At 62.0% G+C, this 57,535-nt stretch carries 45 protein-coding genes, 1 tRNA gene, 1 other RNA gene, 6 pseudogenes, 1 riboswitch and 1 other annotated feature (2 of these 55 cut by a window edge); of the genes and pseudogenes, 29 read left to right on the forward strand and 24 right to left on the reverse strand.

The features are described 5' to 3' along the window. Positions 1-2,419, forward strand: partial view of a RecQ family ATP-dependent DNA helicase gene (locus ACEN9Q_RS05190; protein ID WP_495627591.1) — the 3' end only. The gene continues 2,777 nt to the left of window position 1, outside the view; 2,419 of the gene's 5,196 nt are visible here — the last part of the coding sequence; its start codon lies off the left edge, out of view; it ends in the stop codon at positions 2,417-2,419. Between the two features lie 66 nt (positions 2,420-2,485). Here the strand turns inward: ACEN9Q_RS05190 and ACEN9Q_RS05195 are convergent. Both ACEN9Q_RS05195 and ACEN9Q_RS05200 read right to left on the reverse strand, forming a co-directional pair. Beyond that, a pseudogene (locus ACEN9Q_RS05195) lies at positions 2,486-2,701 on the reverse strand (IS3 family transposase); the annotation flags it as partial. 12 nt (positions 2,702-2,713) lie between these two features. After that, positions 2,714-3,052: pseudogene (locus ACEN9Q_RS05200) on the reverse strand (transposase); the annotation flags it as partial. Positions 3,053-3,117: 65 nt separating this feature from the next. Here ACEN9Q_RS05200 and ACEN9Q_RS05205 point away from each other — a divergent pair. Continuing rightward, positions 3,118-4,283 (forward strand): IS3 family transposase gene (locus tag ACEN9Q_RS05205; protein WP_495627592.1). Its coding sequence is split into 2 segments (ribosomal slippage): positions 3,118-3,370 and positions 3,370-4,283, totalling 1,167 coding nucleotides; the frame shifts between segments, so codons are not numbered across the junction. A gap of 41 nt (positions 4,284-4,324) precedes the next feature. Here ACEN9Q_RS05205 and ACEN9Q_RS05210 read toward each other — a convergent pair. Beyond that, positions 4,325-5,215 (reverse strand): DUF6625 family protein, encoded by an 891-nt coding sequence (locus tag ACEN9Q_RS05210; protein WP_495627593.1) that lies wholly within the window; start codon positions 5,213-5,215, stop codon positions 4,325-4,327. Positions 5,216-5,571: 356 nt separating this feature from the next. Next, positions 5,572-5,649 (reverse strand): annotated as a pseudogene (locus ACEN9Q_RS05215) (hypothetical protein); the annotation flags it as partial. Between the two features lie 44 nt (positions 5,650-5,693). Between ACEN9Q_RS05215 and ACEN9Q_RS05220 the strand changes: the two are divergent. Then, a pseudogene (locus ACEN9Q_RS05220) lies at positions 5,694-5,906 on the forward strand (IS21 family transposase); the annotation flags it as partial. 225 nt (positions 5,907-6,131) lie between these two features. Here ACEN9Q_RS05220 and ACEN9Q_RS05225 read toward each other — a convergent pair. Next, positions 6,132-8,288, reverse strand: coding sequence for a peptidase domain-containing ABC transporter (locus ACEN9Q_RS05225; protein ID WP_495628917.1), 2,157 nt, complete (start codon positions 8,286-8,288; stop codon positions 6,132-6,134). A gap of 8 nt (positions 8,289-8,296) precedes the next feature. Further along, on the reverse strand, positions 8,297-9,556 hold the full coding sequence (locus ACEN9Q_RS05230) for an HlyD family secretion protein (protein ID WP_495627594.1): 1,260 nt from the start codon (positions 9,554-9,556) through the stop codon (positions 8,297-8,299). A gap of 611 nt (positions 9,557-10,167) precedes the next feature. Between ACEN9Q_RS05230 and ACEN9Q_RS05235 the strand changes: the two genes are divergently transcribed. Beyond that, a complete protein-coding gene (locus ACEN9Q_RS05235; RefSeq protein WP_495627595.1) occupies positions 10,168-10,458 on the forward strand; it encodes a hypothetical protein in 291 nt (96 codons plus the stop codon). Positions 10,459-11,339: 881 nt separating this feature from the next. Here the strand turns inward: ACEN9Q_RS05235 and ACEN9Q_RS05240 are convergent. The 6 genes from ACEN9Q_RS05240 to ACEN9Q_RS05265 form a co-directional block, all read right to left on the reverse strand. After that, positions 11,340-11,597 (reverse strand): hypothetical protein, encoded by a 258-nt coding sequence (locus ACEN9Q_RS05240; RefSeq protein ID WP_495627596.1) that lies wholly within the window; start codon positions 11,595-11,597, stop codon positions 11,340-11,342. Between the two features lie 155 nt (positions 11,598-11,752). After that, positions 11,753-14,692 (reverse strand): M16 family metallopeptidase, encoded by a 2,940-nt coding sequence (locus ACEN9Q_RS05245; protein ID WP_495627597.1) that lies wholly within the window; start codon positions 14,690-14,692, stop codon positions 11,753-11,755. A 1,715-nt stretch (positions 14,693-16,407) separates the two neighbouring features. Then, positions 16,408-16,833 carry a hypothetical protein gene (locus ACEN9Q_RS05250; RefSeq protein ID WP_495627598.1) on the reverse strand — a complete coding sequence of 142 codons (426 nt, stop codon included), beginning with the start codon at positions 16,831-16,833 and terminating at the stop codon, positions 16,408-16,410. Between the two features lie 102 nt (positions 16,834-16,935). Beyond that, a complete protein-coding gene (locus tag ACEN9Q_RS05255) occupies positions 16,936-18,702 on the reverse strand; it encodes a hypothetical protein (protein WP_495627599.1) in 1,767 nt (588 codons plus the stop codon). Between the two features lie 22 nt (positions 18,703-18,724). After that, positions 18,725-19,660 (reverse strand): UDP-glucuronic acid decarboxylase family protein, encoded by a 936-nt coding sequence (locus tag ACEN9Q_RS05260; RefSeq protein WP_495627600.1) that lies wholly within the window; start codon positions 19,658-19,660, stop codon positions 18,725-18,727. Between the two features lie 14 nt (positions 19,661-19,674). After that, the gene (locus ACEN9Q_RS05265) at positions 19,675-20,568 is read right to left on the reverse strand and encodes a glycosyltransferase family protein (protein WP_495627601.1); all 894 of its coding nucleotides are present in this window, start codon (positions 20,566-20,568) and stop codon (positions 19,675-19,677) included. A gap of 521 nt (positions 20,569-21,089) precedes the next feature. Between ACEN9Q_RS05265 and ACEN9Q_RS05270 the strand changes: the two genes are divergently transcribed. The 4 genes and pseudogenes from ACEN9Q_RS05270 to ACEN9Q_RS05285 all read left to right on the forward strand — a co-directional run. Next, positions 21,090-23,000, forward strand: coding sequence for a glycosyltransferase family protein (locus ACEN9Q_RS05270; RefSeq protein ID WP_495627602.1), 1,911 nt, complete (start codon positions 21,090-21,092; stop codon positions 22,998-23,000). A gap of 141 nt (positions 23,001-23,141) precedes the next feature. Then, positions 23,142-24,167 (forward strand): annotated as a pseudogene (locus ACEN9Q_RS05275) (IS3 family transposase); the annotation flags it as partial. Then, positions 23,420-23,536: a sequence feature (AL1L pseudoknot), on the forward strand. Its footprint overlaps the pseudogene before it by 117 nt. A 186-nt stretch (positions 24,168-24,353) precedes the next feature. Then, positions 24,354-25,415 (forward strand): IS110 family RNA-guided transposase, encoded by a 1,062-nt coding sequence (locus ACEN9Q_RS05280; protein WP_495627603.1) that lies wholly within the window; start codon positions 24,354-24,356, stop codon positions 25,413-25,415. A 12-nt stretch (positions 25,416-25,427) separates the two neighbouring features. Beyond that, positions 25,428-25,643 (forward strand): annotated as a pseudogene (locus tag ACEN9Q_RS05285) (integrase core domain-containing protein); the annotation flags it as partial. Positions 25,644-26,119: 476 nt separating this feature from the next. On the opposite strand, the gene ACEN9Q_RS05290 reads toward ACEN9Q_RS05285, so the two are convergent. From ACEN9Q_RS05290 to ACEN9Q_RS05330, 9 genes are all read right to left on the reverse strand, one after another. After that, a tRNA-Lys gene (locus tag ACEN9Q_RS05290) sits at positions 26,120-26,195 on the reverse strand. Positions 26,196-26,241: 46 nt separating this feature from the next. After that, a complete protein-coding gene (gene ybgF / locus ACEN9Q_RS05295) occupies positions 26,242-27,003 on the reverse strand; it encodes a tol-pal system protein YbgF (protein ID WP_495627604.1) in 762 nt (253 codons plus the stop codon). Between the two features lie 124 nt (positions 27,004-27,127). Further along, positions 27,128-27,655, reverse strand: a complete 528-nt coding sequence (gene pal, locus ACEN9Q_RS05300; RefSeq protein ID WP_056447518.1) for a peptidoglycan-associated lipoprotein Pal — start codon at positions 27,653-27,655, stop codon at positions 27,128-27,130. Positions 27,656-27,679: 24 nt separating this feature from the next. After that, a complete protein-coding gene (tolB, locus tag ACEN9Q_RS05305; RefSeq protein WP_056447521.1) occupies positions 27,680-28,945 on the reverse strand; it encodes a Tol-Pal system beta propeller repeat protein TolB in 1,266 nt (421 codons plus the stop codon). Positions 28,946-28,979: 34 nt separating this feature from the next. Next, a complete protein-coding gene (gene tolA / locus ACEN9Q_RS05310) occupies positions 28,980-29,969 on the reverse strand; it encodes a cell envelope integrity protein TolA (RefSeq protein ID WP_495627605.1) in 990 nt (329 codons plus the stop codon). A 10-nt stretch (positions 29,970-29,979) separates the two neighbouring features. Further along, complete coding sequence (locus ACEN9Q_RS05315) at positions 29,980-30,408, reverse strand: biopolymer transporter ExbD (RefSeq protein ID WP_056447525.1); 429 nt, start codon at positions 30,406-30,408, stop codon at positions 29,980-29,982. A 20-nt stretch (positions 30,409-30,428) separates the two neighbouring features. Continuing rightward, positions 30,429-31,112 (reverse strand): protein TolQ, encoded by a 684-nt coding sequence (gene tolQ / locus ACEN9Q_RS05320; RefSeq protein WP_056447527.1) that lies wholly within the window; start codon positions 31,110-31,112, stop codon positions 30,429-30,431. Between the two features lie 27 nt (positions 31,113-31,139). Then, entirely contained in the window at positions 31,140-31,544 is a 405-nt protein-coding gene (gene ybgC, locus ACEN9Q_RS05325) for a tol-pal system-associated acyl-CoA thioesterase (protein ID WP_056447529.1), read from the reverse strand. Positions 31,545-31,862: 318 nt separating this feature from the next. Continuing rightward, positions 31,863-32,612 (reverse strand): SDR family NAD(P)-dependent oxidoreductase, encoded by a 750-nt coding sequence (locus ACEN9Q_RS05330; protein WP_056447531.1) that lies wholly within the window; start codon positions 32,610-32,612, stop codon positions 31,863-31,865. 144 nt (positions 32,613-32,756) lie between these two features. Further along, a riboswitch (ZMP/ZTP riboswitch) is annotated at positions 32,757-32,892 on the forward strand. Between the two features lie 100 nt (positions 32,893-32,992). Between ACEN9Q_RS05330 and glyA the strand changes: the two genes are divergently transcribed. The 11 genes from glyA (at position 32,993) to ACEN9Q_RS05385 (ending at position 43,431) form a co-directional block, all read left to right on the forward strand. Continuing rightward, positions 32,993-34,240, forward strand: a complete 1,248-nt coding sequence (glyA, locus tag ACEN9Q_RS05335; RefSeq protein WP_056447533.1) for a serine hydroxymethyltransferase — start codon at positions 32,993-32,995, stop codon at positions 34,238-34,240. 70 nt (positions 34,241-34,310) lie between these two features. Beyond that, positions 34,311-34,769: a transcriptional regulator NrdR gene (gene nrdR, locus ACEN9Q_RS05340; RefSeq protein ID WP_056447535.1), complete on the forward strand. Its 459-nt coding sequence runs from the start codon at positions 34,311-34,313 to the stop codon at positions 34,767-34,769. A gap of 127 nt (positions 34,770-34,896) precedes the next feature. Continuing rightward, positions 34,897-35,451 carry a type IV pilus modification protein PilV gene (gene pilV / locus ACEN9Q_RS05345; RefSeq protein ID WP_495627606.1) on the forward strand — a complete coding sequence of 185 codons (555 nt, stop codon included), beginning with the start codon at positions 34,897-34,899 and terminating at the stop codon, positions 35,449-35,451. Further along, positions 35,448-36,344, forward strand: a complete 897-nt coding sequence (locus ACEN9Q_RS05350) for a PilW family protein (protein WP_495627607.1) — start codon at positions 35,448-35,450, stop codon at positions 36,342-36,344. The genes pilV and ACEN9Q_RS05350 overlap by 4 nt, the downstream gene beginning before the upstream one ends. Further along, entirely contained in the window at positions 36,341-37,276 is a 936-nt protein-coding gene (locus tag ACEN9Q_RS05355) for a pilus assembly PilX family protein (RefSeq protein WP_495627608.1), read from the forward strand. The genes ACEN9Q_RS05350 and ACEN9Q_RS05355 overlap by 4 nt, the downstream gene beginning before the upstream one ends. Beyond that, positions 37,257-37,712 (forward strand): type IV pilin protein, encoded by a 456-nt coding sequence (locus ACEN9Q_RS05360; RefSeq protein WP_495627609.1) that lies wholly within the window; start codon positions 37,257-37,259, stop codon positions 37,710-37,712. Before ACEN9Q_RS05355 ends, ACEN9Q_RS05360 begins: the two co-directional genes overlap by 20 nt. After that, the gene (locus ACEN9Q_RS05365; protein ID WP_495627610.1) at positions 37,700-38,278 is read left to right on the forward strand and encodes a GspH/FimT family pseudopilin; all 579 of its coding nucleotides are present in this window, start codon (positions 37,700-37,702) and stop codon (positions 38,276-38,278) included. Before ACEN9Q_RS05360 ends, ACEN9Q_RS05365 begins: the two co-directional genes overlap by 13 nt. A 55-nt stretch (positions 38,279-38,333) precedes the next feature. After that, positions 38,334-39,452 carry a bifunctional diaminohydroxyphosphoribosylaminopyrimidine deaminase/5-amino-6-(5-phosphoribosylamino)uracil reductase RibD gene (gene ribD, locus ACEN9Q_RS05370; protein ID WP_368854543.1) on the forward strand — a complete coding sequence of 373 codons (1,119 nt, stop codon included), beginning with the start codon at positions 38,334-38,336 and terminating at the stop codon, positions 39,450-39,452. 61 nt (positions 39,453-39,513) lie between these two features. Next, a complete protein-coding gene (locus ACEN9Q_RS05375) occupies positions 39,514-40,152 on the forward strand; it encodes a riboflavin synthase (RefSeq protein ID WP_056447545.1) in 639 nt (212 codons plus the stop codon). A 670-nt stretch (positions 40,153-40,822) separates the two neighbouring features. Further along, complete coding sequence (locus tag ACEN9Q_RS05380) at positions 40,823-41,164, forward strand: hypothetical protein (RefSeq protein ID WP_157202070.1); 342 nt, start codon at positions 40,823-40,825, stop codon at positions 41,162-41,164. A 296-nt stretch (positions 41,165-41,460) separates the two neighbouring features. After that, entirely contained in the window at positions 41,461-43,431 is a 1,971-nt protein-coding gene (locus ACEN9Q_RS05385; protein ID WP_495627611.1) for a S9 family peptidase, read from the forward strand. 131 nt (positions 43,432-43,562) lie between these two features. Here ACEN9Q_RS05385 and ACEN9Q_RS05390 read toward each other — a convergent pair whose 3' ends face one another. Next, positions 43,563-46,436, reverse strand: a complete 2,874-nt coding sequence (locus ACEN9Q_RS05390) for a M16 family metallopeptidase (RefSeq protein WP_495627612.1) — start codon at positions 46,434-46,436, stop codon at positions 43,563-43,565. 246 nt (positions 46,437-46,682) lie between these two features. Here ACEN9Q_RS05390 and ribBA point away from each other — a divergent pair, with 246 nt between their 5' ends. The 3 genes from ribBA to nusB all read left to right on the forward strand — a co-directional run bounded on the left by ribBA (position 46,683) and on the right by nusB (position 48,830). Beyond that, positions 46,683-47,798, forward strand: a complete 1,116-nt coding sequence (gene ribBA, locus ACEN9Q_RS05395; protein WP_056447554.1) for a bifunctional 3,4-dihydroxy-2-butanone-4-phosphate synthase/GTP cyclohydrolase II — start codon at positions 46,683-46,685, stop codon at positions 47,796-47,798. Positions 47,799-47,875: 77 nt separating this feature from the next. Further along, a complete protein-coding gene (ribH, locus tag ACEN9Q_RS05400) occupies positions 47,876-48,355 on the forward strand; it encodes a 6,7-dimethyl-8-ribityllumazine synthase (protein ID WP_056447556.1) in 480 nt (159 codons plus the stop codon). Positions 48,356-48,359: 4 nt separating this feature from the next. After that, positions 48,360-48,830: a transcription antitermination factor NusB gene (gene nusB, locus ACEN9Q_RS05405; protein ID WP_056447559.1), complete on the forward strand. Its 471-nt coding sequence runs from the start codon at positions 48,360-48,362 to the stop codon at positions 48,828-48,830. Between the two features lie 459 nt (positions 48,831-49,289). Here nusB and ACEN9Q_RS05410 read toward each other — a convergent pair whose 3' ends face one another. After that, on the reverse strand, positions 49,290-50,168 hold the full coding sequence (locus ACEN9Q_RS05410; RefSeq protein WP_082548265.1) for a transglycosylase SLT domain-containing protein: 879 nt from the start codon (positions 50,166-50,168) through the stop codon (positions 49,290-49,292). Positions 50,169-50,682: 514 nt separating this feature from the next. Here ACEN9Q_RS05410 and ubiD point away from each other — a divergent pair. Further along, a complete protein-coding gene (gene ubiD, locus ACEN9Q_RS05415; RefSeq protein WP_495627613.1) occupies positions 50,683-52,182 on the forward strand; it encodes a 4-hydroxy-3-polyprenylbenzoate decarboxylase in 1,500 nt (499 codons plus the stop codon). 112 nt (positions 52,183-52,294) lie between these two features. Beyond that, positions 52,295-52,393, forward strand: an RNA gene (ffs, locus tag ACEN9Q_RS05420) — signal recognition particle sRNA small type. 51 nt (positions 52,394-52,444) lie between these two features. Here the strand turns inward: ffs and ACEN9Q_RS05425 are convergent. After that, positions 52,445-53,116 carry a hypothetical protein gene (locus ACEN9Q_RS05425; RefSeq protein ID WP_495627614.1) on the reverse strand — a complete coding sequence of 224 codons (672 nt, stop codon included), beginning with the start codon at positions 53,114-53,116 and terminating at the stop codon, positions 52,445-52,447. A 95-nt stretch (positions 53,117-53,211) separates the two neighbouring features. Here ACEN9Q_RS05425 and ACEN9Q_RS05430 point away from each other — a divergent pair, with 95 nt between their 5' ends. From ACEN9Q_RS05430 to ACEN9Q_RS05450, 5 genes are all read left to right on the forward strand, one after another. Then, the gene (locus tag ACEN9Q_RS05430) at positions 53,212-55,389 is read left to right on the forward strand and encodes a DNA polymerase III subunit gamma/tau (RefSeq protein WP_495627615.1); all 2,178 of its coding nucleotides are present in this window, start codon (positions 53,212-53,214) and stop codon (positions 55,387-55,389) included. Between the two features lie 73 nt (positions 55,390-55,462). Then, the gene (locus ACEN9Q_RS05435) at positions 55,463-55,789 is read left to right on the forward strand and encodes a YbaB/EbfC family nucleoid-associated protein (protein WP_322403292.1); all 327 of its coding nucleotides are present in this window, start codon (positions 55,463-55,465) and stop codon (positions 55,787-55,789) included. 32 nt (positions 55,790-55,821) lie between these two features. Further along, positions 55,822-56,112: a YciI family protein gene (locus tag ACEN9Q_RS05440; protein ID WP_056447569.1), complete on the forward strand. Its 291-nt coding sequence runs from the start codon at positions 55,822-55,824 to the stop codon at positions 56,110-56,112. A 34-nt stretch (positions 56,113-56,146) separates the two neighbouring features. Further along, positions 56,147-56,737: a recombination mediator RecR gene (recR, locus tag ACEN9Q_RS05445; RefSeq protein ID WP_056447571.1), complete on the forward strand. Its 591-nt coding sequence runs from the start codon at positions 56,147-56,149 to the stop codon at positions 56,735-56,737. Positions 56,738-56,968: 231 nt separating this feature from the next. After that, positions 56,969-57,535, forward strand: the 5' portion of a protein-coding gene (locus ACEN9Q_RS05450; protein ID WP_495627616.1) for a glycosyltransferase family 4 protein. 597 nt of this gene lie beyond the right edge of the window; the window shows 567 of its 1,164 coding nt (coding positions 1-567); its start codon is at positions 56,969-56,971; its stop codon lies off the right edge, out of view.

Below are 57,535 nucleotides of genomic sequence, written 5' to 3' on the forward strand. Positions count from 1 at the left end.
GCAGCGCGACTGGAACGCGCTCGCCAGGACGGCCGAGGTGCGGCGGCAGGCGGCGGCTTGCGCGCTCCAGCACTTGCTCGACGTATTGCCGCCGGGCGCGCGCGGCACCGACCTGCTGGCGGAAACCAGCCTCGGCAAGCTGCGCGGTGCACTGAGCAAGGACGTCGCGCTGGCCGCTTCCGCCAGGCACCTCGAGAAATTGCTCGACCGGGCATTGTTGTGGCTGCACGAACAGGACATCATCCGTTTGAACAAGGGGCTTGCGGTGTTCCGGCCCGCGATGTCCATACGCCTCTCGGCCGAACGGCGCAACTTCGCCAAGGCCGACTTCCTGCCGCTGAAACTGCATTACGACGAGCAGGTGGTGCAGATCCACGTGATGGCGGAATACGTACGGCGCGGCCTGCAGATGATGGCCGACGCCCTGAAGCTGGCCTTCGATTATTTCAGCCTCGAGCGCGAAACCTTCCTGGGCCGCTGGCTGCCGGGAAAGCACAAGGAACTGGAGCGCCAGACCACACCCGTTTCGTGGGCAGTCATCGTCGACGATCTGCGTCATCCGCAACAGCAAAGAATCGTGGCGGACGACCGCGAACAGACCAATGTGCTGGTGCTGGCCGGACCCGGCTCTGGCAAGACGCGGGTCCTGGTCCATCGCATCGCCTACCTGATCCGGGTGCGCCGGGAAAATCCGCACGGCATCCTGGCGCTGGCGTACAACCGCCACGCCGCGCAGCAGATCCGCCAGCGCCTTGCCGACCTGATCGGCGATGATGCCCGGGGCGTCGTCGTCATGACCTGCCATGCCTTCGCCATGCGGCTGACCGGAACGAGCTTCCGCAAGCATGCGGCGAAGGATGAATATGGTTTCAAGCAGGCCTGCAAGGATGTCATCGCGCAGGCGGTCGCCCTGCTGAAAGGGGATGAGGCCGCGCCGGACGAAGCGGACACGCAGCGGGACCGCTTGCTGTCCGGGTTTCGCTGGGTCCTCGTGGACGAATACCAGGACATCGGCCCGGAACAGTACGCGCTGATTTCGGCGGTCGCCGGCAGGACGCGGGCGGACAAAGACGGTCGCCTCACGCTGTTCGCCGTCGGCGATGACGACCAGAACATCTACGCATTCGACGGTGCCAGCGTCGAGTACATCCGGCGCTTCGAAAACGACTACACGGCGCGCCCCGTGTACCTGACCGAGAATTACCGCTCGAGCCATCACATCGTCGACGCCGCCAACCGCGTGATCGCAGCGGCCGCCGACCGGATGAAAGCAAAAAATCCGGTCCGCATCAACCAGGCGCGGCAGAAGGCGGATCCCGGCGGCGCGTGGGCGCACATCGACCCGGTCGCGCAGGGGCGTGTACAGCTGCTGCCGGCGGGCGACAGGCCCCAGACCCAGGCCGTCGTGGTCGTGGACGAGCTGCGCCGCCTGGCCGCGCTGGACCCCGCCTGGGACTGGGCGAAGACGGCGATCATCGCGCGCGAGTGGCGGGCACTGGACCCTGTGCGCAGCTATTGCGAACTGCGCGGCATCCCGGTACAGACGGCCGATGAAGAGATGGTGCATTGCTGGCACCTGCGCGAAGCGCGCGACCTGGTCGACTGGCTGCGCGGCAGGGAAGACGGACTGATCAGCGCGGGCGATGTCGGCGACTGGCTTGCCGCTCAGCGGGACGGCCCCTGGTGGACCTTGTTGCGCGACGCGGTCGAGCAATATGGGTTGGAGACGGCGCAGTCCGTGCTGCCGCGCGAGCACTTCATCGAAAGGCTAGCGGAATGGGGACGGGAAGTGCGCAGGCGCCAGCGCGGCCTTCTGCTCTTGACCGCGCACCGCGCCAAGGGGTTGGAATTCGATCATGTGGCGGTGCTGGACGGCGGCTGGAATCGTGTCGGCGACAATGAAGATCCAGACGCGCCGCGCCGCCTGTTCTATGTCGCTATGACGCGTGCGCGGCATACGCTCGCGCTGGCGGTGCTTGGCCGGGGGCACCGCTTCGCCGCCGCCCTGGACAAGGCACCGTGCGCCTTGCGCCGGGACCTCCCGCCGCCGGGGCCCGTCCCGGCCCAGCTCGCGCGCCGATACTTGCGACCGACGCTGAAGGAGGTCGATCTCGACTTTACCGGGCGCCTGCCTTCGGCCGATCAAATCCATGGCGCCGTCGCCCGGTTAGCCGCGGGCGCGACTATCGTCTTGCGGCCCGTCAGTGACCGCTGGCAGTTGTGCGACATGGATGGCCGGGTCATCGGCCGGCTGGCGCGCGCCTTCGCGCCGCCCGCCGGGATGCGCTGCGTGGACGCACGTGTGCATGCCATCATCGTCCGGCGCAAACAGGACTGCGAACCTGGGTTCCAGGCCCTGCTGTGCTGCGATCAATGGGAGGTGGTGTTGCCTGAACTGGTATTCGAGCCGGTGGCATGAAAGGAGCGGGATCTTGCCGCTGTCGACACTGGTTCCCACGGTTTTCCGTCTTCCAACGGCCCAGTTTTATGCGGCCTGCTGATTCAGTTTCTGGGACGCCTGCCAGCGCTCAAGAAATTCGACCGGCGAGCGGAAACCCAGCGTGGAATGCTGGCGTTTGCGATTATAAAAGACTTCAATGTATTCGAAGCTGGCCGCTTTCATTTCCTCCAGGGTTTTGTACTTCACGCCATGGACACGCTCATTTTTGAAGCTGTTAAACCAGCTCTCCGTCGGGGCGTTGACGCTCCTATGTCAAGCGGCCAACGTAGCCACTTGCAGATCGTTCAATATGACCGGGTAAAGCTCCCTGATGAGATATCGCTTCAGGCAGCGATGAATTTCCTTGTTGGACATACCTTCAGTTGTTCGCCGTTCGACATAAGCACGCGTCCGCGGCTCACTTCTCATCCTGACCATCGCGATTGTCCACAATGCGTTATTCCCTTGCCGATCGCCACCGCGATTCAATCTATGTCGTATCGTCTTGCCTGAGGAGGCGGGCAGCGGATTCACCCCGCATAGCGCAGCTAGGGCTGCTTCGCTGCGCAAACGTTCAGGATTGTCACCAGCTACGGCGATCAATGTCGCTGCAGTCTGAGGTACCCTGAATTTTTTGGACACTTCCGATTGATAAACTTGTCGGAAGGAGCAGACACATGAAATTGAAGACATACACGCCGGAGTTCAGGGCCGAGGCGGTAAAACTGGTGCTGGCGCAAGGGTTGTCGCAGGAAGAAGCGGCCCAGCGGATCGGCATACCGAAAGGGACGCTGGCGAACTGGGTGAGCGCGGCAAAGCGCAGCACGGACCCGATGGCGGCGCCGGGCAGCCGCAGCGTTGCGGAGCTAGAGAACGAACTGGCCAGGCTGCGCAAGGAATTGGCCGTGGAGCGGATGGAAAAGGAAGTGCTAAAAAAGGCCACCGCGTACTTTGCGAGGGAGTCGCTGCCCTGTACGCGTTCATGAAGACGGTGCGGCTCGACTATCCACGTGGCCTGCTGTGCCGCGTGTTCGAAGTGTCGCGCAGCGGCTTTTATGCGGCGCTGGAGCGCCCGCCGTCGCAACGTGCCCAAGACGACGAACGACTGAAGATCGCCATCAAGGCTGCCCATGTTCAAACGCGCGAACCCTATGGACCGCTGCGCCTGCAGCCGGAACTGGTCGCGCAAGGGTTTGATACCGGGCGAGACCGGATCGTGCGATTGCGACGGGAGCTTGGCCTGCGCTGCAAACAAAAACGCGGGTTCAAGGCGACGACGAACTCGAAACACGCTTATCCGGTAGCGCCGAACCTGCTGGAGCAGGCCTTCGCGCCGACGCGGCCGAACGACGCCTGGGTGAGCGACATAACGTATATCGCCACCGACGAAGGCTGGCTCTACCTGGCAGGCATCAAGGACGTTTTCACGTGCGAGATGGTGGGTTACGCGCTGGGTGCACGGATGACCCAGGAGTTGACGGCGCAGGCGCTCTGGCGGGCAGTACGCAATAAGCGGCCGGCGCCGGGCCTGATTCTTCATTCGGACCGCGGCAGCCAATATTGCGCTGACGACTACCGCGAACTGGTCACACAGTTCGGCATGACGGCCTCGATGTCGCGCAAGGGGAACTGCTACGACAACGCGCCCATGGAGAGCTTCTGGGGCAGCCTGAAGAACGAATTGATTCATCACCAGAGGTACGCGACGCGTGCTGACGCGGAGTCCGCGATCATGGAATACATCGAGATCTTCTATAACCGCCAGCGGCGTCATTCGCGTCTCGGGTACCTATCGCCAGCGTCGTTTGCCGAAGAATTCAGTAGACAAAAGCTGGCCGCTTGAAACGGACGTGTCCACTATTGACAGTACACCTCACGCTGTGGCTAAACATCGAGGTCATTGGCCAGACTTTGAATACCTGCCCAGCCTATTCTTACGCCGTCGCGTTCCTCTCCAGCAGAAATGTGCAACATTTCCGGGTTGTCCTTCCAGGGAACATTATGTTCTCGACACGCAGAATTAGTCCATCGCATCGATTGAAAGTTCATCAGATGCAAATAGAGGTATTGGCGTCCAATGTTCCTGTTATTCGTGACAACTCCATTCTTCCAAAACCATACATTTGGATGATCAGGCATTCCGTCATGCCAGGGCATCGGATGAAAAACGGTCGAGTATTGTTCTTTGCAATACACATTTTCGCAATAGATGGGAGCGATCCCATTCGGGTGCTGTTGTCGGAAAAATAGTTTGGAAAAAACATCTTCATCAAAGCGTGTGGATTCCGGATTTTCCGCGTATTCTTGCCAGTTTAAAATCTTGGAATATGCCTTGCGCATCGATTCGGTATTCCTGAATAGCACCAGATGTCCCGAAATCATTCCAACGTGCGTGCTGATGGTGTCAAAAGAAAGAACTTCGTCGGTATAAAATCTCCGAATGTCCCCATAGATAACGTCCAGATCTCCGAAGCCATAGTAATCAAAATCCGCTATGTCGTCGTTATACATATCTCCGAACATGGGCTTCAGATCACAGATTTTGTAATTCCCTACCGGATTAAAATTAATACGTAGTCGCTGGGACACCATGGCCACATAATCATCATATGGCATGGAAATAAAAGTAACATTTTTCGGCGAATCTTCCGGAATTTCGCAGTCTGTTCTGATAATCCAGTTAACTGTCTTATTGAATGCGCAACTGGCCAGAAACACGGGAAACCATTTGGGCCAACATCCGAAATAATCGATTAATATAACAATACTTTTCACAGTTCTTCCATTTTGTTGTCGAGCATTTATTCCAAAGTCAGTCCGTCGCAATGCCTACGATGAACAGATGCTTTCGTGCGGCTACATGTAGTCGGTGGCGAGAATCGGCCTTTCTGTGAAGTATAGCGCGCTTGTGTGGCATTGTGGCAACTGGTTTTGTTAGTTTCAAAAGAATTGCGTTCGATATATTTCGATGTCAATTTTCCTCGGAATGCTATCCAATTATCACGCTTTGAATATTACGCGGATGGGTGACCTCGAAGGTTCGAGTTCATCTGCTGCGTCAAAACTTGATTGGTGATTTTCGTAACTGCGTTTGACGAATAGTTCTACCGCATAACTTTATACATGCCTCGTCAATCCACTTCTACGCGCAGGGCACGCAGTGTCTGAGCAGCGGTCTGGACTTTGTCGAGTCCACGCCAGATCGTCTTGGCGCCGGGTTCACCATCGCCTTTGCGGGCAGGGAAGCCGCCAGAACATGAAGACGATGGTGCTCGAGCGCGACGTGTATGGCGAAGGCCAGCACCGCTACCACGGTGGCTTCTTGGGCTTCGCCAAGCACTGCGGCTTCGTGATCAAGCTGTGCCAGCCTTTCCGCGCCAGGACGAAGGGCAAGGTGGAGCGCTTCAACGGTTACCTGCGCCGCTCGTTCTCTGTGTCTCTTCCCAGCCGCCTGACGCAGACGGGGCCACGGCACCACTGCAGCATCCGTTCGCCGTGTACGACCAATTGCTGGCGCAATGTGTGCAGGGAGCGGTGGCATGAACCTGCAACGGAAACATCGCCATCTTGTGCGAAGAGCTGCGCCTGGCCTTCGTCGCGCAAGGCTACGGTGCGGCAGCGCAGAAGGCGGCAGAGGGAACGCCCTATAGCGATTTCCTTGACGGCTTGCTGCGGCAAGAAGCCGCTGCAGTCATGCGCAGGCTGCTTGCTGTTGGGCTTGCTCGGACAGGGCAGCAGTGGACATGTCCTGGACGACGCGACCGGCATCGAGCACGATCACACGGTTGGCCGACGCGATCGTTTCCGGGCGATGCGCGATGATGATGCGGGTGACGTTCAGGGCGCGGACGGCGGCATTCACTTCATGTTCCTTTGCAATATCCAGATGGCTCGTCGCTTCGTCGAGGAACAGGATGCCAGGCCGCTTGTACAGGGCGCGCGCCAGCAGGACCCTCTGCTTCTGGCCGCCCGACAGCACGGTACCCATGTCGCCGACCAGGGTGTTGAAGCGCATGGGCATCGCGTTGATCTCATGCGCGATCGCCGCCAGTCGTGCGCATTCCTCGATCCAGGCCTGGTCCGCATTGGGGTCGAAGAAACTGATGTTGTCCGCGATCGATCCGGCGAACAGTACGTCGTCCTGCAAAACGGTGCCCACCATCCGGCGCAGCGTATCGATGCCGATCTGCTGGAGCTTGACGCCTCCGACCTTCACCTCGCCTTCTGTGGCCGGCAGTATGCCCAGCAAGACGTTCATCAGCGTGCTCTTGCCGCAGCCGGACGCACCGATAATCGCCACCGATTCGCCGGACGCGATGCGAAAATTGACGCCATCCAGCACATACGGCTCCTGTTCGCCGTAGCGGAAGCGCAGGTTGCTCACCTCGATGGTCGGCTCGAGGGCGGGCTCGTCGAGGAGCGCATGCGCGCCTTCCAGGGATTCGGGCTCCGTGTGCACGATATCGGCCAGACGCTCGCCCTGCAACTGCAGCATCTTGACTTCGAAATACTTGTCGATCAGCGACCCGACGCGGCCATCGAACTGACCCTTGTAGGCATTGAACGCTATCAGCACGCCAACGCTGAAATCGCCATCGAGCACCATTTTGGCGCCCAGCCAGATGATCAACAGGTTCTCGATGCCGAACAGCAGGCCGTTCAGCGTCTGGTAAAGCAATTGCAGCTTCTGCGAGCGGAGATCGGCGTTGACCTGGTCCACCAGCAGTGTCAGCCAGTTGGCGCGCCGCTCGTCCTGGCGCTGGAACAGCTTGATGGCCTTGACGCCGCGTACCGTTTCCAGGAAATGGCTCTGCTGCTTGGCCGCGTGGACGATCTGTTCCTCGGTCGCATCGCGCAATGGCCGATACCATGCCACGCGCGCCATTCCATACAGCGTCATCGTGCCGGCGGCGATACAGCCCAGCGTCGGGCTGTAGATGAACATCATCACCAGCGTTACCAGCGACATCAGGCCGTCGAGAATCGCCGCCAGGAACGAGGTGGTCAGCGTATGCTGGATCTGGTCGACGGCGCCAAAACGGGAGACGATGTCGCCCAGGTGGCGCTTCTCGAAATATTCGACCGGCAGGCGGATCAAATGTGTGAACACATTGGCGCGCCACTGGATGTTCAGCGTGGTTGCCATGTACATGATGACCCACGAGCGGATCGCGCCGACGCCTTGCTGCATCAGCATCAGCAGGCCGAAACCGAGGACCAGCGTCGTCAAGAGGTCGCGGTCGCCCGACACGATGACGTTGTCGATGACCCACTGCATGAAGAATGGACTCACCAGTGCGAATACTTCGAGCGCCAGGGCGAGGATCAGGATCTGGATAAACGAGCGCGACAGGCCCGTGACACGCCCCATCAGGCCGCGTAATTTGATCGGCTGGCGTTGTTCCTGCGGCTTGAATTCCGAGCTCGGCCACAATTCGAGCGCCACCCCGGTGAACGACTCGGAAAGCGCCTTCATCGATATCTCGCGCACACCGGCGGCGGGGTCGTGGATCGTTACGCTGCTGGTCCCGACCTTCTTCAACACCACGAAGTGATTGAAGTTCCAGTGCAGGATGCAGGGCAGCTTCAGTTTGTCCAGATCCTCGCAATCCAGCTTGAGCGGACGCGATTCCATGTGAAGGCGTCCGGCGATCTTGATCAGATGCGCCAGCGTGGCACCCTTGAGCGAAATCGCGAACTGCTGGCGCAGGGTCGCAAGGTCGACGCGGTGGCCGTGATAGCCGGCGACCATGCCGAGACAGGCGAGACCGCATTCGGTCGCCTCGGTTTGCAGGATCGTGGGCAGTCTGGGACCGAAGCCGAATTCGATATCGCTGAGGAACCGCATATTGGATGTCAGAGTTTGCCGCTGAGGGTGTACAAGGGTTCGAGCACCCATTCGTAAAGCCGGCGCTTTTCCTGCAGGATGTCAGCCTCGAGCAGCATGCCGGCCTGTAGCGCTTGTTGGCGCCCGTACGCCTTGACGGTTTGTGCCGACAGGTCGACAGTAATCCGGTACAGCGGCTCGCCGCCATTCGCCTGTTGTGCCAGGCCTGTCAGCTCGTTACCGGACAACGCGACCTTGGCGACGAATGTAACCGTGCCCTGAGCCTGTCCGAATTTCTGATAGGGATAAGCCTGGTAGCGCATCAACACCTTGTCGCCGGGCTTGACGAAACCGATGGCACGGCTCGGGGCGTACAGATACGCCTGCATTTTCGCGCCCGCCGGGACGATACTCAAAAGGGGCTTTCCGCCATCTGCCATCTGCCCGACGTCGGCCGTGACCGCCGTTGCAATACCGCTTTCCGGGGCCGTGATCTCCAGGCGGCGCTTGGCTTCGCTTTCGGTCAGTTCTTGCCCGAGGCTCGTGATGTCGCGCTCGATCTGCGCCAGCACGTTTTGATGGCGCAGCGGCATGGCCGTCAGGTCGTTCTTCTGGCTCGTCAGGTCACGGCCGACGCTGATGCGGTCGCGCTCCAGCGATTGCATGCGCGCACGCTGGTCGAGCAGGTCCGCCTGGCGTTGTTGCAGTTGTTCTTTCGAAATGAAGTGCTGGGCCGCCAGGTCGCGCATGCGCACCACGGCGTCCTCGGCCAGCTTGACACGCCCGGCCTGGCCTTCGACCTGGCTGTCGATTTTCGCCAATTCGGATTCCAGGCCGGCAATGCGATTCAGAAGGGCCACGCGTTCTTCGTCGTTCAGCCTGCGCGTCTTGTCCAGCGCGTTCTGCAACGACGTCCGGCGTGCATTGACCTGCCGGCTGATGGTCGCCTGCACGCTGCCCTGGGTGTCGCTGTATCGCTCGCTCGACAGGACATATAACACGTCACCGCGCTTGACCGCCTGGCCTTCGACGACGTTTTTCTTCACGACGATGCCGTACTGTGGCACGTAGACCTTCACGAGGCCGAGATCCGGCACGAGTTGTCCCGAAACGGTTGTCCGTTTGGTGTAGGTGCCGGAAAACAGAAAGATCAGGACCGCCGCAGCCAGACCGCCGGCGAGGGCGCACAGGATCGAAAACGAAACCGGCCGGATCAGGACGATTTCACCGAGCCATTTGACCTGACGGGCGTTCAATGCCTCGGTACGATACAACTGTCTTGTGCTCATGGAGCTGTCTTCACTGCTTTCTTTGTACTAATTGCTGGTGGCCGATCCCGGCGGGGAGCATCTGCGGTTTTGATGGAGGAGGTGGCCCTAATGAGCCGTATAGGTTATCTACCGGAAGCTTTTAAGTCAATCATTTTATTTTCCCGCGGCATTTGCTTCGGTAAAACGCACTGGTTTGATAATTCGATATAAATGTCGCTCGCAAATATGTATAAAATTCACGCGCCACATTGACTAGGTCGTAATACGGAAATTTAGGCTGGAATGCGGATCGTGGTATGTTTCGAGGGCTACTTATGCTGTGTCCCAACTTGGACGGCCGTCAGTAGACATTGGAACCCTGTTCCATTTTCTTCTTGATTGGCATCACAGCTGCGCGTTGCGGGCAGCTGGCTTCGGCTCGAATGGGGGCATGCATGAGTGGCTGGTCCTTCAACATGAGTCTACTTTTTGAAATAGCAGTAAACCTCACAAATTATCACATTAAGATGCGCGGAAACCATCATTGCATGGATTGGTTTCAATCGATACGGATGAGATGTTTGTATTGCATTAGTAATTTCCAAATGTTATATTTTCTTGCCATCACGTTTTTCGCCCGCTAGGGGTCGATGGTGTTCATATTTTCAGAAATTTTCTCTTGGAGTAGTTATATGTATGCATTGACGCTTGACGAAATTGAGTGTGTAAGTGGTGCTGAGATCACCGAAACGCAATGTGTTGCCGGCTTCACGTTGTATGGTGGGCTCGTTGGCGCGATTGCTGGAGGACTTGGCGGCGCTGCTGCATCGGCCGGCACTTTTAGTGGAGCGGGCGCATGGGCGGGCTTTCAGGGTGGAGGTATGGCCGGCGGCGTGGTTGGCGGTTTGGTATGTGCTCCCTTACTTAGCTATTTCGCCTAAGCTCTGATTAGACGGGTAATTTTGGGAGGGGCTGTTATAATTACGACCCCTCTCACGAAGAAGAGTATGAAAAATAAAATTATGAAGACGTCAATATTTCTTGTGTGCATTCTAGCCTTGCTGTCGTTGGCGCGACTTTCGCATAACACAATGGTCGAGCGTATACTTACTGTTTCAGCCGGTCTTCTTGCGATTGTTGGGGTCCTCGGGCTGTTGGGTTGATCAACAAAAGCACAGACGAGATCAACTTGAATATCCAAGTCTGTTGAGTAGGGGGGGCTCGAATACCCACTGCTGTTGTTAGAAGTAGCTAAAAAGACAAGCGAAATCTGTCGAGTCGCGCGAAAAATGAGCTTGGCCACGCTCGATTTTCCGCCGCGCGCTGCCGCTTTTGGAGTCGCGGACGGATTTCTGGCGTCAAAACGCCTCGACTCGCCCCTTCTTCAGGTAGCAAGGTCGCCGCAAATTGTGTGCGGCAGCTTTCCAATTCAGGTGCAGCGTCGCGCGCGCCAGTCCGATGCTGCTCAGTTGAATATAACATCTGCAACCAGTTTCCTATTAGCCATATTGTGTCCCGTCACCTTGTGGTATTTGTCAGACTCTTTCTTCTGAATTGTGCCTGCTTTTGCTGGTGCAATCGAGGCAATGCGGAAAGGATATGAGATTTGGAAGCCGAAGCAACTGCGTTGATCGGATTCTCACCTTGGCACTTCTGTGCCGGCCATGAGTTGGCCCGGCGATTTATGCTGCGTCAAAGTGCCACCGATGCTTGTTGGATAGTCCGCCCACAATGACCAGCGATTCCATGACGTCGCAACCATCCTTTTGGCCCATCGTGAGCGAATGCTGCCGCAATCGGACCGTCCCAATTTCGTCAGGTATCAAAAGCGCGTGATTGCAAACTCGATTACACGGTGCCCAATCGGGATCGCAAGTACCACTTCGTTGCTCGACACGGAGAGGATACCCACAGCTCCAATCAACGTATTATCGTCACCAACTTGAAAGGCATGCAGGAATCCTTGCAGAAGCGTACCTGCTTTGCGAGCGACGAGGACGACAGACGTATCGAAAAGGCTTAGCTTGATTTGTTTGCGCGGTCCGCAAGCTGTTACATATTCTTCCTTTTGCTCGCCCATCCAATTCTAGGATTACGTTCGCCTAGCTTTTGCGAATTTTGGTAATTCAGCGTTATTATTCCATCGGTGATTACTCGACAAAAGTCCTGAGCACCACGCTGATCTTTTGACAGTGAGAAGCCGGCTCCTATCAAAGGAAGCCGGCTGTTTTCAGATCAGTGGATAGAAGCGCTTTTCGCGTCAGCCGAGCCAGTGGGATTCAGCACCACTTCAATGTAGTTTTTCTTATCCAAGTAGCGTTGCGCGGCGCGCTGCACGTCGGCTACCGAGAGCTTCTCGATCTCATCCGTAATCGTCAGCAGGCGTGCCGGATCGGTGCCGTCCAGCAAGGACGACTGCAGGTGGTCGAGCCAGTAATTGTTTTCACGCTGCCATTGGCGGTAACCTTGGCGCCAGTTGGCCTTGACCTTGTCGAGTTCAGCCTCCGTCGGACCGTGCGCCTTGAGGTCGTCGATCTCGCCGAATACTGCCGCAACCAGCTTTTCTAGCTTGTCCGGGCCGGTCGGCATCTGCATGCCAATTTGGTAGTGCTCGTAAGGAATACGCTCGACGGTGCCGCGAGCCTGACCGCCGTAGATCAGGCCATCTTTCTCGCGGAGCACGGAAAACACCCGCAGGTTCATCACCTCGGTCAGCGCACTCATGCGCAGCGACTCGGCCGGCGACCACTTGGCGGGCCCGGAGAACGTCAACGACAGGACGCTCTTCGGCTCGGTTCCCGCCAGCACTTCCTTCTTGATAACACCCCTCGATTCCCGCAGTCCCACGTCGCGGAAGTTCAGCGGCAGGTCCGGCGTGGGCAGCGTGCCGAGGTAGGCCGCGACCAGGGGCTTGATCGCCGCTACGTCGAAGTCCCCGACCAGGACGAACGTCAGGCCCTTGGCACTGGCGAAGCGCTGGCGGTACAGCGCGATGCTGCGGTCGAGATTGATCTTGGCGACGTCGGCCGGAACGAACGAGCGCGGCTCATATGGATGGCCGCCATAGATCGCGTCGACAATCGCGTCGCCAAAACGCGCCTCGGGCGAGACGGTACGGTTGCGCACCAGTTCCGTCACGCTGTTCCTGATCGCGTTGTACACGTTCTCGTCGCGGCGCACGCCGTCGAAGCGTAGCCACAGCATCTGGAACATCGCCTCCAGGTCTTCCCGGCTGCTGCCCGATTGGCCGTTGATCTCGTCCGTGTAGGTGCCGAGGTTGACGCCGGCGGCGGCGTTGCGCCCGTTGAGGATCTTCTGCATGTCGAGCTGGTTGTAGTCGCGCACGCCCATCGCAGTGGCCAGCGAGCTCGCCAGGCGCGCATTCGGCATGTCTTGGGCGTCGAACTGCGTCTGGCCGCCGTAGCGCTTGGCGCCAAGCAACACCTGGTCCTTGCGGAAGTCGCTCGGTTTCAGGATCACCTTGACGCCGTTCGACAGCGTCAGCCGGGTCAGTCCCAGCTTCTTGTCCAGGCTTTCGGCGACGATGGTACCGGGCTTGGCCGGGCGCTCCATCAGGTGCGTCGGCAGTGCTTTTTCTTCTCGTTTCGCGACTTGTGCCTGCTCACCTTTCGTCACCTCGGCCACCAGCTCCTGCTCGGTCGGCGCCGGCGCCGCCTTGGTCCCGCCGATGAATGTCACCAGCTTGCCTGCGTCCGCCGCGAAGGCCTTGCGGGCCGCGGCGTTGACGTCTTCCAGGCTGATCGTCGGCAGCAGCGCCTGGGCCAGACGGTATTCCGCTTCGACGCCCGGGATGCTTTCGTTGGCCAGAAAGTTGCGCTGGTATTCGGCCGCATAAGCGGCCGAGTCGGTCGTATTGCGTTCGTTGTAACCGTGTTCCAACCCGGTCAGGATGTCCTTCCGTGCGCGCTCCAGTTCGGGCATCGTGAAGCCATACTGGCGCACGCGCTGCAGTTCCTGCTGCAGCGCCGCGAGCGCCGGCGCTTGACCGCCCGCGCCGAGCACCGCGCCCAGCTCGAATGCCTTGTAGCGCGCGGTGAGCGGATCGTTGCCGCCGTTCCCGAACATGAACGGCGGATTGGGTTGCTGCGCCAGTTCCGCCAGGTGCAGATTCAACATGAGCGTGTACAGGTTTTCAATCGTCTTGTCGCGGTAGCTCCCATAGGTGCCGAGATTCGGCTCGAGGCGCGGCGAAAAGTTCAGGCCGACCCTGTTCACGGGCATTTCGGCATCGGCGAACACGAAGGCGTCGGTACCCTTGCGTGCCGGGATGTCCGAATAATTGCGCGGCCGCTCGCCGGCCGGATTCTGCAGTCCCAGGAAGTGCATTTTGATCTGGCGCTCGGCGTTGCCCGGATCGATGTCGCCGACCACGATCACAGCCATCAGATCGGGACGGTACCAGTCGTGGTAGAAACGGCGTACGGTGTCCGGGCTCGCCGTGCGGATCACGTCTTCCTTGCCGATCGGGATTCGCGACGCGTAGCGCGAATTGTTGTATGCCTTCGGCAGCAGCGCCAGTTGCACGCGTTGCACGACGCCCTTGTGACTGCGCGCTTCCTCGAGGATGATGGCGCGCTCCTTGTCGACGGCTTCGGGACTCAACAATATGCCATGGGCCCAGTCCTCGAGCATCGTGAACGCCGTGTCGACGTTTTCCTTGCGGTCAGTGGGGACGGGCAGCATATAAACCGTCTCGTCCGGGCCGGTATAGGCGTTGAGGTCGGCACCAACTTTCAGGCCGATCGATTGCAGGTACGAGACCAGATCCTGCTGCTTGAAGTGGGTCGAACCGTTGAACGCCAGGTGTTCGAGCATGTGCGCGAGGCCCTGCTGGTCGTCTTCTTCGAGCACCGAACCCGCTTTCACCACGAGGCGCAGTTCGAGCTTGTGCTCAGGCTTACCGTTGCGCTGGATGTAGTACGTCAAGCCGTTCGGCAGCTTTCCGACCTTGACCTGGGGGCCGACCGGGATGGGTGCGTTCAGGTCGATGGCGCTTGCCGGCGGAATGGTTGTCAGGATAGCGGCCGTGAGCAGTGCAGTGCGGAAGAGACGTGACATTAAAATTTCCAAGTAGAAAAAAGACGATTCGCAGAGGATAACAAGCAAAATGACCAGATAAACACGCACATTGTCACGATGTGGCGAGCCCAGCATTCTTTTACGCACAAGGTGCCGGGCCGAGGGGTCGGCAGGGCACCAAGGGTGGGCGGATAACGAGCGAAAACCGGCGATGTCGGGAAGTCCACTGTGCGCGGAAAATTGGTGCGCAAGCCAGCCTCAGTTTGTCTTCTCCCGCGCGGCAGTTTTTCTCAGGCAGTGGTTGTCAGAATGGCATGAATCGAAATCTGCGTTGACCGCCGCGATGCACGAAAAAGAGCGCTTGCGGTGCAGTGCGGCGACTGCACGTCGAGGTCGACTCGTCAGTCGTCAAGTTCGATTTCGCGAAAGACTATCCCAATGCTTGAGTCTGGTGCATCAGGTGCGGATGGGCGTATTTAGGATAAGGAAAGCAATCAACCATAAGAAATAACGCGACCTGACGTTCGTGGCCACTGCCTGCAAGCAAATAAATGTTCGCTCGCAGGCGGTGGAGCGCGCCGAAGCCGGCGCGCCTCGCATCAGGTACGATTTCGCGAAAGACCGTTCCAATGCCTAAGGCCAAGGCATTGCCGCGACAAGCCAACGCCTTGACGATGTGGAAAATGCATCAACTCCAGATAGGATAGAGTACAACCGGAATAGGGTCGCCGGGCCGGTCGGGAACGGGTATGGCGAAGGCAACGGAAATGGCGAGGCTACGGGGACGTGCCGATCCAAGGATAGGGTCCCGCCACGGACCTTTGTTCGTATCGGGGATATTTTCTTGGCCTGAGGCGGTTGTTGGTACTACACGACAGGCAGTGACGATAAAAATTTCTTTGTGCGCCATCCTGCACGACAACGAGACCGCGTTTGCAGGATGGCGGTGCGTATCGACCAAGGCTTCTCGGGCATTAAGTAGAGTTTCGCAAGATGCGATCGCGATATTTCAAACCCGGAGCATTGTCGCCAAAGGCCGACGCTATGATGCTACAGCGAGGGCATCAACCAAAAGGATTCGGGTACATAGGCCCAGGGTACGGGTTATACGGGTCCGTAGGCCATGAGATAGTGGGATAGATGGGCGGCATAACGACGTCGCCGCCAGATACCAGTTCGATTTGATCGATTTCAAGTTCTTTCATTATTTTCTCCAATTAAATTTTAAGGCGAGTGTCAGTCGCCTCGAAGGCTTCCTTTATACGGCTCTGCCGCAAATCGGAAATATTTTTGACCTGAATCGATGAAGCAGGTCACAAAATTCTCGTTGTGTCGTACGAGGCGTGTCCCGATTAACCGTGGCGCGCTCGGCTGGATATATTTTGCCCAACCAATTGTATTCGCTTCGTGTAATTCACAATTTTGCGCATCCTTCCCTCATGTGGACCTCCGCAATTCAGACAAGGTTTCCGATGTAGCCGGGAAACGTGTTGCCTGGGAAGACGTTTGTCAACTGACATCATTTGTATAATGGTAATAATATTATTTGGCAGAGATTGCCTGATGTCAAGACAGATGTCGATTATTTTTAAATGGAAGTTTTATGCGGGCTGTTTGGGGCAATGTCGCAAAAATATTGGGTCGGCGAATTCGTGAGAAAGGATTTCCGGTTTTCGTGTGAATTATCACGCGTCCGGACAGGCTTTGTTCGGGTTCCTCGGTTCGGTCGTATCTATCCGGCCGCCATACGAAAAGTCGGCGTATGGTGTTCTTGCCGATGAATATAGACTGACCTTGGAGGTGGCTGTACACCGTCTTGATCGTGCGGATGTCGATTATCGGAAATCGCCTTAAGTAACGTTAGCCCGTTTAAAACCTCTGGAGGTCCTGAGCATCAGCCGCTTTCGTTCGCGTTTTACGTAGTAAACCGCTCGGTGGGTGCGCAGAAAATCCTTGAACGCCTTCCTGGCTTCCTGGTTGGAGGGATACGCGAAAAACACCAGCATGAGCAGCGCGATCTTCCCTTCCTTGAATTCCCAGAAATGACTGGGGAAGAGGCCGAAACGATCGGCGATTCTCACGCTGTCCTTGTTGCCGCCAGCCCAGCACACGAAGCCGACCGGGTCTTTCTTGGCGTTGCGAAGAATCGTCAGCGTGCCGGCGTAAGCCGCATGACGGATGCGGCCGAGCAATAGCGGATCGATGGAAATGTTCATACCGCCCAACATTTCAATTGCAGCGGAGAACTCAAGTGGATTTGGATGAGACAGATTCATATCAGTTGTCTACTTGTGTGGGCCGAAGGTGTCGCCGGTGTGCTGGTGATGCCTTCGGCCGTTCTGGCTTCATGTCGCCGGAGGATGAAGGCCGATTCGTTCTTATACTTGGGTGCAAGACATGTTTTCGATGCTCGTAAGGACTTCCCCAAGAGCTTGCAGATAGAAGCCCAGGTCGAACGTCCCGCTCAACTGCAGGTCCGGATAATTTGCGGTGACAAAGCTGAGGCAATCCTCGTAGCGCTCGAACGTGCAGTCGCAATTTCCCGCCAATGTGTAGCGATGCAGTGTCTCGTCGTAAGCGATTCGAACATTTCCGGTTTGCGCGATGACGATCTGGCCAGTAGAGGCGGTGTCGAAAATCCATTTGGACTGGTCGACGCAATCCTGGATGTAGTGCCCAAGTTCGTCCAGACGTTTTTCGTACGCCATTGTGTGGAGTTGCGACGCGATCCGGCCGCGATAAAAGTAGGCCGAAAGATATGCCCAGCGCAGCGCTTTGATGGCGCATGCAATGTAACAATTTCGAACCCTGTCGGGACCTGGTGACTTGAGTCGTTGCAACGCGGCCGAGCGTAGCACGTCTTTAAAGGCGACAAGAACATCGTGTGCCTTGTCGGGCGTGGTTCGCAGCAGTTCGCTGAACCTTTGCAACGTGTTCTCGCTGTTCGCCAAACCGAGGTAGGACAACCTCATGAAGGCGATGACTGGATCGTCCGGATCATGTCGTGCGGGTAGATCCGCGAGCGGCGCTTTACTCTTCCGAACCACGGCATCGTAAGCTGCCGCGAACGCTTTACCGTCGTCACTTTCGGCAATATTTTCGAGATGTGTCTCTGGAAGACCCAGCACCGACAGGGAATAATATGCAAAGCAGTTTACGAATACTCGGTCAAAGTAGCGCACAAGAGGTTCGATATTGAACTGAGCGCCGCTGCATTTCCCGTAAACGTAAAGCAACTGTCTGACAGACTCCATGACAACGTGGGGTTCGTCAAAGAAAGTCGTTTGCCCGCGGAAGTTCTTTCCGCCGCTGAGGAAGCGAGCCTCTGTCAAGTCGAGCCAACGGCCGTCCAGACAGATGTTCGAAGGCGTCAGGCCGCCATGTGCGATGCGTGCCGCTCGGGCGAAGGCAAACTGTTTTGCCGACGCGAGAATGAAGCGACCGGCGAACTGGATAAAGTGGTTATCGCTGTCAAATTTGGTCTTGAGCTGGCGATACACCGAGCGGATCCGCATCGGTTCGCGTTTCAACGAAGACGTTTTCGGCGGCGTGAAGTTCTCCGCGTGCATCAAGTGAGCCGGCCTCAACACGAGCTCGCGCACAAGGAGCGCGCCGGGAGCCGGTGACAGTTCAGTCTCTTCGGTGCCCCAGCCAAACAGCTGAAAAGCCCCGGTATCCGACGTGCGAATGAGACCGTAGATCTTGGCGCAACCCATCGGGAGGACGTGACCCAACACCGTCGAATAAATAGCCTCGTAGGCGGCGTCAACGATATTCAACGAGCCGTACGAATGCCATACTGACTTGCCGCCCGCCAACGGATTGGGGCCGTTGCCCTTGAGCTGGAATTTTCCGTAGTTGCCTGCGCGGCCACCTCCTCCGTTGTCTCCCACTCCGGGCCCGCCGTACCGCTCGGCCAAAAAGATCCGGCTGTCGCTTTCGTCCAGTTCGCCCTCGCCAAAGCAGCTGTTGGCTTTTGACATATAGGCGAAGTAGCGAGCGAAACTGGCTTCCGACAAGCCTTTGTCCAGCAGGTTTTCCAGATCGGAGGTTGCCTCATCGTTGAGCCAGACGGTCCGAGCATCGCGGATTCGGAGGCATTCGAATTCAACCAGATTGTCTTTAAAGTCGTTAATATCGAGCATAAGCGTGTGCAGGATCGTTTTTCTACTTCAAGGTATGTTTGAAGTAAGCGATGGTCTCTTTCAGTCCATCCTCGAGTCGAACTCTAGGCTTCCAGCCCAGCATCTCACTGGCTGCGGTAATGTCGGGCTGGCGCCGTTGTGGATCGTCAGCAGGCAGGGGACGAAACGCCAGCTTCGACGTGGATCCGGTCAGCGTGAGGATCAATTCCGCGAGTTCCCGCATCGAGACCTCTTGCGGATTTCCGACATTGAATGGACCGGTGATATGGTCGTTCGTTTCCATCATCGCGACCATTGCGTCGATCAGGTCATCCACATAACAGAAACTGCGGGTCTGCTCGCCATCGCCGTACAACGTGATGTCCTCGCCCCGTAGTGCCTGGACGATGAAATTGCTGACCACGCGCCCATCGTTGGGATGCATGCGGGGACCATAGGTATTGAAAATACGGATGACCTTGATGTTGACGTTGTGCTGGCGTTGGTAGTCGAAGAACAGGGTCTCCGCGCAGCGCTTCCCCTCGTCGTAGCAGGATCGAATCCCGATCGGATTGACGCGGCCGAGATAATCCTCGCGCTGCGGATGGACCTCCGGGTCGCCATACACCTCGCTTGTCGACGCCTGCAGGATGCGCGCTTTTACGCGTTTCGCAAGACCCAGCATATTGATGGCGCCGTGCACGCTGGTTTTCGTCGTCTGGACTGGATCGTACTGGTAGTGGACCGGGCTGGCGGGGCAAGCCAGGTTATAGATCTTGTCTACCTCGACGTACAGCGGAAAAGTGACGTCATGCCGCATCAGTTCGAATGCGGGGTTGCCGATCAGGTGTGCGATATTCGTCTTGCTGCCAGTAAAGAAGTTATCGACGCAAAGCACGTCCGCGCCGCTGGTGACCAGGCGGTCGCACAAATGACTGCCGAGAAAACCGGCGCCGCCGGTAACGACGATTTTTTCCATATTGTTCAGGTATGTCAGACGGACGAGTGATCGTCTCGATTAAAGACGGCGGGAGGAATATCGGAGCGTCGATAAAAGTTCCACAACTCCTTGTAGGGCAGTTCTTCACCCAGGTTCTCGCGGCCTTGTGTAAGTCCGGCCCAATGCACGAGAAAAACCGGGGCGTCGTAAGGGGAGGACAGCTTTCCGCCTTCGACCCGCGCATCAGGTATGCCTCCCCAGAATTCCAGTGCAGCGGAGGGCATCAACCCGCGGTCGCGCAGCACTAGCAGGCTCGTGTAGGCGTAACCGGAAGTGACGACGAGGTAATTCAGGAAGGGCTGTTCCATGCAGAACAACTCCATGTGGTCCTTGAGCTTCAGTGCACCATTGGCTTTTGCAACGCAATGCTTCATCGGCAACAGTCCACGCCAGCTCGCGAAAAAGCCGGTATTGGTCGCAAACTCGGTCTGCGGAGGCGTGAGCATGTGGGTTTCGTAAATGCTGTCCTTCCATACGAACTGCCTGATATTCGCGAGATTGGAATGCGACGCGACGTATTGGGCATACTTCAGGCCATCAAAAGCGAAGTCGACCGAGTCGATCACGACGGTATCGACGTCGATATAGATGAACGAATCGAAAATTCCCTCCCATGCCACCAGTTTCCTGTAGGTGCCGAGTACCGAGTCGTGAAATTTTTCGCTGATTGCGTCGCACTCCGCCAGTAGATCGACGTTGTCGAAAACCGAGAATGAATAGGTGTCCTGGAGCGCGGCTATCCTGTCAAACGCGTCGTTGTAAGGGATGAGGCACAAGGGGATGGTGGGATTGTGCGTTCGGAAGCTCCGCAGGAAGGCGACGACCTGCTCGAAGACGGTGTTATTGGCAAGAAAATATACGCCGCGAGTTGGTTTGTGTTCGTTCATCGATGTTTTATGAATTCTTGAAAAGCGGACTCCGTCTGTTTTAATGACGGCCGTGATTCGGCGAAGTATAGCGCGCCTTAGTGCTCTCGTGGCAACTCCTTTTTATGAATCGAAATATATTTTTTGAGGCGTGAGATATTTCGCGGTGAATTGATATAAACATTTCTATCGGATTCTCACTTGCTCTGATGAAGGTGATAATGTGTGCGCTTCCGGGAAATTCGTCGTGCGTAAATGGTAGAAGCCAAATTCGTGGCCCTTAAGTAGGAAATGCACAGATTTTGATGCATCGGCAAATGCGCTACCGGCGACCCATTCGCCGGGGGCGCTCTGCAAGGGTCGTGTAGATGCGTTATTTTTCACGAAAAATCACAGTCGTCGGCAAACGGCTAGATTTTTATCTTTGTTTCAATTTTATAAGAAAACTAATGCACCATTACTGCCGCTTCTTGACTCGCTGAACGAATGGGCGTACGCTCCACCGCCTGATGCTGCATGACTGGCCACAAACGAAAATCTAAATGAATTTATCGCTCGACCCGCGAATATTGGCGGACCGTCCGTTGTCGGTAGAATGTGATCTCAAGGAACGAATAAATCGTGAAACGGCTTTGGCCGCTATCGACCATTTTCCTCGATTGAATGGCGGCATTGCTTTGTGTCTGACGGTCTATAACGAGACTGCCGACGCACTGCATTCTTCTTTCGTCGGACTGGCAGATAGCGTTCGTTTTTTGCGTTACGCATGCCCTGGCATACCGGTGTCCATATGTGTTCTGGTCGATGGCCTTGCAAAATGCTCGTCCTCCATGCGCGTTGTTCTGGACCGTTTTGCCGGTCCTGGTTTCTTTTCACATAGCGGATCTCAGGATCTGGCTTGCCTGCACACACGGTTCGATTTTTCCGATTTGTCGGTGTTCGAGGTGGCGGGTTGCGAATTCACTCCGGATCGGGACGGGCCGAAAAGCGATACACATGGGTTCCGTGAATTCGAGCGTGGCGCACGCAGACCAGGTGAATCGACCACCGCGGTCCAATTGCTCATTGCCGTCAAACAGGAAAATCGCGGGAAGCTGGATTCGCACTGGTGGTTTTATCGGATTTTTTGCCGGCATCTCAACCCTGCATATTGTTTCCAGATGGACGTTGGCACAATGCCGATGGAGCAGGCCCTGCACGCAATGACGGCGGCATTTCAGAGGGATCCACGTCTCGGGGCGGTTGCCAGCAGCATCATGCCTCCGCCGCCTGCCGGGCCATCGGACCTGCTCCATTGTTGGCAGTACGTTTCTTTTGCAAATTCGACGCTTCTGGATTGGCCTGCCGAGAATGCGGTCGGCTATCTGAGCGTCGTACCCGGGCAGTTGAGTGCCATTCGATGGGAGGCGATCAGTGGACGCGCGATCGATGGTGCGCAAGAAGAGGGATGGGATCCGCTTGCCGTGTACTTCAAGGGCCTGGGAGCCCTGACTCCGTACGAATCCATGTTGTATGCCGCGGAGGACCGCGTACTTTGCCGGGAGATCGTGAGTGATCCTCAGGTCGACTGGACGATTTCGCATGTCGACCGTGCGATGGCGGTCACCGACCCGTGCAATTCCTGGGATGAACTGTTGCGGCAGCGGAAGCGCTGGAGCAATGGGTACATGGCCTGTCGTGTCAACTTCATCAAGAAGTTGCCGGGGTTTATTGCGAACCCGACAGTCTCGATGCAGCGAAAAATTCGCTCGGCTTCGGCAGGAATCTACCACTCGGTCATGCTCGTCAACGACTGGCTGGCGGTTGCGATGTCCATTTTGCTTCTGCACGCCGTGACCGGACATGCTTCCTCGCTGGTTTCACGGTCACCCTGGGCGGCGAGCGGGTTGCGGGCATCGTTTTGGGCTGCGATGTGCGCATTGCTCGCGCAGCTCTTCATTTGCTACCGAGGCAGCCTGTCGGCACGCAGCCTTGCCTTTTTTCGATTTTCCGTCGCCCTTCAAGGGAGTGTCTTCGCCATATCGCTTTGCGTGAGCTTGCTGGTCGGCAGAGCGATCGAGTTGATGCTGACGACGGCTTTTGTCGTCGCAGCCTTGCCCCTGGCGTCATTGATGGGGCATCGCCGGCAAATCCGCGCGCTCCTCACAAGCGTCCCTATCGTAGTCATTACGGGTTATTTCGTTACGTCCCTGATGTGGATGTACGCGGTTTGTAATGCACATGACAGCAGTTGGGGAACCAAAGGACTTGTTTCCGTCTCTACGGATGACCGAAGAGAGGGGGCTGGAGCGAAGGCCGGCAACGCGTCGTTTCGAAGATTCAGGACCGCCTACGTTTCGACATGGGTCGTAATTAACCTGTGCTTCGTGTATGTCTTTGACGCGTGGTTTGGCTCGGATCGGCTTGGGGCGGTAATCGGTCTACAGTTGATGAACGCAGTCGTTAATTTGTAGAGCATCGACAGACTGCTCATTGGCACGGGACGGACGACCACTAGCGGGAGCGCCGGCCTGTCGCGGCTCCCAGCGGCGCTGCACGGTGGACTGAACCGCCCCGGATTTTGTGGAGGCTCCATTCTTTGAGAAAATGGAGTCATGAAGAAGCAACCCAAGTCTTCCCCCGAAGTCATCGAGCGCGCTGTGCGCATTGTCAGCGAGGCCGCCAGCGAGGACAGCTCGCAGAGGGCAGCGATCGAATCCATCGCAGCCAAGATCGGCTGCACACCTGAAACGCTTCGCCGCTGGGTGCGCCAGCAGGAGCGCGATACCGGTCAGCGTCCAGGGCCGACCACTGCCGAAGAGGAGCGCATCAAGGCGCTGGAGCGCGAAGTGCGTGAGCTGCGCAAGGCCAACGAGATCCTGCGTCTGGCGAGTGCGTTTTTCGCCCAGGCGGAGCTCGACCGCCGCTTCAAATCGTGAGGAAGTTCGTCGACCAGTATCGCCATGCCTACGGTGTCGAGCCGATCTGCAGGGTGATGCAGGTCGCGCCGTCGGGCTACTGGCGTTACGCGGCGCAGCAGCGCAATCCGGCGTTGCGCGCGAGTCTAGCGCGACGACGTGCTGAGCGTCGACATCGAGCGGGTCTGGCAAGCGAACCTGCAGGTCTACGGGGCCGATAAAGTGTGGCGCCAGCTGCGGCGTGAGGGAACCGCAGTGGCCCGCTGCACAGTAGAGCGCTTGATGCGCAAGGCTGGCCTGCGTGGCGTCATGCTTGGCAAGGTTGTGCGCACGACGGTTGCTGATGCAAAGGCGCCGTGTCCGCTTGATCGGGTCAACCGTCAATTCAAGGCACAGCGGCCAAACCAGCTGTGGGTCAGCGATTTTACGTACGTCTCGACCTGGCAGGGTTTCGTCTATGTCGCTTTCGTGATCGACGTTTTCGCCCGGCGCATTGTCGGCTGGCGCGTCAGCAATTCGATGCGGACCGGCTTTGTCCTCGACGCCCTGGAGCAGGCGCTGTACGCTCGTCAGCCCGAACGAAACGAGCTGGTTCACCATAGCGACAGAGGCTCGCAATATGTGTCGATAAAGTACAGCGAACGCTTGGCAGAAGCCGGCATCGAGCCGTCCGTGGGAAGCAAGGGCGACAGTTACGATACTCAGTCTACGATGAGCTTGAACGCCTGCCGAATCTGACCCGAGCTACGATTGGCCGGATGCCTTTGCGTTGACCTGTCGATTGGCCAGTGCGTTCCCCGAGCGTTGCCGGGCCTGGTCTGGTGACCTAATAGGAGCTTTGAACCTTCACCTTAAGTGTCCTGTCCAGAGACTGGGATTGGCAATGCGCCCACTTTGACAGGAGCGCAAATGGACAAACAACAGATTCAGAATGAAGTGATCCTGGGCGTGGACACGCACTTGGATCTGCATGTTGGAGCGGTCATCAACAGCGCCGGAAAACTGCTTGGAACCTTTACGACGGCAACTAACGCTGGCGGATATCTACAGCTCATAGCCTGGGCGCGTTCGCTTGGGTGCCTTCGTCGTGCTGGCGTCGAGGGAACCGGAACCTATGGTGCTGGCCTTGCTCGCGTTCTGCGCGAGCAAGGAGTCGAGGTTCTGGAGGTGAATCGTCCAGATCGCAGTAGACGGCGCTTGAAAGGGAAGTCTGACCCAACAGACGCGGAAAGTGCGGCGCGCTCTGTTCTGTCGGGGCAGGCGACAGCTATCCCAAAATCGCAAAGCGGCGTTGCAGAGGCGATGCGTACCTTGTCAGTGGCCAGGCGCAGCGCTGTCAAAGCCAAGACTCAGGCAATCAATCAACTACGGGCGATACTCGTCAGCGCTCCGCAAGAAGTCCGTGATCGCCTCTGGAAAACTAAGGCTGAGCAATGTGTTTCTGCCTGCATCGATCTCGACCCGCTCGGTACCACGACGCTGCTGAAAACACTGACTACAACGCTACGTCTCTTGGCGAAGCGCTGGGAGCTGTTGGCAGCAGAGCTCAAGGTGCTTGATGCGGAACTGGAAAAGCTGACGAGCCGGTTTGCGCCGTGTCTTCGCGGCCAATTCGGTGTCGGACCTCTCACTGCAGCTACGTTGATTGTTACTGCTGGCGATAATCCTGAGCGTTTGCACAGCGAGGCGGCGCTCGCTGCGCTCTGCGGCGTAAATCCACTGCCCGCCTCGTCAGGCAAGACGACACGTCATCGGTTGAATCGCGGCGGGAACCGTCAAGCGAACAACGAGCTCTGGACCATCGCAATGGTTCGAATGCGGAGCGAGCCGCGCACTCGTGCCTACGTAGATAAACGATCGGTGCAAGGGCTGTCGAACAAAGAAATCCATCGCTGCGTGAAGAGGTACGTAGTAAGGGAGCTGTATGCGTGCATCTTGGCGGACTTGAAGTCGACGGCGACAATTCCTTGACATAGGAGCGTCAACGCCTTGGCCGAAACCATCAATGGGCTCTGCAAGGCCGAGCTGATCCACCGCCGAACTCCATGGAAAACACGCGAGGCTGTCGAACTGGCCACGCTGGAATGGGTTTCATGGTTCAACCATCATCGCCTGCCTGAACCACTCGGCTATATACCGCCGGCAGAAGCTGAGGCAAACTATTACGCGCAACTGAGCAGTCGAGCCGTCCCGGCTTGACTCACACTAACCGGCCTCCACGAAAGCCGGGGCGGTTCAGGATGGCATCCGCGCTTATTGCTGACGGCGTCGTCAGAGCATCGGCGAGACATCACGCGGTTTGCGATCGCGACAGGGCTTCGACAAGGTAACGTGATCAATCTTCGTTGGTAGCAGGGCGATCGCAAGCGTCGTACGGCCTGGATCGCGGCCGTTGAGGCAAAGGGCGGTGAGGATATCCACGTTCGCTGGGCCGGCTGGCTGATCCAGAACGGCATGCCGCGTACGAGCCGCAGGAGATGGGCGGCTGGAAGTCGGCCGCGATCGTGCGGCGGTACGCGCGTGTGGCGCCGGCACATAGGGCGCGGAACACGGCCGTTGTGGGCAGATTGCTGCGCGTCACAAGTACGGCGCGGTAGGTAAAAGAGCGGACCGCCGTGGACACAAAAAAAGGCGTTACGATCACTCGTAACGCCTTGATTTGCTACTGCCAATTCTGGTAGGCCGTGCGGGGCTCGAACCTGCGACCAACGGATTAAAAGTCCGCTGCTCTACCAACTGAGCTAACGACCCGAAAGAAGCAAGATTATAGGCGCGAACCGCGGTCGTGTCAAACGACCTAGCGCAGCGCGGCCAGCCTGTCCTTGGCCGCCTGTGCCGCCGCGGAGTCCGGGAACTTCGACACGAGCTGCTGCAAGGCCTTCTTGGCGTTCTTCTTGTCCTTGAGTTCGGTGTAGCTGGAGGCGATGTTGAGCATGGCGTCCGGCGCCTTGGCGCTCGTGCCGTAGTTGGCGACGACGGCTTCCTGGGCGGTGATCGCGTTCTTGTAGTCGCGCTGGGCGTAATACGCGTTGCCGAGCCAGTACTGGGCGTTGGCGGCGTAGGCCGAGTCGGGGAAGCGGCGGACGAATTCCTGCAGGGCGCCGGCGGCCGCCTTGTAGTCGCCCGACTTGAACAGGTCCATCGCGGCGTCGTAGGATTTCTTTTCGGTCGGCAGCACTTCGGCGGTCTGGCCGTCGATGGTTTCCTGGTGCGGTTCGAGTTTCCTGACGCGCGCGTCGAGGTCGGCGTACAGGTCTTTCTGGTTCTTCTGGGCGGTGGCGATTTCGTTGGCGAGGACTTCGACCTGGCCGCGCAGGCGCGAGATTTCCTGCATGGTCTGTTCGTGCTGGTTCAGCATGTCGACGCTGATCGATTTGTCGGCCTTGGTGTCGACGCGGGCATTGAGGTCGCGTGTCAGTGCGTCGACCTTGGCCCGCAGGTCCAGGATCGCCCGGCGCGCTTCATCGTCGTCGAGCAGGCCGGCGTTCGCCTGCAGGGGCAGCCAGGCAGTCAGGGCGAGGGCGACGGCCGCGAGGTGGCACTTGGACAGTTTGATCATCTTTGACTCTTTCTAAACCGGTGAAAACTTGGGAATCCAAACGGAAACGGGGCGGGATGCAGTCTGCACCGCATCCCGCCCCGCTGTCAATGTACTGTACTAGACAGCCGCGACAGCGTTCCGCTTATTGATAGACGATGTCGGCGCGGCGGTTTTCAGCCCAGGCAGCTTCGTCGTGGCCGGTTGCTTTCGGCTTTTCCTTGCCCAGCGAAACAGCTTCCATCTGGCTGTCCGACACGCCCAGGGCAGCCATCGACTTGCGCACGGCTTCGGCACGCTTCTGGCCCAGGGCCAGGTTGTACTCGGTGCCGCCGCGTTCGTCGGTGTTGCCTTGGATCAGGACTTTACGCTGCTTGTTCTTGGTCAGGTAAGCCGAGTGGTTTTCGACGACCGGCTTGCCGTCGTCGCGGACGACGTAGCTGTCGAAGTCGAAGTACACGCTGCGGTTCGCCAGAACGCCTTTCGGGTCGTTCAGCGGATCGACATTGCCGGTCTCGACCGGACGGATTTCACGGGTGTCGGCAGCCGGCGGGGTTGCCTGGGCGACCGGCTTTTCTTCAACTTTCGGGGCTTCCTGCAGCTTGGTCGACGAGCATGCCGACAGCAGGGCCGCGGCAGCAACGATGAACGCTACACTTTTTGCATTACGCATGGTTTTTCTCCTGGTCAAAAAATTTTACTTCATAAACGGGCCCCAGCTGGGCTCCCGAATGTTTCCCGCTTGGGTGGTCAAGCGTTGCTTGACGCGCCCGTCGACCGACACCACGGCAAGCGCGGTACGGCCGCCACCCCTGGTCGCATACATGATGTATTTGCCGTTCGGCGAAAAACTCGGTTCGGTGGCCCCATCGGCCAAGCGCTGTTCCTGGCCGGAAGCCAGGTCCATCGCATACAGAGAAAAACCCCCATCGCGTTGCGAAATCCACGCCAGCGTCTTGCCGTCCGGGGATAAACGAGGGCTGATATTGTAGTTGCCATTGAACGTGACGCGGGTCGCCTGCCCGCCGTTCACGTTCATTTTGTAGATTTGCGGACCGCCGCTGCGGTCGCTGGTGAAATAAATGGTCTGGCCGTCGGCCGCGAAGCGCGGCTCGGTATCGATGCCATTGCTATTCGACACGCGGCGCAGGCCGCTGCCGTCGGCGTTCACGACCCAGACCTGCGTATTGCCGGTCTTCGAGAGCGCGAGGGCCAGCCGGGTGCCGTCCGGCGACCAGGCCGGCGCCGAATTATTGCCCTTTTCGTTGGCGATGACGGTGCGCTGGCCCGTCACCAGGTTCTGCACGTAGATCACCGGCTTGCGCAGTTCGAACGACACGTAGGCGACCTTGGTGCCGTCGGGCGACCACGACGGCGAGATGATCGGTTCGCGGCCGTGGGCGGCGACCTGTTCGCCTTCGCCGTCCGCATCCGCCACGACGAGCTTGTAGTCGTGCGCGGCCGGGTCCTGCTTGACGTACGTGATGCGGGTCGAGAAGATGCCGCGCACGCCGGTCAGCTTTTCGTAGACGTCGTCGGCGATGCGGTGCGCCTCCAGGCGCGTATTGCGCGCGGTGACTGCATCCGACAGTTGCGACAGCTGCGCCTGTTTGACGGTGTCGAGCAGTTTATAGCGCACCTGGAAGCGGCCGTCCGCGAGGCGCTGCACGGAGCCCACGACGAGTGCGTCGGCACCGCTGGCCTTGAACGCGGCCAGGTCGACGTTGGCGGTATCGGAAATGGGCTGGTGCGCGTCGATCACCCTGAACACGCCGCTGCGCTCGAGGTCGGCGCGGATGATCGCGGAGACTTGTTCGGGCGCCACCGATTCATCGGCGAACGCCGCGACTGCGACCGGGATCTGGTTGCTGCCCACACCGGCGATTTCGACTTTCAGCTGGGCATGTGCGGCCACGCCCATCAGGAGGGAGGCCGAAAACAGCAGGGTATGTAGTTTCTTCATGTTTCTCTCAGCAATGGTTAAGGTCGGAACGCGATCACTGCAGGTCCTTCATATGGAACTCGATCACGAGGGAACGCTCTACCGTACCATCTTTCTTCTTGGGCAGTGGGGACGATTTGGTGATGCCTTTTTCGACGGCGTCGTCGAATGAAGGCACGCCACTGCTCTTGATCTTTCTGACCGAAATGATCTCGCCGGTCGGCAGCTGTTCGACGCGGAACGTCGCCGTCGGATTGCCCGGTTCATCGAGGCTGCCCGCATACGACGTATTGCCCTTCACCTTGGCCGTGATGGCCGCGGAATAACCCTTGTCGCTGCGCGGCGCCGTCGATTTCTCGGCCGTGCCGGTACTCGTCGGCGTGCCCGCGGCGCCCGTGATGCGGCGCATCTCGTCGGCGCGCGCGGCGTCCAGTTTCTTCTGTTCGGCGGCGGCCTTTTTCTTCTTGTCGGCTTCCTCTTTCTTTTTCTTTTCCGCTTCGTCTTTTTTCTTCTTCTCGGCTTCTTTCTTTTCGGCGTCGGCCTGTGCTTTCTTCTCGGCCTGCTCGCGTTCCTTCTTCTCGGCCAGCGCCTTCGCTTTCTTTTCGTCCGCGCGCTTTTGCTCGGCGCGCTTTTGCTCAAGTTCGCGCTCCTGGCGCTCGTCTTCGAGCTGCTGGCGTTTCAATTCTTCCTTGCGCTTCTTCTCGCGTTGGAGGGCGATGTCCGGCTGCTTTGGCTGCGGCTGTTCGACGGCGGGCGGCGGCTCCACGGCTTTCGGCGTGGGCTGGGGCGGCGGCGTTTCCGGTTCCGGCTCCGGTGCGGGCGGCGGGGGCGGCGGGGCGGCGGTCTGCGTCGTCACGTCCCAGATTTCCGCCTCGACGGCGACGGGCGCGTTGTTCTGCCAGCGGATGCCGATCCACAGGAAGGCCAGCAACAGGGCGTGCACGCCCACCGCCAGGCCGATGGCCGGCCAGCGGTTCGGTTCAGGCGGCACGTGGTAAGGCGCGCCGTTGCCGTTGCCGAGGCTGTTCTGCTTCGTTGCTGACATCAGTTCTTCTTCACTTCGTGGCCAGTCCGACGCGGGTGATGCCCATCTTCTTGGCTTCGGAAATCAGCTGGATCACGTCGTCGTATTTGCTGTCGCGGTCGCCGGCTATCAAGACCGGATAATCCGGATGCTCGGCGTGGATGTCGCGCAGGCGCGTGACGAGCGTCGAGCGGCTCGACACGTCTTCCAGCGGTTGCGGATTCTTGCCGGTGATGCCGATCTGCAGCTGGCCCTTGTCCTTGACCGCGATCTGGATATAGTCGTCCGGCGGCTGCGTGGAGCGCTCGGCGCTGGGCAGCTTGATCTCGCTCGGGTTCTGCGTCGGCGGCACCGCCATGAAAATGATGAGCAGCACCAGCATCACGTCGATGTACGGCACGACGTTGATCTCGGACTTGAGCTTGCGACGGTTGCCCCGCAGACTGCTGTTGAAGGCCATGTCGACTCCTCTTGCGGCGATCAGCGCGACTGACGCTGCAGGATGTTCGAAAATTCCTCGACGAAGCTTTCGAAGCGGATCGCGAGGCGGTCGATGTCGTGGGTGAAGCGGTTGTACGCCACGACGGCCGGAATGGCCGCGAACAGGCCGATGGCGGTGGCGATCAGCGCTTCGGCGATGCCGGGCGCGACCGTGGCCAGCGTTGCCTGTTGCACGTTCGCCAGGCCGCGGAACGCGTTCATGATGCCCCACACGGTGCCCAGCAGGCCGATGTACGGCGAGACGGAGCCGACGGAGGCCAGGAAGTTCAGGTGCGTGTCCATCTGGTCCAGCTCGCGGTGGAAGGCGGCGCGCATCGCGCGGCGGGCGCCATCCAGCACGGCGCCCATGTCGAGTGCGTCGCGCGAGGCCTGCTTGCCCTTGATGAACTCGCCCATGCCCGCCTCGAAGATGCGGGCCAGCGGGCCGCTCTGGTCGCGCTGGCTGCTGGCGCTCTGGTGCAGCGTGTGCAGGTTGCCGCCGGCCCAGAAGCTGCGCTCGAACTGCTCGGTCTGGCGACGCGCGGCGCGGATCGCGAACAGTTTGCGGAAGATATACGTCCAGCTGGTGAGGGAAACCGCGAACAGCAGGGCCATGAGCAACTGCACCACCACGTGGGCATGGCGGATCAGTTCAATGAATGAGAGGTCTTGGACTGCGTTCATTGGATATATGTTTGGTCAAATGAATTGTCAGGCGGCACGCATTTTAGCAGCGGCGGGGGCGGGAAGGGAACGGGGGCGCAGCGTTGAGGCGTCGACGCAACCGACTTTCACGTCGGCGCTGGAGAGCAATGTGTCGCCGCGCCAGGCCTGCTGGGCGAATTGCACGGAGGCGCGGCCGAGCTTTTCCACGCTCAAGGTCAGTTTCACTTCATCGTCCAGGCGCGCGGACGCAAGATAATCGACGCTGGCGCTGCGCACGACGAAGATCGCGCCTTCCTGGTCGCGCAAGGTGTGCTGATCGATGCCGAGCGAACGCAGCCATTCGGTGCGCGCACGTTCGTAGAACTTCAGGTAATTGGCGTAGAACACGATGCCGCCGGCGTCCGTATCTTCGTAATAGACCCGAACCGTCCAGGTGAAAACTGAAGGCATTTCAGCTGCCATAAATGAAAATGGGAAACATTTTACGCCATTTTTACCCGCCATATGTGCGTCAGAATACATATACACGGGTATAAGCGGCTGACGGCCCGGTGGCTGAGCCGTCGAAACAGGGTATGAGATACCAATGGCTCATGCCAAGCCAGCAACTGTAACACTTTTCCACTATGGGTGGCGCCGTTGTTACAAAGAGAAAACAATTCGTTCGCCGCTCGGCCGATCGCTGCTGTATCAAGCCGATAATTCGGGGTCAGAGCCCGGTTTTGAGCAATTGCTTGAAAAGGGGGCGCGGTTTTCCGGCCCGGTGTTTCAGCCCGGGTTGCGCTTGATGGTGAGCGGGCCGTAACCCTGGCAGGTCGGCATCATTTCGATCTGGTTGATGTTGACGTGCGGCGGCAGCGAAGCGACCCAGTAGGCGGTCGCGGCAATGTCCTCGGCGGTCAGCGGCTGCGTGCCTTCGTAGACTTTCGCGGCGGCCGCGTCGTCCCGCAGGCGCACGTTCGAGAATTCCGTCCCGCCGCACAGGCCCGGCGCCAGGTTGGTGGCGCGCACGCCGGTGCCGACGAGGTCGGCGCGCAGGTTCAGCGTGAACTGTTCGACGAACGCCTTGGTGGCGCCGTACACGTTCCCGCCCGGATAAGGCGTGCGGCCGGCAACGGAGCCGATGTTGATGACGAGGCCGCTGCCGCGCTCGACCATCGCCGGCAGCAGGGCGTGCGTCATCGTGACGAGGCCCTTGATGTTCGTGGCGATCATCGTTTCCCAGTCTTCCAGCGGCACTTCATGCGCCGGCTTCGTGTTCAGGGCCAGGCCGGCATTGTTGATCAGCACGTCGATCTGGCGCCAGGACTGCGGCAGCATCGACAGCGCTTCCTCGATCGACGCCTTGTCGGTCACGTCCATCGCGATCGGCAGGGCCGATTCTCCCAGCTCCCTGGCCAGGGCATCGAGGCGGTCCTTGCGGCGCGCCGCCAGCACCACCTGGTGGCCGTTCTTGACGAAAGTGCGCGCCATGGCGGCGCCGAATCCGGCCGATGCGCCGGTGATGAAAACGATCATGATGGTTGCCTGGCTGGGTGGTAACTGCAGGATTGTAGCCGAAATGACCATGCGGAGCAGCGGCCATCCCAGAGTTGCCAGGGCGGCATCGGTTTCCTTGCTTACCAGCGGCACAATCCCGTACAATCGGGAGTTCCATTTACATACATCTCACGTAACTGGCGAAAACCGTGCGCTGCCGTCCGATCAGGAGCGATCGGCCTGCCGGTGCGTGGCGAAGGTGGGCACCCACCGGGGAACGTGAGATTTATTTCACTTGCCGTTCGCCTGGGCAGCCACCGACTGGTACGCGTCTGTATCGCGGCTGCCTTGCGTTCTCCGGCTCCCGCCCCATTCAGCGCTGACCGTTGCCTGGTTCTCTTATCGATTGGAGTTTTTTCATGTTTGCAAAAGATCATACGCTCGCCAAGGTTGACCCGGATCTGTGGGATGCGATTCAGAAGGAAAACAAGCGCCAGCAGGACCACATCGAGCTGATCGCATCCGAAAACTACACGTCGCCGGCCGTGATGCAGGCCCAGGGCTCGCAGCTGACCAACAAGTACGCCGAAGGCTATCCGGGCAAGCGCTACTACGGCGGCTGCGAATACGTCGACGTCGCCGAGCAACTGGCGATCGATCGCGTCAAGCAGCTGTTCGGCGCCGAAGCCGCGAACGTGCAGCCGAATTCGGGCTCGCAGGCGAACCAGGGCGTGTTCTTCGCGATGCTCAAGCCGGGCGACACGATCATGGGCATGTCGCTGGCCGAAGGCGGCCACCTGACCCACGGCATGGCGCTGAACATGTCGGGCAAGTGGTTCAACGTGATCTCCTACGGCCTGACCGAGCAGGAAGACATCGACTACGAGCAGATGGAACGCCTGGCCCGCGAGCACAAGCCGAAGCTGATCATCGCCGGCGCGTCCGCGTTCGCCCTGCGCATCGACTTCGAACGCTTCGCCCGCATCGCCAAGGAAGTCGGCGCCTACTTCATGGTCGACATGGCCCACTACGCCGGCCTGATCGCCGCCGGCGAATACCCGAACCCGGTGCCGCACGCCGACTTCGTCACGTCGACGACGCACAAATCGCTGCGCGGCCCGCGCGGCGGCATCATCCTGATGAAGGCCGAGCACGAGAAGGCCATCAACTCGGCCATCTTCCCGGGCATCCAGGGCGGTCCGCTGATGCACGTGATCGCCGGCAAAGCGGTCGCCTTCAAGGAAGCGCTGACGCCGGAATTCAAGGCCTACCAGCAGCAGGTCGTCAAGAACGCCAAGGCACTTGCCGACACGCTGACCGCACGCGGCCTGCGCATCGTCTCGGGCCGTACCGAGTCGCACGTGATGCTCGTCGACCTGCGTTCGAAAGGCCTGACCGGCAAGGAAGCGGAAGCCATCCTGGGCCAGGCACACATGACCTGCAACAAGAACGGCATCCCGAACGACCCGCAGAAGCCGTTCGTGACCTCGGGCATCCGCCTGGGCAGCCCGGCGTTCACGACGCGCGGCTTCAAGGAAGAGGACGCCGTCAAGGTCGGCAACCTGATCGCCGACGTGCTGGACAACCCGCACGACGCCGCGACCATCGACCGCGTCAAGGCCGAAGTCAAGCAACTGACCGACAAATACCCGGTCTACGAAGCGTAAGTAAAACGGTCCCGGTACGCCCCCGCGGCGTGCCGGGATGTCCAGCAGTATTTCCAGCAGTAGCCGGCCCATGAAATGTCCGTTCTGTCAGCATGACGACACCCAGGTCCTCGATACCCGCGTATCCGAGGAAGGCGACGCCATCCGGCGCCGGCGCCGCTGCGCCCAGTGCGACAAGCGCTTCACCACCTACGAACGCATCGAGCTCTCGATGCCGTTCATCGTCAAGAAGAACGGCAGCCGCACCGAATTCGACTCCTCCAAGCTGCGCGGCAGCCTCATGCTGGCCCTGCGCAAGCGCCCCGTCGCGGCCGAGGCGATCGACCGCGCCGTCGCGTCGATCGAGGAAAAACTCCTCACCAGCGGGCGGCGCGAAGTCGATACCGGCCATGTCGGCGAACTGGTGATGCAGGAACTCAAGCGCCTCGACAAGATCGCCTACATCCGCTTCGCGTCCGTCTACAAGAACTTCGAAGATCTCGCCGAGTTCCAGGAAGCGATTGCCGAAGTCGGCCAGCCGCGCAAATAATCGCGCAAACGCGCGCGTCCTTTTTCCCCGTTTTTAGTTGCATCTTCACGGTTGAGCCACCACACGGCTTGCCCGGGCTCGACTGTTACCGTTTCAGCTTCGAAAACGAAGAGGCTGGAGGCCGTCGATGCTGTCGGGTTCGTCATTGCGCGCGCATGCCGGGTTCACGCTCGTCGAAGTGCTCGTCGCCCTGTTCGTGGTGGCGCTCGGCATTGCCGGCGCGGCCGCGCTGCAGATGCTGGCGGTCCGCTCCGGCCGCGACGCCGCGCGCCTGGCCGACGCTGCCCGGCTGGCCCGGTCGCTCGCGGAGCGCATGCGCGCGAATCCCCGTGCACTGGCGTTGCCCGATGCCGACAATCCCTATCTCCAGCTCGATTACGACGCCGCGAGCGGCGCGCCGGCACCATCGGCGCAGTGCTATGCGGACACCGCCTGCGATGCCGACGAACTGGCGCGCTTCGACCTGTTCGAGGTGTCCGCGGCCGTGGCGGCCGGCTTCCCCGGTGGCCGTATCCGCGTGTGCCGCGATGCCGGACCGGTGGGCGCGGCCGGGTTGCCCGCCTGGTCGTGTGACGCCGGCGCCGCCGCGCCGCTCGTCGTCAAGCTCGGCTGGCGCGCGCAAGGCGACGCGGCCACGGGCGCGCCCAGGCTGATGGTGCCGCTGGCGGGAGCGGCGCCGTGAGACGCCTCGTCCGTCACGGCGGCATGACGCTGGCCGAGCTGATGGTGGCGCTGGCCATCGGTCTCGGCATCGTGCTCGCGGCCGGACGCCTGCTCGTGCTGGCGAACGGCGCGTACGCGGCGCAGGTCGAGTCGGCCGGCGTCGAGGATGGCGGACGGTTCGCCGTCGACCTCATCGGCCGCGCCGTGCGCCAGGCGGGCACGTTCGACGTCGCCACGCTGGCCGACCCGGGGGCGGACGCGGCGCCGGCGCGCCTGGCCGGGCTGGATGCGCGCACGCTGTCCCGCACGACGCCGGGCATCGCCGATCCGCTCGCGCCCGCCGTCAACGGCAGCGACGTGCTGGCCGTCCGCTTTCCCGGCGCGGACGATCGCAGCGCCGTCGACTGCGCCGGCTTTCCCGCCGCCGCGGGCGAGGAGGGCTGGAGCATCTTCTATGTGGCCCGCAACGGCGAAGGCGAGGCCGAACTGCGCTGCAAATACCGCGGCGCCGCCAACTGGAGCGCGGACGCGCTGGTGACCGGCGTGGACGGCTTCCAGGTCCTGTACGGCATCGACACGGACGACCCGCCCGACGGCGTCGCCAACCGCTACGTGAACGCGGCCGCGGTCGATGCGCTCGATGCCGGGCTGGGCGCGGCGGAGCGCAACCGCCGCACCCGCTGGAAACGGATCGTCGCCGTACGCATCGGCCTGCTGCTGCATGGGAGCCGGCCGACGCGCACGGCGCCCGGCAGCGCGCACTACGACCTGCTCGGCGCCGGCTATGCGGAGGCCGCCGGGGATGACGACCTGGGCAGTTCGCTAGACGAAGCCGGCATGACGCCGGACCTGCGGCGGCGCGAGCGGCGGCTGTTCATGTTCACGGTCGCGTTGCCGGCGCCGCCATCATGAAACCATCGCACACGCAACGTCACGGTCGCGTTGCCGCCGCCGGCATGAAGCCGTCGCACACGCAGCGCGGACTGGCCCTCGTCTGCGCGCTGATGCTGATGGTCGCGACGATGGTGATCGGCGTGGCCGTCGCGCGCGGCGCGTTCGTCCTGCTGGCAGCGGCGCACAACGAACGCGACCGCGACCTGGCGCAGGCCGCGGCCGAGGCGGCCCTGCGCGATGCCGAGCACGATATCGCCGGCCCGGCCGATGCGTCGCCGGACCGTGCCGCCCATTTCGGCCCCGCCGGCGCGGCTGCCTTCGTCGACGATTGCGGGCGCGGCGCGGACGATCTCGGCCTGTGCCAGGCCAGGGCGCCGCCCGCCTGGCAAACGCTGGACCTGGCGGCCGAGGACAACCCGGCGCTCGTGCCCTACGGCCACTTCACCGGTGCCGCGCTGGCGGTCGGCCGCGGCTTGCTGCCGGCCCGGCTGCCGGCCTACGTCATCGAGCGGATCGCGCCGCCCGGTGCCACGGCGCAGCAGGGCAGTTTTTACCGCGTCACGGCCATCGGCTTCGGCATGCTGGCATCGACGCGGGTCGTGCTGCAGTCGCTGTACCGGTTGCCGCCGCCGGCGCAGGCAGCCGGACCGGGAGGCGATCACGGCAACGGCAACGGCAACGGCAACGGCAACGGCAACGGCAACGGCAACGGCAACGGCAACGGCAACGGCAACGGCAACGGCAACGGCAACGCGGGCGGTGACGACGGCACGAACGAAGGCGGTAACGAAGGCGGTCACGGAAACGGCAACGGAGACAGCAATGGAGACGATAACGGCAATGGCAACCATTCCCCAACCCGGCCGCAAGGGCGGCAACTCCCGGCCGGCCGCATCGGCTGGCGCGACATCGCGAACTGGGCCGAGCTGCATGCCCATACGCAACCGTGACGGCGGCGGCTTCACCTTGGTCGAACTGATGATCGTCGTGGCCATCGTCGGCATCCTCGGCACGCTTGCGTATCCGACCTACGCCGGCTACATCGTGCGCACGCGCCGCACCGAGGGGCAGGTGGCGCTGATCGAAGCCATGCAACGGCAGGAGCGCTACCACGTCCAGCACAATAGCTACGCCGAGTTCTCGGCCGACGAGCCCGGCTCGGACGGGTTCACGTGGTGGTCGGGCGCCAACGCGGCCGCCAGCGCGTACGAACTGGATGCGCGCGCCTGCCCGGACCGGGACATCGCGGCATGCGTCGAGGTCCGCGCCCGTCCCGGCACGGCCCGGGTGGACGCCCGCTTCCGCGATCCCGACTGCGGCGTGCTGACGCTGGACAGCACCGGGCGCCAGGGCGCGCAAGGCACGGGCGTGCGATGCTGGCCGTGACGGCGGCGCGCCGTCCGGCCGGGCGAATGGCCGGCGTGTCGCTGCCCGAACTGTGCACCGTGCTGGCGGTCGCCGCCATCGCGATGGCCATCGCCGCGCCCGACCTGCGCGACCTCGTGCGGTCCCAGCAGTTGAAGGCGGCGGCCGGAGATTTGTTCGCGGCGATCGACCTCGCGCGGGCCCAGGCGCTCGCGCGCGGCCGGCAGGTCAAGCTGGTGCCCGTCGATCCGCGCGGTGCCGACTGGCGCCAGGGCTGGCGCGTGATCGACGACCGCGACGGCGACGGCCGGCCGGGTGCGGACGAGGTGATCGCGGCGCATGGGCCGCTGGCGGCGGGCATCGCCATCGACTTCGCCTTCACGAACTTAGCACCGCCGTACTATATCGCCTACAATGGCGCGGGGCGCAGTTGCGCCGACGGCAACAGCGCGGCGGCGCGCTGGGGAACGGTGTCGCTGTTTCACGGCGGGCACATCCGTCGTATTAAAATCAATATGCTGGGCCGGGCGCGTGTCTGCGATCCTGCGCGCGACGCGGGTTGCGACGGCGCCGCGGCACCGTCCTGACGCCGTGCGCGGCCTGGACGGGCGGCAAGACAACGTAGCGAGACCGGAAACAAGAGTGCAGATACAGAGCGATACCGACGGCATGGCGCTGGCCCTGGAATGGGCGGCGAAGGGCATGTACATCACCGCGCCCAACCCGCGCATCGGCTGCGTGATCGTGCGCGACGGCGTCGTGATCGGCGCCGGCCACACCCAGCCCGCGGGCCAGGACCACGCCGAGATCCAGGCCTTGCGCGATGCCCAGGCGCGCGGCAACGACGTGCGCGGCGCCACCGCCTACGTGACGCTGGAGCCGTGCAGCCACTACGGCCGCACGCCGCCGTGCTCGAATGCGCTGATCCAGGCCGGGCTCGGCCGGGTCGTCGCGGCCATGGTCGATCCGAATCCGCTCGTGGCCGGGCGCGGCATGGCGCAGCTGGAGGCGGCCGGGATCGAAGTCGGCGCGGGCCTGCTGGCCGGGCAGGCGTACGAACTGAATATCGGCTTCTTCACGCGCATGCGCCATGGCCGTCCGTGGGTGCGCCTCAAGACGGCGGCCAGCCTGGACGGCGTCACGGCACTGGAAAACGGCGAAAGCCAGTGGATCACGAGCCAGGAGGCGCGCGCGGACGGTCATGCGTGGCGCGCGCGCGCGAGCGCGATCCTGACCGGCATCGGCACGATCAAGGTCGACAATCCGCAGCTGACCGTGCGCGGCATCGACACGTCGCTGCAGCCGCGCCGCGTGATCGTCGACAGCCGCCTCGACATCGGCATGGACGCGTGCATCCTGCAGGGCGAGCCCTGCTGGATCGTGGCCGCCGAGCCGAACCCCGAGAAGGAGGCGGCGCTGCAGGCGCTGGGACACGAGATCATCATGCTGCCGAACGCGTCCGGCAAGGTCGACCTGCCGGCGCTGATGCGCGAGCTGGGGCGGCGCGAGATCAACGAACTGCACGTCGAAGCCGGTTCCAAGCTGAACGCCTCGCTCGTGCGCGAAGGGTGCGTGGACGAGTTGCTCGTCTACCTGGCGCCCAGCCTCGTCGGCCCGGGACAGGGGATGTTCGCGCTGCCGCCGCTGGCGCACCTGGCCGACAAGCTGCCGCTGCATTTCCACGGCGTGGCCCAGGTCGGGCCGGACCTGCGCATCCTCGCGCGCTTCCGCCCGGACGAAGACCCGAACCGCCACGGATGAGACAAAGGGCTGCCGGTCGAGGCGGCCCGGCCCGATACAGTTAAAGCAAAGGAAGAGACTTATGTTCACCGGAATCGTCGCTGCCGTCGGCAGCATCAAATCGGTCACTCCGCTCGCGGACGGCGCGGATGCGGGCGTGCGCCTCGACATCGATGCCGGCGGCCTGCCGCTGGCGGACGTCGCGCTGGGCGACTCGATCGCCATCAACGGCGCCTGCATGACGGTCGTCGCCAAGACGGAGGACGCGTTCGCCGTCGACGTCTCGCGCGAAAGCCTCAACCGCACCGTCGGGCTCGACCAGCCGGGCGAAGTGAACCTGGAAAAGGCGCTGACCCTGGCCGAGCGCCTGGGCGGCCACCTCGTCTCGGGCCACGTCGACGGCCTCGGCGAGGTGCACAGCTTCGAGCAGGTGGGCGAGTCGTGGAAACTCGTCGTCGATGCGCCCCGCGACCTGGGCAAATACCTGGCCTATAAGGGCTCCGTCGTCGTGAACGGCGTGTCGCTGACCGTCAACAGCGTCGAGGACCTCGACGGCGCGGGCGGTCCGTGCTGCCGCTTCTCGATCAACCTGATCCCGCACACGATCGCCGTCACGACGCTGAAGCACCTGCGTGCCGGCGCCAAGGTCAACCTGGAAATCGACCTCATCGCGCGCTACGTCGAGCGCATGTTATCGGCGTCCAATCAGCCTGGGACGTAATAATCCACGGTAAGCCTGGCGGCATTGTTGACGGTACGAATACAGTAGCGAAAAAATTACCGTCGTCTCTTCCCGCAAGCCGGTCCAAGCGATGCAAGCCACAAGGCGCAGTGGCGAAAATACAGCCCTGCCGTCGATACGATAGGGCCGATAGTCTTGGGCCGATAGTCGCCCTGCGGTGCCCGCCGCGAACTGCCTGGGGATGACCGGCACGGGCGCGTTCGCTGTTGTCGGCAGATCCCTTGCCAAGGTCGTTACTTTCTACATCCTTTGGTAGCCGCGATATCCCGCCTGGGATACTTTCCAATTCAAGCGGCATCTCGACATCCCGGGTCGCGCCCGCGATTCGCGCCGGCCCACGAAAAGCGGCGAATGTCGCCATCGCTTATTGGTCGTGTGGCGTGCCGCCACCCAGATTGGCTCCGACGCAGGCTTGGTTATTCATTAATGACCGAAACGCCAGATTGAAAAAAATGCAGCGTAATACACGCTTATCTATCGCGATCTTGCGTTGCACTAGGCCAACAATATCCAGGTTTTAAACGCAGCTGACCACACGTGATTAGTTGTTATGCGAGAATAATATGTTCCCAAGGGAAACTCTGCATGCCATTATGATTATGCGCAGAGAACAATAACTGCACTCGCAACCCAGGCATTATTTATCAATATGAAAATATCAACCAAGCCAATATTTTGTCTGCTCGCGGTTTTTTTAAGCGGGTGTGGTGGAAATATCAAAACTGAAATCGATCAGGTCTATCAGCCTGCGATCGACGTCGTGAAATGTGAAGAATATGGAGGCCTTTCTGGCTCTTGGGTAAAGTGCACGTTTAAAAACAAGACGAGTTATCCCGTGAACCTGGATGGCATGGAAGCGGTTTGTTATCGCGGGGAAATCAAGGTCAGCGATCGCGTCGTCGGCGGCACTGTCGATCCCGGTGGGCTGGTTGAAGAGAGCTTGATTTGTGGAGGCAGTGGAATCAACCTGGTGAAATTCCGCCAACGATAAGGGCTTTTGTCGCGTGGTGCCGAACTCGCGTGACGGGAGCCCTCCTCAACGTTGCTCAGGACAGCGGTATTTCCAGCGCCGAATACATCCTCAATGAGGCTATCGAGGCTGGGTGTGAGTCCTGAGTGCTCAGTCATGGATCGTTAGAATTTTCTTGCATTGGGGCCGAAGCGCGGGAAGTCCAACCGACTCTGGCTCAGTTGGCGTAGACTTCCCGCTGGCATTTGCTCCAGCGTAGGCGGGTCATTCGCGCGCGTCTTTACGTTGGAACCCACAACGATAACAAGGACGAGACGATGACCCAGGATATCCACAAGCATGGCGCGGCCTGCGCGCGTGCCGCGGCGTTGATCACGCTGCTGGCCGCGGCGGGGCTGGCACAGGCCGACCCGGCCGGCATGCGTACCTACCGCACGCTCGCGATGACGCCGGGCGGCGAACGCATCGCGGCCGTCGAAGCGGTGGAGGGTGAACCGCGGACGGGACCGCGCGTCGTCGTGCGCGACACGGCCACGGGCAAAATCGCATCGGCGTGGCAAAAGTCCGATTGCGCCGAATGCCGGCTGGAGACGCTGGCCTGGTCGCCGGACCAGAAGACGCTGGCCGGAATCGTCGCCGACCCCAGGGCCGGCACGGCCACCGTCGTGCTGTTGCGTGACGGCCGGGCGACGCCGCTCGCCACCGTCAAAGGCGTCGCCGGCACCGTGCGCTGGTCGCCGGACGGGCGCCAGGTCGCCTTCCTGGCGACGGTCGGCGCGAAGAAGCTGACGGGCGCCGTCGAAGCGGGCGCGCGCCAGATCGGCGAGATCGGCCTCGCGCAGCAAGAGGACGAGCAGCGCATCGCCATCGTCCCGGCTGCCGGCGGCGACTACCGGCTCGTGTCGCCGGCCGATACCTTCGTGTATGAATACGACTGGACGCCGGACGGCAAGGGCTTCGTCGTCACGAGCGCGCAGGGCAATGGCGACAACAACTGGTGGATCGCCACGCTGGGCCACGTCGACGCGGCCAACGGCCGCCTGCGCGTGATCGCGGCGCCGAAGATGCAGATGAACATGCCGCACGTGTCGCCGGACGGCCGCACGGTGGCGTTCATCGGCGGCCTGATGAGCGACTTCGGCTCCGTCGGCGGCGACGTGTACACCGTGCCGCTGGAAGGCGGCGAACCGGTCGACGTGACGCCGGACTACAAAGGCACCTTCAACGGCATCACGTGGCGCGGCAAGGCGTTGCTCGCCTCCGTGCTGGCGGGCAGCGATGCCGGCATCGCGGCGATCGACCCGGACGCGCGCGCGACGCGCATGCTGTGGCAGGCGCCGGTGGGCGCAACGGCCAATCGCGACGGGCACTTCGTGTTCAGCGCGGACGGCCGCGTGGCCGCATCGGTGACGGAGGATTTCGAGCACGCGCCGCGGATCATCGCCGGACGCCTGCCGGAACTGCAGCCCATCACCCGCGACAACGACGGCTTCGCGCCACAGGTGGCCGCGCGCAGCGTCGGCTGGACCAATGAAGGCTTCAACGTGCAGGGCTGGCTGGTGGGCCCGCGCGACGTCGCCGCGGGCCGCAAGTATCCGATGATCGTGCAGGTACACGGCGGCCCCGCGGCGGCCGTGACGCCCCGTTATGTGTCGGGCGGCGACAGCGGCAACCCGCTCGTGCGCGCATTGGTGAAGGAAGGTTATTTCGTCTTCATGCCGAATCCGCGCGGCAGCTATGGCCAGGGCGCGGCTTTCACGCGCGCGAACAAGCGCGACTTCGGCGGCGGCGACTGGCGCGACATCCTGGCCGGCGTCGACGCGGCCATCGCACAGGCGCCCATCGACGGCAACCGCCTCGGGCTGGCGGGCCATTCGTACGGCGGCTTCATGACGATGTGGGGCGTCACGCACAGCGAGCGCTTCAAGGCCGCGGTGGCCGGCGCCGGCATCGCCAACTGGATCAGCTATTACGGCCAGAACGGCATCGACCAGTGGATGGTGCCGTTTTTCGGCGCGACGATGTACGACGATCCGGCGATCTACCGCGCCGCATCGCCCATCGAATCGATCAAGGCGGCGCGCACGCCGACGCTGGTCTATGTGGGGGAGCGCGACGTCGAGTGCCCGCCGGCGCAGTCGTTCGAGTTCTGGCACGGCCTGCGGGCGATGGGCGTGCCGACCACGTTGCTCGTGTATGACGGCGAGGGCCACGCGTTCCGCAAGCCGGAGAACCAGCGCGACCTGCGGGCGCGCGAGATCGCGTGGTTCAACAAATACCTGAAATGATCACGGCACGCTGATGGCGATGTCGGTGTAACGAAAACGCAGGGTGGGCACCCCGTGCCCACGCGTGACGTTCGCGTACCCCATACGTCACGCGCGGGCACGTTTCATTCGAGGCCCCGGCCTCGAATGCCCTACGACCTCGGCGTCTTGCCGGCCTCGTTCCTTGCCTGGGCGGCCGCGGCCTTCGCTTCCGGATTCAAGACCACCTGCACATAATTCCCCGTGTTCAGGTAACGCTGCGCAGCGCGCTTCACGTCGTCCACGGTCAGGTTCTGCACTTCCTTGTCGAACGTGAGGATGGTGCCCGGATCGGTGCCTTCCGTCAGCGACGTCTGCAGGGCGGCCAGCCAGTAGGTGTTGTCCTGCAGCGACTTGCGATACGTTTGCAGCCAGTTCGTCTTGACCTTGTCCAGGTCGGCCTGCGACGGCCCCGCCGTGCGCATGCGCTCGATTTCGGCGAAGGTCGCGCTCAGCACCTTGTCGACGTTGTCGGGGCCGGTCGGCAGGGTGACGCCGATCGTGTAGTGGCTGTATGGAATGCGCGTCATCGAGCCTTCCATGCCGCCGCCGTAGATCAGGCCCAGCTTCTCGCGCAGCACGTCGATGATGCGGATGTTCATCACTTCCGTCAGCGCGGACAGGCGCAGTTCTTCCAGCTCCGTGACGTCGGTCGGGCCCGTGAAGGTCAGCGACACGGTGCTGCGGTCTTCCGAGCCGCTCTTGACTTCGCGCTTGACGACGCCCGACACGGGGCGGATGCCGAGGTCGCGGTAGGCCGTCGGGATGTCCGGCGTCGGCAGGCTGCCGAGGTAGGTCGCCACCAGCGGCTTGATGGCGGCCACGTCGAAGCTGCCGACGAAGATGAACGTCAGGTCCTTGGCGCTGGAAAAGCGCTGGCGGTAGATGGCGATGGCGCGGTCGAGGTCGATCTTGGAGATGTCTTCGGGGCGCAGCGCACGCGGTGCGCGCGGATTGTTGTTGTACAGCGTGGCCAGCACGGTGTCGCCGAACAGGGCGCCCGGCTGCGACAGGCGGTTGCGCGCCAGTTCCATCTGCTTGCCGATGAACGATTTATACAAATCCTCGTCGCGCCGCACGCCGGCGAACTTGAGCCACACCATCTGCAGCATCGTCTCGACGTCGGTGGCGCCCGCCGTGCCCGCGACCACGTCCGTGTTGTTGCCGAGGCCGGCGCTCACGGACGCGGCCTTGCCGGCCAGGATCTTGCGCATGTCGAGCGGCGAGAAATCCTTCAGGCCCATGGCGGCGACGATCGTGTCGGCGTAGCGGGCGTTGAACATGTCCTTGTCGTCGAACAGGCTCTGGCCGCCGAAGCGGGCGGCGCTCATCAGGACCTGGTCGTTGCGGAACGTGGTCGGCTTGAGGATCACCTTGACGCCGTTCGACAGCGTCAGCCGGGTCAGGCCGAGCGACGTGTCGCGGCTTTCGTCGACGATCTTGCCCGGTGCCGGCGGGTGTTCCATGAGGTGCGCGGCCACGGCCTTTTCGTCGTGCGGGTGCACGTCGCGCTTTTCGGCAGCCGTGATGGCCGCCAGCAGCTGGTCGCCGGTCGGGATCGGGGCGTCGCCTTCGGTCTTGGTCGAGCCTGTGTAGATCACGAGCTTGCCGGAGTCGGCCGGGATGGTTTTTGCCGCATAGGCATTGATTTCATCGAGCGTGATGCCGGGCGCGAATTCCTTCACGTAGCGGTATTCCGCATCGATGCCGGGGATCGATTCGCCTTCGAGGAAGTTGCGCATCAATTCGGACGCGTGGACGGCGGAATCGGTCTTGTCCCGTTCGTTCCAGGCGCGTTCGTAGGTGCGCATCATCGTCTTTTTCATGCGGTCGAGTTCGACCGCCGTGAAGCCGAAGCGGCGCGCGCTCTCGTTTTCCTGCACGAGCGCGTCGATGGCGACGGTGGCGCCGTTCATGCCGAGCGCGGCCATCGCATTGTAGGAACGGTAGCGCGGGGTCAGGCGCGACAGCGCGCTGCTGGCGCCGATGAAGGGCGGGGAGGGCTCTTGCGACAATTCCTGCAAGCGCTGGTTGAGCATGCCGGCGAACAGGGCCTCGACCAGTTGCTCGCGGTAGCCGCGCAGCGTCTCGCGCTCGTGGAACGGGCGGACCGGGTAGCGGATCAGGATCGACGCCGGGCCTGCTTCCTTGTCGGTGACGACGAGTGCTTCGTTGTCCGTGCGGGCCGGGATCTTCGCGTACTCGCGCGGGCGCTCGTGAGCAGGGTTCTTGAGACTGGCGAAATGGCGCCGGATCATTTGCTCGGCCTTCGCCGGATCGATGTCGCCGACCGCGACGACGGCCATCAGGTCCGGACGATACCAGTCGCGGTAGAAGCGGCGCAGCGTGTCCGGCTTGAAGCTGCGGATGACGTCTTCCTGGCCGATCGGCAGGCGGTCGGCGTAGCGCGAGCCGTTGTAAATCTTGGGCATCAGCACCTTCTGGATGCGGTCGCCCGCGCCCTTGCCGAGGCGCGCTTCCTCGAGGATGATGTCGCGCTCCTTGTCGATGTCGGCATCGGTCAGCGTCAGGCCGTGGGCCCAGTCTTCCAGCACGAGGAAGGCCTTGTCCAGGTCTTCCTTGCGGTCGGACGGCACGGGCAGGATGTAGACGGTCTCGTCGAACGACGTGTAGGCGTTCAGGTCGGCGCCGAACTTCACGCCGATCGACTGCAGGTACGAGACCAGCTCGTGCTTCTTGAAGTGGCGCGAGCCGTTGAAGGCCATGTGCTCGGTGAAGTGGGCCAGGCCCTGCTGGTCGTCGTCCTCGAGGATGGAGCCGGCCTTGACGACGAGGCGCAGTTCCAGCTTGTGCTCGGGCATGCGGTTGCGCTGGATGTAATAGGTCAGGCCATTGTCGAGCTTGCCGACCTTGACCTGGGCCCCGATCGGCAGCGGATCGTCCAGCCGCAGGGGCGCGCCCGGCGCCAGGCCCTGCACGAGCAGGGCAGCGACGAGGAAAGAAATACGGGCGATACGGATCAGCATGCGACGACGTCCTCACACAGAAAAAATCATTCTACCTTGCCCGACCGGCGTCACACTTGTAAATGAGCATGATGTAACGCAGGGCCGATCGAGCGTCTCGTTGTCATTATGCAACGAAACAATGGGGCGATAGTGGTAGCGGGACTCTAGACGGGGCGGCGGCCCGGCGGCGATACGGTCGAGGGCTGGCAAATCCTTTAAAATAGCGGATTTCCGCATCAGCCGGTCCGTAATCGAGGAATCCACATGCCTATCTCCACCACCCAGGAAATCGTTGACGAACTGCGCGCCGGGCGCATGGTCATTTTGGTCGACGAGGAAGACCGCGAGAACGAAGGCGACCTGGTGCTTGCCGCCGAACACGTCACGCCCGAGGCGATCAACTTCATGATCCGCCACGCGCGCGGCCTCGTCTGCCTGACGCTGTCCCAGGAGATCTGCGACCGTCTCGAACTGCCGATGATGACGAGCCGTAACGGCACGTCGTTCGGCACCAACTTCACCGTCTCGATCGAGGCGGCCGAAGGCGTCACGACCGGCATCTCGGCGGCCGACCGCGCCCGCACCATCCAGGTGGCGGTGGCGAAGGACGCGAAGCCGGAAGACCTCGTCCAGCCGGGCCACATCTTCCCGCTGCGCGCCGTCAAGGGCGGCGTGCTGATGCGCGCCGGCCACACGGAGGCCGGCTGCGACCTGACCGAGATGGCGGGCCTGACGCCGGCGTCCGTCATCTGCGAGATCATCAAGGAAGACGGCACGATGGCACGCCTGCCGGACCTGCTGGAATTCGCGCAGGAACACGGCCTCAAGATCGGCACCATTGCCGACCTGATCCATTATCGCAGCCAGAACGAGACGCTCGTCGAGCGCGTGGCGGAACGTGCGCTGTCGACCGTGCATGGCGAGTTCAAGCTGGTCGCCTTCCGCGACAAGCCGAGCGGTTCGGCGCACCTGGCGCTCGTGCACGGCGCCCCGCAGGAAGACCGCGAGGCCCTCGTGCGCGTGCACCAGCCGGTATCGATTCTCGACGTGCTCGACAGTAACTCGACGTCGCACTCGTGGAACATGGCGGCCGCGATGCAGGCCGTGAAGGCGTCGGAGTCGGGCGTGATCGTGCTGCTCGACTGCGCCGAGACGGCCGACGAACTGTTCGCCCAGTTCGAGGACAAGCCGGTCCGCCCGGTCGGCCGCGCGGCCAACCTGGACCTGCGCACCTACGGCATCGGCGCGCAGATCCTGCGCCAGCTCGGCGTGCGCAAGATGAAGCTGCTGGCCAATCCGCGCAAGATGCCGTCCATGACCGGCTTCGACCTCGAAGTGACCGGCTATCTGGCCAAGCCCGGATGTGAAATCAAGGCATGACGCGTTACGCACGGCATAGGTAACGCGGTAACATTGACCCATTAATTAACGAAGCAAAGAGAACAAGAGGCATAGCCATGACGGTAGGAACTTTTGAAAGCAATATGGCAGGTGAAGGCTTGCGCATCGGTATCGTGCAGGCACGTTTCAATGCCGACGTCGGCCATGGCCTGCTGTCGGCCTGCCTGGCGGAACTGAAACATCTCGGCGTGGCCGACGAAGACATCCTGCACGTGACGGTCCCGGGCGCGCTGGAAATCCCGCTGGCCCTGCAGAAGATGGCCGAGACGCAGCAGTTCGATTCCCTGATCGCGCTGGGCGCCGTCATCCGCGGCGAAACCTACCACTTCGAACTCGTGTCGAACGAATCGGGCGCCGGCATCACCCGCATCGGCCTGGATTACGGCATGCCGATCGCCAACGCCGTCCTGACCACCGAGAACGACGAGCAGGCCGAGGCCCGCATGGCCGAGAAGGGTACGGATGCGGCGCGCGTTGCGGTCGAGATGGCCAACCTGCTGCTGGGCCTCGAAGAGCTGCAAGCCGAAGAAGAGTAAAACCATGACTGACAAGAACGCGCACGCCAACCCCAACAAGAACCGCACGCCGCGCCACCGCGCGCGCGAGTTCGCGCTCCAGGGGCTGTATCAATGGCTGCTGAACAATGAGCCGGCCGCTACGGTCGTCACCAACATCCGCAGCGCGCACGGCTTCGACAAGGCCGACGGCGAATACTTCATGGAGCTGCTGCACGGTGCGATCGCCCAGTCGGTCGAGCTGCGCGAGGTGATCGCCCCGACCGTCGACCGTCCGATCGCGGAACTGTCGCCGATCGAGCACGCCGTGCTGCTGCTCGGCGCGTACGAGCTGAAGAACCAGATCGAGATCCCGTACCGCGTCGTGATCAACGAGGCCGTGGAACTGACCAAGTCCTTCGGCGGCATCGACGGCCACAAGTACGTGAACGGCGTGCTCGACCGCCTGGCCGGCAAGATGCGGCCCGATGAGGTGACGGCGGACGCGCGGCGCTGAGCAGTTTCCTGCTAGCTCTATATTAGAAGGCCGTCCCGGGAAACCGGGGCGGCTTTTGTTTTATGTGACGGCTTTAGAGCGTCGTCCCCGCGAAGGCGGGGGGCAAGTGGTGTTACCGGAGCTGCAATGGCTGATGCGTCGGCAGCGACATGCAACGTCGTCCCCGCGAAGGCGGGGACCCAAGTGGTGTTATCGGCGCCGTCGTGGCCGATGTATCGGCAGCGGCAGCGACATGCAACGTCGTCCCCGCGAAGGCGGGGACCCAAGTGGTGCTACCGGCGCCGTAGCGGCCGATGTATCGGCAGCGGCAGCAAAATTGGGCCCCCGCCTTCGCGGGGGCGACGGTAAACGGTGCCAGGCAAAGCAAGCGATGCCACGGCAAAGCAAGTGGCGCCGGCCAAAAAGAAAGCCACCGCCAGCTCTCGCCGACAGTGGCTTTCGACCAGGAAAGGGTAAGACTCAGAGGCCGGCGACCGTTTCGCCGCTCTCGCTGTTGCCATGGGCGGCGTCGACCGCGGCGCTGTCCGGCTTGGCCGGCGCGCCGAGCGACTTCTGGGCCAGCGTCGTGCTCGGTGCCGGTGCCGAGGCCGGCGGGAAGTAGATCGGCACGTTCTTGCCGCTGGCGACCTGCTTCAGGCGCTTGTATTCGGTCAGGACCTTGGAGCCGTAGCCGGAATCGTCATCGGCAGCGCCGGCGCCGACATAGCTCTTCAGGGCGCCTTCGACCGAGCCGGTGCGGTTCACGTAGTCCTTTAGGATCAGGGCGCCGACACGGATGTTGGCAACCGGATTCAGGGCGGCCTGCGAGCCGCCGACTTCCTCGAACTTGTCGCTGTGGACCTTGGACATCACCTGCATCAGGCCCTGCGCGCCCATCGGGCTTTCCGCGAACGGATTCAGGCCCGACTCGATGGCCATCACGGCCAGGATCAGCAGCGGATCCAGCTTGATCTCGTGCGCCGTGCTGTAGGCGGTCGAGACGAGCATGTTGGCGGCGTCGCCGGCCACGCGGTAGCGGCGCGACAGCCAGTCCGTCACGTACTTCTGCTGACGGGTCGGATGGCTCTGCGCCTTGTCGTCGCTGTTGGCGATCTCGACGGCGTCCGCGCCGCGCGCGGCAACGAGCTGGATCGATGCATTGGCCGCAACCTGCGCCGGTGCGCTCTGGTGCGGGCTCAGGAAATCCGACACCCGTTTCGCAAAATCGGGGCGGCTGTACAGCAGGGCAATCATTGCAACTGCAGAAAGACCGAAAACGGTCAGGGTATGTTGTGCGGTAGTCAATAAACCGCGTGCCGCTTTGATCACGGAAGACCACGTGACTGGCTGGCTGGCCATGTGTTGGACGAGCCTTGCGCTCGTGCCGATGAAGCGATGGATCATCGTCTCTCCTTTGTCGCGGAAAAAGCGGTCCCGGCGCAGCGCGTGGGCGCAGCGTTCGAGCGTACTCATGCCGTGCATCAGAAAACCGTCCGTCGCCGCCCGTAGCGGTCGAGGAACGCCGTCATTGCTTGCTTCAGCTGGGCCGCGCTGCAGTGGAGGCGCCCAGTGGCTAACAACTGTCTCGGGGTTGGTTGGGCAGACGCCCAGTGAAAACACTCCTAAAATGTCGCTGGGGCCCCGACCCCGTGAAAGAATGAGACCGGCTAAAATCACGTGCTGGACGGGCCCGTCTCAATTTGTACGCCGGATTGTAGAAGCTCGTTTATATCAAGTCAATACTAGCACTCAATCGTTCTATTACTTTTAGATCTAAAGACTGCCCTGGAGCTCATCAATTCTTTGGCAAATCAACCACTTGCCGCCGATTGTTAGCACACCTCAAAAGATGTAAAAAAGAATTAAAAATTCGATGAACTACTCTGATTTACGGGATTTTATTGCTAAGTTGAAAGAAATCGATGACTTCAAGCGCGTATCGGCGCCTATTTCACCGAATCTTGAAATGACGGAGGTGTGCGACCGCGTCCTGCGCGCCGGCGGGCCGGCGCTGCTGTTCGAACGGCCGGTGGGCCCCGACGGCGCGCCGTATTCCATGCCCGTCCTGGCCAACCTCTTCGGCACGCCGCGCCGCGTGGCGCTCGGCATGGGGGCGGACGACGTGGGCGAGCTGCGCAAGATCGGCCACGTGCTGGCGCGCCTCAAGGAGCCGGAGCCGCCCAAGGGTTTCCGGGACATCATGGACCTCGGCTCGCTCGTCAAGGCGGTGTGGGACATGGCACCCAAGGAAGTGAAGGGCGCCCCGTGCCAGGAAATCGTCTGGGAAGGCCAGGACGTCGACCTCGCGCGCCTGCCGATCCAGCACTGCTGGCCGGGCGACATCGCGCCCCTCATCACGTGGGGCCTCGTGATCACGAAGGGGCCGAACAAGAAGCGCCAGAACCTGGGCATCTACCGCCAGCAGGTATTGGGGCCGAACAAGGTCATCATGCGCTGGCTCGCCCACCGCGGCGGCGCGCTCGATTTCCGCGAACACTGCATCGCCAACCCAGGCAAGCCATATCCGGTGGCGGTGGCGCTGGGCGCCGACCCGGCCACGATCCTCGGCGCGGTGACGCCGGTGCCGGACACGCTGTCCGAATACCAGTTCGCCGGCCTGCTGCGCGGCCAGCGCACGGTGCTCACGAAGGCCATCGGCAGCGACCTGCGGGTGCCGGCATCCGCCGAGATCGTGCTGGAGGGCCATATCTATCCGGATGAGACCCATCCGTCCGGCTTCGAACATGCGCTCGAAGGTCCGTATGGCGACCACACCGGTTATTACAATGAGCAGGACTGGTTTCCCGTCTTCACGATCGACCGCATCACGATGCGGCGCGATCCGATCTATCACTCGACCTATACGGGCAAGCCGCCGGACGAGCCGGCCGTCCTCGGCGTGGCGCTGAACGAAGTGTTCGTGCCGTTGCTGCAGAAACAGTTTACGGAGATAACGGACTTTTATCTGCCGCCCGAGGGCTGCAGCTACCGCATGGCCGTCGTGCAGATGAAGAAGCAGTACGCCGGCCACGCCAAGCGCGTGATGTTCGGCGTCTGGAGCTTCCTGCGCCAGTTCATGTATACCAAATTCATCGTCGTCGTGGACGAGGACGTCGACGTGCGTGACTGGAAGGAAGTGATCTGGGCCATCACGACGCGCGTGGACCCGACGCGCGACACGGTCCTGGTCGACAACACGCCGATCGATTACCTCGACTTCGCGTCGCCGATCAGCGGCCTGGGCAGCAAGATGGGTATCGATGCTACTAATAAGTGGCCGGGCGAAACGAACCGGGAGTGGGGGACGCCGATCGTCATGACGCCGGACGTGAAGGCGCGGGTGGATGGGATCTGGCAGCAGCTGGGGCTGTGATGTTCGATTGACGCTGACGGATGCGTGCGTAGTCTATATAAGGTATGCACGCATCATCCACTGCCGGCAATGCGGTTTGCCGCCGCCCCCACACTCGGTTATAATGAGCGCTGGCGGGCCCCTGCGCATTGTGGCATGGTTTACCTGGTCAGGTCGGGAACGAAGCAGCCAAAGCCGTTCACCGCAAGTGCCGCAGATCAGGCTCGCCTTCTGATTTTTAAAACAGCTGCCGCGGCAGCTGTTTTTGTTTGCCGCGACGTTCTCAGTCGTCGATTTCCGCTTCGAACGGCCGCATCGACCACTCCACCAGTGGGTTTTCCTTCAGCATGTCCTCGTCGAACTTGAGCCTGACACGGTGCTGGGCGTCGCTGGCGTAGCTCTTGTCGCCGCTGGCGGTCTTGATGGTCAGCTGGGCCGGCTTGTCGAACTTGAAGATCACCGATTTCATCGTGGGCACGAACATACTCAGCGCGCCGGCGACCTTGCCGATCGCGGCATTGGTCTGGGGGATGGCGCCCATCACGGCCGCGTAGCGCCACTGCGTCGTCTCGGGCAGCACGGCGCCGAGGTCGAAACCCATGCGCATCTTTTCGCCCTTGGGCAGGCTCGTCCAGATCTGCGCGTCATGCGCGAGCCACTGCGGGTTGAGCGTCATGCGCGCGCGTCCGCTGGCATCGAGCGGCATGGGTGTCCGGCTGGCGCCGTCCACGACGACGAGGCCCGCATCCAGCGGCGAGATCGCCTTGTTGACCGGCACCAGCTTGGCGTACAACACCACCTTGTCGCGCTCGGCCGGGGGCAGGGCATCGAACTTGTCCAGCTTGATGACGTCGACCAGTTTGCGGTACGGAATCCATTCGCGTTCGGCGGCATGGCCCGGCAACGCGAGCAGCAGGGAAGCGACAACCAGCGGAAGTTGCAGGGATGTTTTCATTTTTTCCGAATTGAAAGAAAAACATCAGTGTAGGGGAATTCCGGACGAGCGTCTAATGTTGCCGCGATGGCCGCGGTGTACGGTAAAATCGCGGTATGTCCTATCAAGTCCTCGCCCGCAAATACCGTCCCCGGAACTTTGAAACGCTGGTTGGCCAGGAGCACGTCGTCCGTGCACTGACCCATGCCTTGCGTACCGGACGGCTGCACCACGCCTATCTGTTCACCGGCACGCGCGGGGTGGGCAAGACCACGCTGTCGCGCATCCTGGCCAAGTCGCTCAACTGCGTCGGGCCGGACGGCAACGGGTCGATCACGGCCGAACCGTGCGGCCAGTGCGAACCGTGCCGCGCGATCGATGCCGGCCGCTTCGTCGACTACGTCGAGATGGACGCCGCGTCGAACCGCGGCGTCGACGAGATGGCCCAGCTGCTGGAACAGGCGGTCTACGCGCCGAGCAATGCGCGCTTCAAGGTCTATATGATCGACGAGGTGCACATGCTCACGAACCACGCCTTCAACGCGATGCTGAAGACGCTGGAAGAACCGCCCGAGCACGTGAAATTCATCCTCGCGACGACGGACCCGCAAAAGATTCCCGTGACGGTGCTGTCGCGCTGCCTGCAATTCAATTTGAAGCAGATGCCGCCCGGCCACATCGTGGGCCACCTGGAAAACATCCTCGGCCAGGAAGGCGTGACGTTCGAGCAGCCCGCGCTGCGCCTGCTGGCCCAGGGCGCGCACGGCTCGATGCGTGACGCACTGTCGCTGACCGACCAGGCCATCGCGTATGCGGCCGGCGCCGTCACGCTCGACGCCGTGCAGGGCATGCTGGGCGCGCTCGACCAGTCCTATCTGGTCCGCCTGCTCGATGCGCTGGCCAACGAGGACGGCGCCGACCTGATGGCCGTCGCGGACGAGATGGCCAGCCGCAGCCTGTCGTACAACGGCGCCCTGCAGGACCTGGGCACGTTGCTGCACCGGATCGCGCTGGCGCAGACCGTGCCGGCCGCGCTGCCGGACGACCTGCCGGAACTGGCCGACATCCAGCGCCTGGCGGCGGCATTCGATCCGCAGGAAGTGCAGCTGTATTACCAGATCACGGTGCACGGCCGCAACGAGATCGGCCTCGCGCCGGACGAGTACGCGGGTTTCACCATGACGCTGCTGCGCATGCTGGCGTTCCGTCCGGGACAGGGCGGGGCCGACCAGGCAGCCCGGCCCGCGCCCGCCGCGCTGGCGCGGGCGATGCCGCAGGCGGCACCGGCGCGTCCGGCGGCAGCCGCGGCGCCCGCGGCCGCACAGCCGGCAGGACCGGGCCCGGCGCCCACGGCAGCCGCAGCCGTGCATGCGTCCGCACCCGCTCCGGCGGCACCGCCGGCCGCGCAAGGCGGCGCCGGCCGCGCCATGACGTCGGCCCGTGCGGCCCTCGACGCGGCGCTGGAAGCGGCGCGCGCCGGTTCGCGCATGGGCGGCGTGCCCCGCCGTCCGGCACCGGCAAGCGGGCCTGCAGCGACGCCTGCGCCGGCGCCGGTTGCGCCGTCGGCGGCGCCAGGCCCCGGCGCGGTCGCCGGTGCGGCGGCCGCCCCGGCGCGCGTGGCTGCCACGGCGCCATGGGACCCGGCGCCGCAGAACGCCCCGCAGGCGGCGCCCCAGCCGCAGCCGTCCATGCAGCACCAGCCGGCCCAGGCGCAAGGACACGCCAACGGGCAGGCCGTGGCCGACGACGAGCCGCCGTCCTGGGTCACCGAGTTTTCCGACGACAGCGCCGTCGCGATGGATGGGCCGGCCGTGGCCGCCCCGCCCATGGCCGCGCCCGCGCGCGTCGCCGCACCGAGCGCGCCGCCGTACGCCTACGTCATCACGCCCGTTCCGGCCATCGACTGGGACGGCAACTGGCCGGCGCTGGCGGCGTCGCTGCCGCTGCGCGGCGTGGCCCAGCAGCTTGCCTTCCAGACCGAGCTGGTCGAGTGCGTGGCGGACGGTGCCGCCGCCACATTCCGCCTGCGCGTGCCGGTCGACACGCTGCGCGCCAGCGGCAACAGCGAAAAGCTGTGCGCGGCCCTGCAGGAACGGTTCCCGGCCGTGCGCGTGAACGTCGAGACCGAGATCGCGCCGACCTGGTACACGGCCAGCGCCGAAGCCAAGGCAAGGCGCGAGCGGCTGCAGCGCGAGGCCGAGGCGGCCGTCGATGCCGATCCGTTCGTGCAGGACATGGCGCGCACGTTCGACGCGTTCGTCGTGCCCGGCTCCGTGCGTCCGATCGCGACCTGATCCGCATTCGCCCGTATAAACGATATAAACGATACAAACGATTTATCCATCCGACTTTTTTGGAGAACGCATCATGATGAAAAACCAGCTCGCAGGCCTGATGAAGCAGGCGCAGGCCATGCAGGACAACATGAAGAAGGCGCAGGACCAGCTGGCCCAGATCGAAGTCGAAGGCCAGTCCGGCGCAGGCCTGGTGAAGGTCATCATGACCTGCAAGAACGACGTCAAGCGCGTGTCGATCGACCCGTCGCTGCTGGGCGACGACCGCGACATGCTGGAAGACCTGGTGGCCGCCGCGTTCAACGACGCCGTGCGCAAGGCCGAAGCGACCGCGCAGGAAAAGATGAGCGGCCTGACCGCCGGCCTGCCGCTGCCGCCGGGCTTCAAGATGCCGTTCTGATGCTCACGTAAAGCTCACGTAAAGCTCATCGAATGTTCATCGTTACGCTCACCTATATAGCGCCGCTCGAGCGCATCGACGCCTACCTGCCGGCGCACCGCGCCTGGCTGGAGGAGCAGTATGCGCGCGGGCTGATGCTGATGTCGGGCCGCAAGGAGCCGCGCGACGGCGGCATCCTCATCGTCCACGCCGCCGACCGTGCCGAGCTCGATGCCGCGTTGCGCGACGATCCGTTCGGGCAGGCCGGCCTCGCGACCTATGCGATCACCGAGTTCGTGCCCACCATGAGCGTCGACGCGCTGGCCGCCTGGTGCGCGCAGTAAGCCCAGGCGCGGACCCAGAGACCCGGAGATAGTGATGTCCAAATCGCTCGACTTCCTCACCGAGGCCCTGCGCCGCCTGCCGGGCGTCGGACCGAAGTCGGCGCAGCGCATGGCCTTCCACCTGCTGCAGCACGACCGCGAAGGCGCCGCCATGCTGTCGCGCGCGCTGTACCAGGCCGTCGACGCGGTGCACCACTGCGCGCTGTGCAACACGTTCTCGGAAACCGAGGTCTGCGACCTGTGCGCCGACGAGCAGCGCGACCGCACGCTGCTGTGCGTCGTCGAGACGCCGGCCGACCAGATGATGATCGAGCAGACCCTGACCTTCAAGGGCCTGTACTTCGTGCTGATGGGGCGGCTGTCGCCGCTGGACGGCATCGGTCCCAAGGACCTGCACCTGGAAAAACTGGTCAGCCGCGCCGCCGACGGCGACGTCAAGGAAGTGGTGCTTGCCACCAATTTCACCAACGAGGGCGAAGCGACCGCCCATTACATCAGCGAAATGCTGAAGGCGCGCGGCCTCAAGGTCAGCCGCCTCGCGCGCGGCGTCCCGGTCGGGGGCGAGCTCGAGTATGTGGACGCCGGCACCATCGCGCGCGCCATGCTCGACAGGCGAAGTGCATAATGGGCCTCCCCGAAAGGGAGCCCGACCATCGTCGCGCACTGAGCAATGAGGGACCGCACGGGCGCTGAGCGTCCCGTACGTGCGCGCGGCCGTGATGCATCGGTCGGGTGTCCTGTCATCGCTCGCGCGGTAGGCAGAGGTTCCCGGCGGCAGGCGGTGTCCGCTTGACAGTGCGCACATGGCGCACCGGTTCCGCTGCTATCGTGGGGATACTTTGACCGGATCCCAAGCATGCACCTCGTCGACATCACGATGTTTTACGCGGCCGAAGGAGGCGGCGTCAGTACCTATCTGAATGCCAAGGCGCATTGGCTGGCGGGGCGCAGCCGCGTCCGGCACACGATCATGAGCTCGAACGTGGAGACCTGCGCCCACGCGGTGCCCGCGCTCGTCAAGATACCGTCCGCGGGCGTCCCCGGCTTCCACGGCTTCCGCATGCCGCTGTCCGTGGCCGGGCCGGCGCGGCTGCTGGCATCCGTCCGGCCCGACGTGGTCGAGGCGGGCGACGCCGGGCATTGCGCCTGGGCCGCGCTGCGCATGCGCAAGCGCCACGGCATCCCGGCCGTCGCGTTCTATCACTCCGACCTGCCGCGCCTCGTGCAGCCGCGCCTCGGGCGCTGGATCGCGCGCGGCACCTGCCGCTATCTCGCCAACCTGTACCGCCAGTTCGACCTCGTGCTCGCGCCCAGCCGCATCATGGTGCAGCAGCTGGACGCGATCGGCGTGCACGGCGCCGTGCACCAGCCGCTCGGCATCGACAGCAGCGTGTTCCGTCCGCAACGCCGCGACGAGACGCTG

This window comes from Massilia sp. Masssp93, assembly GCF_059491295.1.

Excerpts from the sequence above, each read along its gene's own strand:
- ACEN9Q_RS05225 (WP_495628917.1), bottom strand. The coding sequence starts at position 8,288 with ATGCGGTTCCTCAGCGATATCGAATTCGGCTTCGGTCCCAGACTGCCC.
- ACEN9Q_RS05230 (WP_495627594.1), bottom strand. The coding sequence starts at position 9,556 with ATGAGCACAAGACAGTTGTATCGTACCGAGGCATTGAACGCCCGTCAG.
- ACEN9Q_RS05235 (WP_495627595.1), top strand. The coding sequence starts at position 10,168 with ATGGTGTTCATATTTTCAGAAATTTTCTCTTGGAGTAGTTATATGTAT.
- ACEN9Q_RS05240 (WP_495627596.1), bottom strand. The coding sequence starts at position 11,597 with ATGGGCGAGCAAAAGGAAGAATATGTAACAGCTTGCGGACCGCGCAAA.
- ACEN9Q_RS05245 (WP_495627597.1), bottom strand. The coding sequence starts at position 14,692 with ATGCTGGGCTCGCCACATCGTGACAATGTGCGTGTTTATCTGGTCATT.
- ACEN9Q_RS05250 (WP_495627598.1), bottom strand. The coding sequence starts at position 16,833 with ATGAATCTGTCTCATCCAAATCCACTTGAGTTCTCCGCTGCAATTGAA.
- ACEN9Q_RS05255 (WP_495627599.1), bottom strand. The coding sequence starts at position 18,702 with ATGCTCGATATTAACGACTTTAAAGACAATCTGGTTGAATTCGAATGC.
- ACEN9Q_RS05260 (WP_495627600.1), bottom strand. The coding sequence starts at position 19,660 with ATGGAAAAAATCGTCGTTACCGGCGGCGCCGGTTTTCTCGGCAGTCAT.
- ACEN9Q_RS05265 (WP_495627601.1), bottom strand. The coding sequence starts at position 20,568 with ATGAACGAACACAAACCAACTCGCGGCGTATATTTTCTTGCCAATAAC.
- ACEN9Q_RS05270 (WP_495627602.1), top strand. The coding sequence starts at position 21,090 with ATGAATTTATCGCTCGACCCGCGAATATTGGCGGACCGTCCGTTGTCG.
- ACEN9Q_RS05280 (WP_495627603.1), top strand. The coding sequence starts at position 24,354 with ATGGACAAACAACAGATTCAGAATGAAGTGATCCTGGGCGTGGACACG.
- ybgF (WP_495627604.1), bottom strand. The coding sequence starts at position 27,003 with ATGATCAAACTGTCCAAGTGCCACCTCGCGGCCGTCGCCCTCGCCCTG.
- pal (WP_056447518.1), bottom strand. The coding sequence starts at position 27,655 with ATGCGTAATGCAAAAAGTGTAGCGTTCATCGTTGCTGCCGCGGCCCTG.
- tolB (WP_056447521.1), bottom strand. The coding sequence starts at position 28,945 with ATGAAGAAACTACATACCCTGCTGTTTTCGGCCTCCCTCCTGATGGGC.
- tolA (WP_495627605.1), bottom strand. The coding sequence starts at position 29,969 with ATGTCAGCAACGAAGCAGAACAGCCTCGGCAACGGCAACGGCGCGCCT.
- ACEN9Q_RS05315 (WP_056447525.1), bottom strand. The coding sequence starts at position 30,408 with ATGGCCTTCAACAGCAGTCTGCGGGGCAACCGTCGCAAGCTCAAGTCC.
- tolQ (WP_056447527.1), bottom strand. The coding sequence starts at position 31,112 with ATGAACGCAGTCCAAGACCTCTCATTCATTGAACTGATCCGCCATGCC.
- ybgC (WP_056447529.1), bottom strand. The coding sequence starts at position 31,544 with ATGCCTTCAGTTTTCACCTGGACGGTTCGGGTCTATTACGAAGATACG.
- ACEN9Q_RS05330 (WP_056447531.1), bottom strand. The coding sequence starts at position 32,612 with ATGATCGTTTTCATCACCGGCGCATCGGCCGGATTCGGCGCCGCCATG.
- glyA (WP_056447533.1), top strand. The coding sequence starts at position 32,993 with ATGTTTGCAAAAGATCATACGCTCGCCAAGGTTGACCCGGATCTGTGG.
- nrdR (WP_056447535.1), top strand. The coding sequence starts at position 34,311 with ATGAAATGTCCGTTCTGTCAGCATGACGACACCCAGGTCCTCGATACC.
- pilV (WP_495627606.1), top strand. The coding sequence starts at position 34,897 with ATGCTGTCGGGTTCGTCATTGCGCGCGCATGCCGGGTTCACGCTCGTC.
- ACEN9Q_RS05355 (WP_495627608.1), top strand. The coding sequence starts at position 36,341 with ATGAAACCATCGCACACGCAACGTCACGGTCGCGTTGCCGCCGCCGGC.
- ACEN9Q_RS05360 (WP_495627609.1), top strand. The coding sequence starts at position 37,257 with ATGCCCATACGCAACCGTGACGGCGGCGGCTTCACCTTGGTCGAACTG.
- ACEN9Q_RS05365 (WP_495627610.1), top strand. The coding sequence starts at position 37,700 with ATGCTGGCCGTGACGGCGGCGCGCCGTCCGGCCGGGCGAATGGCCGGC.
- ACEN9Q_RS05375 (WP_056447545.1), top strand. The coding sequence starts at position 39,514 with ATGTTCACCGGAATCGTCGCTGCCGTCGGCAGCATCAAATCGGTCACT.
- ACEN9Q_RS05380 (WP_157202070.1), top strand. The coding sequence starts at position 40,823 with ATGAAAATATCAACCAAGCCAATATTTTGTCTGCTCGCGGTTTTTTTA.
- ACEN9Q_RS05385 (WP_495627611.1), top strand. The coding sequence starts at position 41,461 with ATGACCCAGGATATCCACAAGCATGGCGCGGCCTGCGCGCGTGCCGCG.
- ACEN9Q_RS05390 (WP_495627612.1), bottom strand. The coding sequence starts at position 46,436 with ATGCTGATCCGTATCGCCCGTATTTCTTTCCTCGTCGCTGCCCTGCTC.
- ribBA (WP_056447554.1), top strand. The coding sequence starts at position 46,683 with ATGCCTATCTCCACCACCCAGGAAATCGTTGACGAACTGCGCGCCGGG.
- ribH (WP_056447556.1), top strand. The coding sequence starts at position 47,876 with ATGACGGTAGGAACTTTTGAAAGCAATATGGCAGGTGAAGGCTTGCGC.
- nusB (WP_056447559.1), top strand. The coding sequence starts at position 48,360 with ATGACTGACAAGAACGCGCACGCCAACCCCAACAAGAACCGCACGCCG.
- ACEN9Q_RS05410 (WP_082548265.1), bottom strand. The coding sequence starts at position 50,168 with ATGGCCAGCCAGCCAGTCACGTGGTCTTCCGTGATCAAAGCGGCACGC.
- ubiD (WP_495627613.1), top strand. The coding sequence starts at position 50,683 with ATGAACTACTCTGATTTACGGGATTTTATTGCTAAGTTGAAAGAAATC.
- ACEN9Q_RS05425 (WP_495627614.1), bottom strand. The coding sequence starts at position 53,116 with ATGAAAACATCCCTGCAACTTCCGCTGGTTGTCGCTTCCCTGCTGCTC.
- ACEN9Q_RS05430 (WP_495627615.1), top strand. The coding sequence starts at position 53,212 with ATGTCCTATCAAGTCCTCGCCCGCAAATACCGTCCCCGGAACTTTGAA.
- ACEN9Q_RS05435 (WP_322403292.1), top strand. The coding sequence starts at position 55,463 with ATGATGAAAAACCAGCTCGCAGGCCTGATGAAGCAGGCGCAGGCCATG.
- ACEN9Q_RS05440 (WP_056447569.1), top strand. The coding sequence starts at position 55,822 with ATGTTCATCGTTACGCTCACCTATATAGCGCCGCTCGAGCGCATCGAC.
- recR (WP_056447571.1), top strand. The coding sequence starts at position 56,147 with ATGTCCAAATCGCTCGACTTCCTCACCGAGGCCCTGCGCCGCCTGCCG.